55 protein-coding genes and 1 riboswitch (2 of these 56 cut by a window edge) are annotated in these 54805 nt (G+C 64.5%); of the genes, 26 read left to right on the plus strand and 29 right to left on the minus strand.

What is annotated here, in order from left to right; all coding sequences use genetic code 11:
* On the plus strand, nt 1-641 hold the end of the coding sequence (gene cobT, locus RFM98_RS22150) for a cobaltochelatase subunit CobT (protein WP_320310828.1). It extends 1258 nt beyond the left edge of the window; only the last 641 of its 1899 coding nucleotides appear in the window; its start codon lies beyond the left edge, outside the window; the stop codon is at nt 639-641.
* On the plus strand, nt 638-1654 hold the full coding sequence (locus tag RFM98_RS22155; protein WP_320310829.1) for an esterase-like activity of phytase family protein: 1017 nt from the start codon (nt 638-640) through the stop codon (nt 1652-1654). The genes cobT and RFM98_RS22155 overlap by 4 nt, the downstream gene beginning before the upstream one ends.
* A 117-nt stretch (nt 1655-1771) precedes the next feature.
* Here RFM98_RS22155 and RFM98_RS22160 read toward each other — a convergent pair whose 3' ends face one another.
* The 5 genes from RFM98_RS22160 to rpmB all read right to left on the minus strand — a co-directional run bounded on the left by RFM98_RS22160 (nt 1772) and on the right by rpmB (nt 6546).
* Entirely contained in the window at nt 1772-2581 is an 810-nt protein-coding gene (locus RFM98_RS22160) for a hypothetical protein (protein ID WP_320310830.1), read from the minus strand.
* A 219-nt stretch (nt 2582-2800) separates the two neighbouring features.
* Nucleotides 2801-4576: a GtrA family protein gene (locus RFM98_RS22165; protein ID WP_320310831.1), complete on the minus strand. Its 1776-nt coding sequence runs from the start codon at nt 4574-4576 to the stop codon at nt 2801-2803.
* Between the two features lie 154 nt (nt 4577-4730).
* Nucleotides 4731-5405 (minus strand): spermidine synthase family protein, encoded by a 675-nt coding sequence (locus RFM98_RS22170; RefSeq protein ID WP_320310832.1) that lies wholly within the window; start codon nt 5403-5405, stop codon nt 4731-4733.
* Nucleotides 5406-5457: 52 nt separating this feature from the next.
* Nucleotides 5458-6138: a queuosine precursor transporter gene (locus RFM98_RS22175; protein WP_320310833.1), complete on the minus strand. Its 681-nt coding sequence runs from the start codon at nt 6136-6138 to the stop codon at nt 5458-5460.
* A gap of 111 nt (nt 6139-6249) precedes the next feature.
* The gene (gene rpmB / locus RFM98_RS22180) at nt 6250-6546 is read right to left on the minus strand and encodes a 50S ribosomal protein L28 (protein ID WP_140784042.1); all 297 of its coding nucleotides are present in this window, start codon (nt 6544-6546) and stop codon (nt 6250-6252) included.
* 254 nt (nt 6547-6800) lie between these two features.
* On the opposite strand from rpmB, the gene RFM98_RS22185 reads away from it, so the two are divergent.
* From RFM98_RS22185 to RFM98_RS22195, 3 genes are all read left to right on the plus strand, one after another.
* Nucleotides 6801-7592: a DUF3108 domain-containing protein gene (locus RFM98_RS22185; protein WP_320310834.1), complete on the plus strand. Its 792-nt coding sequence runs from the start codon at nt 6801-6803 to the stop codon at nt 7590-7592.
* Nucleotides 7593-7704: 112 nt separating this feature from the next.
* Complete coding sequence (gene yddG, locus RFM98_RS22190; protein WP_320310835.1) at nt 7705-8592, plus strand: aromatic amino acid exporter YddG; 888 nt, start codon at nt 7705-7707, stop codon at nt 8590-8592.
* Complete coding sequence (locus RFM98_RS22195) at nt 8589-9260, plus strand: lysoplasmalogenase (protein WP_320310836.1); 672 nt, start codon at nt 8589-8591, stop codon at nt 9258-9260. The genes yddG and RFM98_RS22195 overlap by 4 nt, the downstream gene beginning before the upstream one ends.
* Nucleotides 9261-9335: 75 nt before the next feature.
* Here the strand turns inward: RFM98_RS22195 and RFM98_RS22200 are convergent, their stop codons facing one another.
* Nucleotides 9336-9767 carry a cupin domain-containing protein gene (locus tag RFM98_RS22200; RefSeq protein WP_320310837.1) on the minus strand — a complete coding sequence of 144 codons (432 nt, stop codon included), beginning with the start codon at nt 9765-9767 and terminating at the stop codon, nt 9336-9338.
* A 10-nt stretch (nt 9768-9777) separates the two neighbouring features.
* Nucleotides 9778-10545 carry a hydroxyacylglutathione hydrolase gene (gene gloB, locus RFM98_RS22205; protein WP_320310838.1) on the minus strand — a complete coding sequence of 256 codons (768 nt, stop codon included), beginning with the start codon at nt 10543-10545 and terminating at the stop codon, nt 9778-9780.
* A 117-nt stretch (nt 10546-10662) separates the two neighbouring features.
* Between gloB and RFM98_RS22210 the strand changes: the two genes are divergently transcribed.
* The 3 genes from RFM98_RS22210 to RFM98_RS22220 all read left to right on the plus strand — a co-directional run bounded on the left by RFM98_RS22210 (nt 10663) and on the right by RFM98_RS22220 (nt 14239).
* The gene (locus RFM98_RS22210) at nt 10663-11427 is read left to right on the plus strand and encodes a class I SAM-dependent methyltransferase (protein WP_320310899.1); all 765 of its coding nucleotides are present in this window, start codon (nt 10663-10665) and stop codon (nt 11425-11427) included.
* Between the two features lie 128 nt (nt 11428-11555).
* Nucleotides 11556-13385: an ABC transporter ATP-binding protein/permease gene (locus RFM98_RS22215; protein WP_320310839.1), complete on the plus strand. Its 1830-nt coding sequence runs from the start codon at nt 11556-11558 to the stop codon at nt 13383-13385.
* A 53-nt stretch (nt 13386-13438) separates the two neighbouring features.
* Nucleotides 13439-14239: a DUF1194 domain-containing protein gene (locus RFM98_RS22220; protein WP_320310840.1), complete on the plus strand. Its 801-nt coding sequence runs from the start codon at nt 13439-13441 to the stop codon at nt 14237-14239.
* 9 nt (nt 14240-14248) lie between these two features.
* On the opposite strand, the gene RFM98_RS22225 is transcribed toward RFM98_RS22220, so the two are convergent.
* The 3 genes from RFM98_RS22225 to metX form a co-directional block, all read right to left on the minus strand.
* A complete protein-coding gene (locus tag RFM98_RS22225) occupies nt 14249-15178 on the minus strand; it encodes a glycosyltransferase family 2 protein (protein WP_320310900.1) in 930 nt (309 codons plus the stop codon).
* 263 nt (nt 15179-15441) lie between these two features.
* Entirely contained in the window at nt 15442-16056 is a 615-nt protein-coding gene (gene metW, locus RFM98_RS22230; protein WP_320216586.1) for a methionine biosynthesis protein MetW, read from the minus strand.
* Nucleotides 16057-16147: 91 nt separating this feature from the next.
* A complete protein-coding gene (metX, locus tag RFM98_RS22235) occupies nt 16148-17317 on the minus strand; it encodes a homoserine O-acetyltransferase MetX (RefSeq protein WP_320310841.1) in 1170 nt (389 codons plus the stop codon).
* Nucleotides 17318-17414: 97 nt separating this feature from the next.
* Nucleotides 17415-17492, minus strand: a riboswitch (SAM riboswitch).
* Nucleotides 17493-17640: 148 nt separating this feature from the next.
* Between metX and hisC the strand changes: the two genes are divergently transcribed.
* Together hisC and RFM98_RS22245 are read left to right on the plus strand one after the other, a co-directional pair.
* Nucleotides 17641-18744, plus strand: coding sequence for a histidinol-phosphate transaminase (hisC, locus tag RFM98_RS22240; RefSeq protein WP_320310842.1), 1104 nt, complete (start codon nt 17641-17643; stop codon nt 18742-18744).
* Between the two features lie 6 nt (nt 18745-18750).
* Nucleotides 18751-19686, plus strand: a complete 936-nt coding sequence (locus RFM98_RS22245; protein WP_320310843.1) for a prephenate/arogenate dehydrogenase family protein — start codon at nt 18751-18753, stop codon at nt 19684-19686.
* 178 nt (nt 19687-19864) lie between these two features.
* Here the strand turns inward: RFM98_RS22245 and RFM98_RS22250 are convergent, their stop codons facing one another.
* Together RFM98_RS22250 and RFM98_RS22255 are read right to left on the minus strand one after the other, a co-directional pair.
* Entirely contained in the window at nt 19865-20803 is a 939-nt protein-coding gene (locus tag RFM98_RS22250; RefSeq protein WP_320310844.1) for a sugar kinase, read from the minus strand.
* A gap of 4 nt (nt 20804-20807) precedes the next feature.
* A complete protein-coding gene (locus RFM98_RS22255) occupies nt 20808-21806 on the minus strand; it encodes a DUF2125 domain-containing protein (protein WP_320310845.1) in 999 nt (332 codons plus the stop codon).
* Nucleotides 21807-21928: 122 nt separating this feature from the next.
* On the opposite strand from RFM98_RS22255, the gene RFM98_RS22260 reads away from it, so the two are divergent.
* The 3 genes from RFM98_RS22260 (at nt 21929) to RFM98_RS22270 (ending at nt 24339) form a co-directional block, all read left to right on the plus strand.
* Nucleotides 21929-22450, plus strand: coding sequence for a gamma-glutamylcyclotransferase (locus tag RFM98_RS22260; protein WP_320310846.1), 522 nt, complete (start codon nt 21929-21931; stop codon nt 22448-22450).
* A 237-nt stretch (nt 22451-22687) separates the two neighbouring features.
* On the plus strand, nt 22688-23635 hold the full coding sequence (locus RFM98_RS22265; protein ID WP_320310847.1) for an aldo/keto reductase: 948 nt from the start codon (nt 22688-22690) through the stop codon (nt 23633-23635).
* 83 nt (nt 23636-23718) lie between these two features.
* The gene (locus tag RFM98_RS22270; protein WP_320310848.1) at nt 23719-24339 is read left to right on the plus strand and encodes a LysE family translocator; all 621 of its coding nucleotides are present in this window, start codon (nt 23719-23721) and stop codon (nt 24337-24339) included.
* A gap of 4 nt (nt 24340-24343) precedes the next feature.
* Here the strand turns inward: RFM98_RS22270 and RFM98_RS22275 are convergent, their stop codons facing one another.
* On the minus strand, nt 24344-25138 hold the full coding sequence (locus RFM98_RS22275; RefSeq protein ID WP_320310849.1) for a lysophospholipid acyltransferase family protein: 795 nt from the start codon (nt 25136-25138) through the stop codon (nt 24344-24346).
* A gap of 170 nt (nt 25139-25308) precedes the next feature.
* Nucleotides 25309-26211, minus strand: a complete 903-nt coding sequence (locus RFM98_RS22280) for a LysR family transcriptional regulator (protein ID WP_320310850.1) — start codon at nt 26209-26211, stop codon at nt 25309-25311.
* A gap of 103 nt (nt 26212-26314) precedes the next feature.
* On the opposite strand from RFM98_RS22280, the gene RFM98_RS22285 reads away from it, so the two are divergent.
* The 3 genes from RFM98_RS22285 (at nt 26315) to RFM98_RS22295 (ending at nt 27915) form a co-directional block, all read left to right on the plus strand.
* Complete coding sequence (locus tag RFM98_RS22285) at nt 26315-26866, plus strand: carboxymuconolactone decarboxylase family protein (RefSeq protein WP_320310851.1); 552 nt, start codon at nt 26315-26317, stop codon at nt 26864-26866.
* Nucleotides 26867-26920: 54 nt separating this feature from the next.
* Nucleotides 26921-27541: a pyridoxamine 5'-phosphate oxidase family protein gene (locus tag RFM98_RS22290; protein WP_430682336.1), complete on the plus strand. Its 621-nt coding sequence runs from the start codon at nt 26921-26923 to the stop codon at nt 27539-27541.
* A 98-nt stretch (nt 27542-27639) separates the two neighbouring features.
* Nucleotides 27640-27915 carry a hypothetical protein gene (locus RFM98_RS22295; RefSeq protein ID WP_320310852.1) on the plus strand — a complete coding sequence of 92 codons (276 nt, stop codon included), beginning with the start codon at nt 27640-27642 and terminating at the stop codon, nt 27913-27915.
* A gap of 45 nt (nt 27916-27960) precedes the next feature.
* Here RFM98_RS22295 and RFM98_RS22300 read toward each other — a convergent pair whose 3' ends face one another.
* The 3 genes from RFM98_RS22300 to ftsE form a co-directional block, all read right to left on the minus strand.
* Nucleotides 27961-28650 carry a YdcF family protein gene (locus RFM98_RS22300; protein ID WP_320310853.1) on the minus strand — a complete coding sequence of 230 codons (690 nt, stop codon included), beginning with the start codon at nt 28648-28650 and terminating at the stop codon, nt 27961-27963.
* A 199-nt stretch (nt 28651-28849) separates the two neighbouring features.
* Nucleotides 28850-29833 carry a cell division protein FtsX gene (locus RFM98_RS22305; protein ID WP_320310854.1) on the minus strand — a complete coding sequence of 328 codons (984 nt, stop codon included), beginning with the start codon at nt 29831-29833 and terminating at the stop codon, nt 28850-28852.
* Entirely contained in the window at nt 29826-30485 is a 660-nt protein-coding gene (gene ftsE, locus RFM98_RS22310) for a cell division ATP-binding protein FtsE (protein ID WP_027167480.1), read from the minus strand. Before ftsE ends, RFM98_RS22305 begins: the two co-directional genes overlap by 8 nt.
* A 180-nt stretch (nt 30486-30665) precedes the next feature.
* On the opposite strand from ftsE, the gene RFM98_RS22315 reads away from it, so the two are divergent.
* The 3 genes from RFM98_RS22315 (at nt 30666) to RFM98_RS22325 (ending at nt 32513) form a co-directional block, all read left to right on the plus strand.
* Complete coding sequence (locus RFM98_RS22315; RefSeq protein WP_320310855.1) at nt 30666-31298, plus strand: hypothetical protein; 633 nt, start codon at nt 30666-30668, stop codon at nt 31296-31298.
* A 216-nt stretch (nt 31299-31514) separates the two neighbouring features.
* The gene (gene hpt, locus RFM98_RS22320; RefSeq protein ID WP_320310856.1) at nt 31515-32057 is read left to right on the plus strand and encodes a hypoxanthine phosphoribosyltransferase; all 543 of its coding nucleotides are present in this window, start codon (nt 31515-31517) and stop codon (nt 32055-32057) included.
* Nucleotides 32058-32141: 84 nt separating this feature from the next.
* Nucleotides 32142-32513, plus strand: coding sequence for a response regulator (locus RFM98_RS22325; protein ID WP_320310857.1), 372 nt, complete (start codon nt 32142-32144; stop codon nt 32511-32513).
* Here the strand turns inward: RFM98_RS22325 and RFM98_RS22330 are convergent.
* Nucleotides 32496-33461, minus strand: a complete 966-nt coding sequence (locus RFM98_RS22330; RefSeq protein ID WP_320310858.1) for a DMT family transporter — start codon at nt 33459-33461, stop codon at nt 32496-32498. The two genes, RFM98_RS22325 and RFM98_RS22330, sit on opposite strands and share 18 nt — an antisense overlap.
* 368 nt (nt 33462-33829) lie before the next feature.
* On the opposite strand from RFM98_RS22330, the gene RFM98_RS22335 reads away from it, so the two are divergent.
* Nucleotides 33830-34714, plus strand: a complete 885-nt coding sequence (locus tag RFM98_RS22335; protein ID WP_320310859.1) for a LysR family transcriptional regulator — start codon at nt 33830-33832, stop codon at nt 34712-34714.
* 44 nt (nt 34715-34758) lie between these two features.
* Here the strand turns inward: RFM98_RS22335 and RFM98_RS22340 are convergent, their stop codons facing one another.
* The 5 genes from RFM98_RS22340 to argH all read right to left on the minus strand — a co-directional run bounded on the left by RFM98_RS22340 (nt 34759) and on the right by argH (nt 41496).
* Nucleotides 34759-37353, minus strand: a complete 2595-nt coding sequence (locus tag RFM98_RS22340; RefSeq protein ID WP_320310860.1) for a TIGR02302 family protein — start codon at nt 37351-37353, stop codon at nt 34759-34761.
* Nucleotides 37354-37464: 111 nt separating this feature from the next.
* On the minus strand, nt 37465-38406 hold the full coding sequence (locus tag RFM98_RS22345; protein ID WP_320310861.1) for a threonine/serine dehydratase: 942 nt from the start codon (nt 38404-38406) through the stop codon (nt 37465-37467).
* A gap of 29 nt (nt 38407-38435) precedes the next feature.
* Nucleotides 38436-39704, minus strand: a complete 1269-nt coding sequence (gene lysA, locus RFM98_RS22350; protein ID WP_320310862.1) for a diaminopimelate decarboxylase — start codon at nt 39702-39704, stop codon at nt 38436-38438.
* Nucleotides 39705-39759: 55 nt separating this feature from the next.
* Nucleotides 39760-39966 carry a lipoprotein gene (locus RFM98_RS22355; protein ID WP_095767477.1) on the minus strand — a complete coding sequence of 69 codons (207 nt, stop codon included), beginning with the start codon at nt 39964-39966 and terminating at the stop codon, nt 39760-39762.
* Nucleotides 39967-40095: 129 nt separating this feature from the next.
* Nucleotides 40096-41496 carry an argininosuccinate lyase gene (gene argH, locus RFM98_RS22360; RefSeq protein WP_320310863.1) on the minus strand — a complete coding sequence of 467 codons (1401 nt, stop codon included), beginning with the start codon at nt 41494-41496 and terminating at the stop codon, nt 40096-40098.
* 32 nt (nt 41497-41528) lie between these two features.
* Here argH and tlpA point away from each other — a divergent pair, with 32 nt between their 5' ends.
* Nucleotides 41529-42212 (plus strand): thiol:disulfide interchange protein TlpA, encoded by a 684-nt coding sequence (gene tlpA / locus RFM98_RS22365; protein WP_320310864.1) that lies wholly within the window; start codon nt 41529-41531, stop codon nt 42210-42212.
* Nucleotides 42213-42217: 5 nt separating this feature from the next.
* Here tlpA and RFM98_RS22370 read toward each other — a convergent pair whose 3' ends face one another.
* Nucleotides 42218-44674: an EAL domain-containing protein gene (locus RFM98_RS22370; RefSeq protein WP_320310865.1), complete on the minus strand. Its 2457-nt coding sequence runs from the start codon at nt 44672-44674 to the stop codon at nt 42218-42220.
* A gap of 197 nt (nt 44675-44871) precedes the next feature.
* Complete coding sequence (locus RFM98_RS22375; protein ID WP_320310866.1) at nt 44872-45912, minus strand: endonuclease/exonuclease/phosphatase family protein; 1041 nt, start codon at nt 45910-45912, stop codon at nt 44872-44874.
* A gap of 362 nt (nt 45913-46274) precedes the next feature.
* Between RFM98_RS22375 and RFM98_RS22380 the strand changes: the two genes are divergently transcribed.
* The 5 genes from RFM98_RS22380 to RFM98_RS22400 all read left to right on the plus strand — a co-directional run bounded on the left by RFM98_RS22380 (nt 46275) and on the right by RFM98_RS22400 (nt 51496).
* On the plus strand, nt 46275-47627 hold the full coding sequence (locus RFM98_RS22380; RefSeq protein WP_320310867.1) for an extracellular solute-binding protein: 1353 nt from the start codon (nt 46275-46277) through the stop codon (nt 47625-47627).
* 104 nt (nt 47628-47731) lie between these two features.
* A complete protein-coding gene (locus RFM98_RS22385; protein WP_320310868.1) occupies nt 47732-48616 on the plus strand; it encodes a carbohydrate ABC transporter permease in 885 nt (294 codons plus the stop codon).
* A 4-nt stretch (nt 48617-48620) separates the two neighbouring features.
* A complete protein-coding gene (locus RFM98_RS22390; RefSeq protein ID WP_320216614.1) occupies nt 48621-49535 on the plus strand; it encodes an ABC transporter permease subunit in 915 nt (304 codons plus the stop codon).
* Between the two features lie 12 nt (nt 49536-49547).
* On the plus strand, nt 49548-50648 hold the full coding sequence (ugpC, locus tag RFM98_RS22395) for a sn-glycerol-3-phosphate ABC transporter ATP-binding protein UgpC (RefSeq protein WP_320310869.1): 1101 nt from the start codon (nt 49548-49550) through the stop codon (nt 50646-50648).
* A gap of 50 nt (nt 50649-50698) precedes the next feature.
* On the plus strand, nt 50699-51496 hold the full coding sequence (locus RFM98_RS22400) for a phosphodiesterase (protein WP_320310870.1): 798 nt from the start codon (nt 50699-50701) through the stop codon (nt 51494-51496).
* A gap of 1 nt (nt 51497) precedes the next feature.
* Here RFM98_RS22400 and RFM98_RS22405 read toward each other — a convergent pair whose 3' ends face one another.
* The 4 genes in view from RFM98_RS22405 to RFM98_RS22420 are tightly spaced (at most 59 nt apart) and all read right to left on the minus strand, a layout consistent with a single transcriptional unit that may run on beyond the window.
* Nucleotides 51498-51896 (minus strand): type II toxin-antitoxin system VapC family toxin, encoded by a 399-nt coding sequence (locus tag RFM98_RS22405; RefSeq protein ID WP_320310871.1) that lies wholly within the window; start codon nt 51894-51896, stop codon nt 51498-51500.
* Nucleotides 51893-52168, minus strand: a complete 276-nt coding sequence (locus RFM98_RS22410; protein WP_320216618.1) for an AbrB/MazE/SpoVT family DNA-binding domain-containing protein — start codon at nt 52166-52168, stop codon at nt 51893-51895. Before RFM98_RS22410 ends, RFM98_RS22405 begins: the two co-directional genes overlap by 4 nt.
* A 59-nt stretch (nt 52169-52227) precedes the next feature.
* Entirely contained in the window at nt 52228-53310 is a 1083-nt protein-coding gene (locus RFM98_RS22415) for an ABC transporter ATP-binding protein (RefSeq protein ID WP_320310872.1), read from the minus strand.
* Nucleotides 53307-54805: the 3' portion of an ABC transporter permease gene (locus RFM98_RS22420; protein ID WP_320310873.1), read on the minus strand. 28 nt of this gene lie beyond the right edge of the window; 1499 of the gene's 1527 nt are visible here — the last part of the coding sequence; its start codon lies off the right edge, out of view; its stop codon occupies nt 53307-53309. The genes RFM98_RS22415 and RFM98_RS22420 overlap by 4 nt, the downstream gene beginning before the upstream one ends.

Below are 54805 nucleotides of genomic sequence, written 5' to 3' on the forward strand. Positions count from 1 at the left end.
CGGGCTCGATGCGCGGCCGGCCGATCACGGTCGCCGCGACCTGCGCCGACATTCTGGCGCGCACGCTGGAGCGCTGCGGCGTTTCGGTGGAAATCCTCGGCTTCACCACCCGCGCCTGGAAAGGCGGGCAGGCGCGCGAGAAATGGCTGAAGGACGGCAAGCCGCCGAACCCCGGCCGGCTCAACGACCTGCGCCACATCATCTACAAATCCGCCGACCATCCGTGGCGGCGGGCGCGGCGCAATCTCGGGCTGATGATGCGCGAGGGCTTGCTCAAGGAAAACATCGACGGCGAGGCGCTGCTTTGGGCGCATAACCGGCTGATCGGCCGGCCCGAGCAGCGCAAGATCCTGATGATGATCTCGGACGGCGCGCCGGTCGATGATTCCACGCTCTCGGTCAATCCGGGCAACTATCTGGAGCGGCATTTGCGGGCGGTCATCGAGCTGATCGAGACGCGTTCGCCGGTCGAGCTCCTGGCGATCGGCATCGGCCACGACGTCACGCGCTATTATCGCCGCGCCGTCACCATCGTCGATGCCGAGGAACTGGCCGGCGCCATGACCGAGCAGCTCGCCTCGCTGTTCGGCGAGGAAAGCGCGCGCGACACGCGGCGCGGCGGATTGCGGCGCGCCGGATGATCTTTTCGGGGTGGCGCGCGCGGCGGACGCTTTTCGCCTGCGTGCTGGCCTGCGCCTCGCCGGCGATTGGGGCGCAGAGAGCTCCGGTCGAGACAGTCGAAATTTCGGCGCGGCCGATCAGCCAGTTCCATATCGGCCGCGACGAGACGCGGTTCGGGCCGCTTGAATTCGTCGGCGGACTGGAGATGACCTCGCCCTCGCGCGATTTCGGCGCGCTGTCGGCGCTTCGCTTCCTGAAACCAGGCAATGACTTCATCGGTGTCGCCGACACCGGCTTCTGGTTCTTCGGTACGATCACGCATGGTGCCGACAAGCGCCCGTCCGGCGTTTCGAACTTCCGCATGCAGCAGATGGTCGATGCTTCGGACCGGCCGATCGACCGGAAATGGGAGGTCGACGCCGAAGGGCTCGCGGTCAAGCACGGCATCGCCACCGTCGGCTTCGAACGCGACCAGCGTGTCGCCCAGTTCAAGATCAATCCCGACAACATGAAAGCGCCGGTCAGGCTGCTCGATTACCTGGTCCCCGCACAAGAGCTGCGCCAGAACCGCGGCTTCGAGACCGTCACCCACGCCAATCCTTACGGACAGCACGCTGGCAGCCTGGTCGTGGTCTCGGAGAGGAGCCTCGACAAAGCCGGCAACGTCTACGCCGCCGTTATCGAGGGGCCGCATAAGGGGGTCTTCACCGTCAAGCGCGACGGCGATTTCGACATAACCGACGGCGCCTTCCTGCCGGACGGCGATCTGCTGCTTCTGGAGCGCAGCTTCTCGATCGCGCGCGGGGTGAAGATGCGGCTGCGGCGCATCCATGGCGAAAGCGTCGAGAAGGGTGCTGTCGCCGACGGGCCCGTGCTGATGGAGGCCGACATGGGCTACCAGATCGACAATATGGAAGGCCTCGACGTCTGGACCCGCGACGACGGTGCGCTGATGGTGTCGCTGATCTCCGACGACAACCATTCGATCCTGCAGCGCAACCTCTACCTGGAATTCATCCTGCACCAGGACTGAGGACGGCTGGTCGGCATGGATTCAGCCGTGCCACGGCGGGCGCCGACGGCCGAGAGGCTCTATCTCTTTAACGCAACTCCGGACGGAAAACCGTGTCACACTTTTCCTGGAATTGCTCTAGCGGCCGACGTGGCGGACTTCGTTCATCACGAAATTGGCCGCGCGCTTGCTCCGGTTGCGGATCTTGAGCGTCGCGGTGTTGTCGACGAAATAGGTGTGGAGGATGCTGTCGCGGGTGCGGACCTCCGGCCCGACGGTATCGACCGCGTGCCAGGTGTCGGCGCCGACCGCAAAGGCATAGCCGGTGTTCGGGGAAAACGACATCCGGTGCGAATTCTCGAAACGCCCATCCGGCTTGCGCTCGGCGAAGCGGGTGCCGATATGGTTGATCGAGTCGTCTTCCGGCAGGTAGAACTGGACCGTGATGCCCTTCCATTTCGTGTCGGTGTGGAAACCGATCTTGTATCCCGCCACATCGCGCGTCAGCATCGGCACCGGATACATGCCGACCTTCATGAAGTCCGAGCCGAACCGGCGCTCCAAGCCCGGAGCAAGGCGACGCATGAAGGCGTCCTTCAGTTGCGGCGCATGCAACGCCTTTCCGACCAAGGCCCAGACGGCCCGTTTCTCATCCGGCAGGTGGCGGATATATTCGGGGTAGAGGTCGATCTTGATCCGCGTCGCGGTTCCGTCAGCCTTGATATTCACGTTGTTGCGGCCCTTGAGGGCGCGATATTCGCGCGCCTCGGGCATGGCGGCACGCATGCGCAGATAGAGGTCCGCCGGGAAAACATCGGTCATTTCCAGATGCCAGAAAGGCGTTTCCACAAACGTGGCGCGGTTCACAGCCTCGACCATGTGGGAGACGACATGCTGCAGTGTTTGTGTGGCTGATGCTGGCGCCACCGCGCCGTCTATGGCCGACATGGATATCCTTCCCCCAAGCTAACCCTCGAATCCTGATTTCCTGGATACATATATCGCTGCTCGGGCGAAATGCTAATCAAAGCACAGGCTGGATTGCAACGATCCACCGGACTGATTTCAATCGCGGTTTTCTACATCGCAAAGTGAAGATGTATCGGCGCCAAGCGAGTGTGTGAAAGGGGCGCTGTCGACGATGCTGATATGGCCCCAGCCCGATATTCAGCGAACCTTGTAGATCTCGATCGGCTTTCCAGCGGTAGACTGGTCCAGTTCGAGCCATTCCGGCGGGTTGCCCCGCAGCAACGCCGCGGCAAGGCCCTTAGGCGCGTCCAGAGCCAGCGATGTCTCTTCGGTGTTGCCGCGACAGATCGCGATCAGTCCCACATGCTCGCGCTCGATGACGGCACGGGCGGCGTCCGGCGTTCCCAAGAACGCGTCGAGCATGGCAAGGTTGCCGCCGATATTGCGGTGATAAGGGCCGGCCAGCGCCCGGTGGCCAGTGAACACCAATATTCCCGAACCGAGATTGGACGAGGCAAGCACCGTCGTCGCCGGCATGGCGGCAAGATCGCGGAAGTCGGCCGGCTTGCCACAGGTCACGGCATGGTCGGGATCGGAATTGATCCGCTGCGGCGCCTTCTGGACCACGGACTGTGCCGCCACCGCCACACCGGCCCAGGTCGCGTTGAGCGAGACCAGCCACGCCATGACGATGCCGGTGGAGATGCGCCATGAGGGCGTGGCGTCCGCCCGCAGGCGGATTTTCGCAATCCAGGCCGAGAGCGGCAGCACGGCGAAGGCGACGGAGAAGGTCGAGCCGCGCACCTGCCAGAGGCTGACGCCGAAGGCGACGACGAGCAGGATGGCGGCGAGCATCTCCTCGCGGCGCAGGCGACGGGTTCGGAGCTGAAAGCCGATCAGCAGGATCGCGATGAAGGGCGTCACATAGCGCGACGCCATCAGCTTCGGTTGGTGGATGGCGACGCTCCAGAAGGGCTGCGCTTCGACCACGTCGCCCAGCCAATAGGTGCGGATACGCTCGTCCATGCCCGCATAGGGCGGCGCCAGGCATTGCGGGAAAAGCACGATCACAACGGCCGCGACCACCACCGCCAGCCCCAGCATTGAAACGAGCCGCGTCCGGGCCGTCGATGCGGTCAACGTGCTGGCGATCGCCAGGCCGAAGCCGGAAAGTGCGGCAACCGCGAACTGGAAGGACGAGAAGGCGTCGCACTGGGCCACGCCCCAGTCGGCCGGCCGGACGGTCGCCACGAACACCAGGAAGGCGACGACGGCAAATCCGAGGCCGAAGCCGCGGGCCGTGACGCGCTCCTTGTCGTCGAGGATGAACAGAACCGCGGCACAGATGCCGAGCACCGCCACATAGGGAGCGGTCTCCATGCCGACGGCGAGCGTCAGGCCGGAGCAAATGCCCGACAGAAGGGCAGCAGGCCGCCAGGAGGGCGCCTCCATCAGAAGCCAGAGGCTCGTCGCCGTCAGCAGCAGCTGGAAATTGTGGTGATCGATCACGCCCGGGCTGTAGATCACCAGGAAGAAAAGCGCCGCCGTCGACAGGATGACTGCCGGCATCGCCACATTCGTGCCGGCGAAGCGCCGCGAGGCGCGCATGAGCACGAATATGGTCAGCCCGTAGAGCAAGGTCGGCCAGATGATCTGGGCGGCGCGTTCGGCGATGGCGGGGCTGGCGCCCAGCGCATCGAAGGCCATGATGATCAGCGCGAGCGGCGTGTCCACCAGCCGCGACCAGTGCATGAGGAAGCCGCCGGAGGTGCCCATCCTGTATTGATGGAGATCGAACCAGCCCTGACCGCCGAGCAGGTCGCGGACCTCGACCAGCCGCAACATGCTGTCGTTGTCCGCGCCATAGTCGGCAAGCGTCGGAAAACAGGAAACGGCGTTGATCGTCAGCACCACCAGGGTGGCGCATAACGCAAGCAGGAGTTCATTTTTCCAACCGGTGCCTTGCACGGTCATGTTGGTAGCAATGCCCTGGGGGAACTTTCGCGATCCTCCACCATCAGCCGTAACAAAGCGTAAAGCCGCCGCGGAATCCTGGGGCCGAAAGCGTCAGGCCGCGGCCAATTGGCTGCAGTGGAACACGAGCAGCGTCCGTTGGCTGCGATCCGGATCACAACGTCTTGGCCGCGATCCATATCACGTGGCGGGCGCCGCGCTTGCCGTGAGCCCGCGTGTTGATCTCCTCGACCGCGAAGCCGGCCTGCTTCAGCCGCCGGGTAAAGCGGCTGTCCGGCCCCTGCGACCAGACCGCCAGAACGCCGCCGGGCTTCAATGTGGCACGAGCGGCCGCCAGGCCGGCCGCGTCATAGAGAGAATCATTGCCTTTGTAGACGATGCCTTCGGGACCATTGTCGACGTCGAGCAATACGGCGTCCCAGGCGGCTTTCTCCGTCCTTATCAGCTGACCGACATCAGCCTCGCGAATGGTGACGCGGGGATCGTCGAGGCAGCCGTCGAAGATCCTGGACATCGGGCCGCGCGCCCAGTCGACGACCGCGGGGACCAATTCGGCAACGGTGACGGCAGCGCCGCCATCGAGCGCGGCGAGGGCGGCGCGCAAGGTGAAGCCCATGCCGAGCCCGCCGATGAGGATCCTTGGCCGCTCGCGGCCGGCGATCCGCTCGCAGGAAAGCCTGGCGAGAGCCTCTTCGGAGCCGCTGAGGCGGCTGTTCATCAGCTCATTGGTGCCCAGCATGATCGAGAATTCGGTGCCGCGCTGCTTCAGGCGAAGTTCCTGGCCGCCATCAGGCGTGCGGGCCGAACCAAGCTGAACCCAGGGGATCAAGGGCGAGCTCTTCGCCTTACCATGATCCGCGCTCCACTTTGCAGGATCATGGTTAAACCGCGACGGCCGGCTGGCTCCAGCGCGTGGCGAGCAGCCGGTAGGGGATCAGCGCCACGACGGCGATGATCAGCTTTACCGAAAGATCGCCAAGCGCCCAGGAGACCCAGCGCATCGTCTCGACCGGGAGCATGCCCATCAGCGGCGCGGTCTCCAGCGCGAAACTGTCATTGGGGCCGGCAAAGGCGAAGGCGGCGGAGAAGGCGATGCCGAAGAAAACGACGGTGTCGAACACCGAGCCGACCAGCGTGCCGACGATCGGCGCGCGCCACCAGCTCTGCCGGCGCAGCCGGTTGAAGACGGTGACGTCGAGCAACTGCGCGGTCAGGAAGGCCGCGCCGGAAGCCGCGGCGATACGCACCAGCCGATCGGCGGCGGTCTCGAACTCGATCAGTCCGTGGCGGAACAGGAAGGGCGGGATCAGGATCGAGCAGGTCACCGCCACCATGAAGCCGACGAACACCACCTTGCGCGCCACAGCCGGGCCGTAGCGGCGGTTGGCAAGGTCGGTGACCAGGAAGGAGAATGGATAGGTGAAGGCGCCCCAGGTGAGCAGGTCCGCCAGCGACAGCCCGCCGACCTGGCCCTGAATCGGGAACTGCACGAGGATGTTCGACGCCACGACGACAAGCGCCATGGCGGCCACGAAGGGCAGGTATCGCGTAAGGAAGTTCATTTTTTTATCCTGGGTAATGGAACCAGCGGAGCGTCATGTCGACGCTCGCTCTTATTTCGAGCCCCGGTTTGAGCCGGTGCTCGAGGCGGTCGTCCCCCGCCTGAAAGCTGGTTAAGCGGCCGGCTGCTCGGCAAGCTTCTTGGCGATCTGCTTCTTGAGCAGACGAGCGCGCTGCGACAATTCCTTCGCGTCGGCCTTGGCCAGGAAGGCGTCGAGGCCGCCGCGGTGCTCGACCGAACGCAGCGCGTTGGCCGAAATGCGCAGGCGAACATTCTGGTTCAGCGCTTCGGAAATCAGCGTCACATTGACCAGGTTCGGCAGGAAGCGACGCTTGGTCTTGTTGTTGGCGTGGCTCACATTGTTGCCGGTCTGGACTGCCTTGGCAGTGAGTTCGCAGGTGCGGGACATCTTGTCTACCTTCAGTTTCTAAACTGCCAAACCATTCTGCCCGCGCCGGGCGGCGCGCGGTCTCGGTCAGGCGGCCTTTGGAAAAGTTGGCGTTCCATAGTGGCATTTCACCACTGCGTCAAGCTCCGGCACGTGGCCAGCTCAGGCACGCTCCATATAAAGGCCGGATTTCACATTATAAGCCCATCGCGAAGGGATATGCCAGGCTGGAGCCTCCGCGTTCCGGCCGAACCGCAAGGGATTCGCCAGCCGCCATGCTCCGTCCATCTCATGCATTTGCCGCCCTGCTGGCCCTCGCCGCGCCGGCAACAAGCTTCGCCGCCGCGGCGCCACAGTCCTTCAAGGGCGAATATACGGTCTCGTATCTCGGCCTTTCGATCGCCAGAGCGACTTTTTCCAGCCGCTACGAAGGCGACAGCTATGCCATCAACGGCACCGTCTCGGCCGCCGGCCTAGGCCGGCTGTTCGACGACACGAAAGGCACGATTTCGTCGAAAGGCACCATTTCCGGCAAGCGGATGACGCCCCAGGCATTCCGCGCCGACTATACGTCCGGCAAGAAGGCCTCGATGGTCGACATCCGCTTCAGCAACGGCGCGGTCACCTCCACGCAAGTCGTTCCGGCGCCAAAGAAGCGCGATCCGACGAGCTGGGTGCCGCTCGGCGGCTCAGACCTGAAATCGGTGCTCGATCCGATGGCGGCGACCGTCATCCATGCCGACAGCCTGGACAAGGTCTGCGGGCGCACGGTCAAGTTCTATGACGGCGAAATGCGCGCCGACCTGACCCTGACCTATGCCTCCAAGGGTTCGATCTCCGTGCCGGGCTACAAGGGCGACACGGTGACTTGCAAGATGGGCTTCGAGCCGGTGGCAGGCTATCGCAAGGGCCGCAAGGCGCTGAACTTCCTCAAGAACAAGAGCCGAATGCTGGTGACGTTTGCACCGGTCGGCCAATCCGGCGTATATGCGCCGATCCGCGCCACGGTCGGGACCCAGATCGGTCCGCTGACCATCAGCGCCGGACGGTTCGAAGCGGTAAATTAGTTGTTTTTTGTGCAATTCCGGACGGAAGGCTACGGCGAAGCCGCCGAGCCCAACCGCCAGGCACTTTTCCTGGAATTGCTCGAGGCGCCACCGTGCGCCGCCGGGGGGATGGATGGGGCGCGCAACACTGATCGGGTTCTCGGCGGTCGCCATGTGGGCGCTGCTGGCGCTGCTCACCGACGCCTCGGGCCAAGTGCCGCCGTTCCTGCTGTCGGCCATCACGTTTGCGATCGGCACCTGTGTCGGCCTGGCGGCGCGGCTGGTGATGCCGGCCGCCGACAAGAGTGAGAAGATCCCTCGCCAAGTCTGGGTGATCGGCATAGCCGGGCTGTTCGGCTATCATTTCTTCTACTTCACGGCGCTGCGCAACGCGCCGGCGGTCGAGGCGAGCCTGATCGCCTATCTGTGGCCGCTGCTGATCGTGCTCGGCTCGGCGCTGATGCCGGGCGAGCGGCTTGCCTGGAACCACGTCGTCGGCGCGCTGCTCGGCCTCGCCGGCACCTTCCTGATCGTCACCAAGGGTGGCGGACTGGCCTTCGATGCGCGTTATGCTTTCGGTTATGCGATGGCGGCCGTCTGCGCGCTTTTGTGGTCGTCCTATTCGCTGCTGTCACGGCGTTTCCCCTCGGTGCCGACCTCGATCGTCACCTGGTTCTGCGCGGCGACGTCGGCGCTTTCGCTGGCCTGCCATCTGCTGCTTGAGAAGACGGTGCTGCCGGATGGTCCTGGCCAGTGGCTGGCCGTCATCGGGCTCGGCCTGATGCCGGTGGGCGCGGCCTTCTATGCCTGGGACATCGGCGTCAAGCGCGGCAACATCCAGGTGCTGGGTGCCGCGAGCTATGCCGCGCCGCTTTTGTCGACGCTGGTGCTGATCGCCGCCGGCGTCGCCGAGCCGTCGCTGCGCATTCTCGCCGCCTGCGTGCTCATCACCGGCGGCGCGGCGCTGGCTGCGAAGTCGCTGCTGATGCGCAAGCCGGCGGCCAAAGAGGTGAACGCATGATGCCGTTTCCAGGCGGCATCGAGGCCAACGCCAACGCCACGCTTTTGTTTTCGTTTGTCGCGGCCGTGATCTACGCCTTTGCGCTCGACATGCCGCCGAAATGGACGCGCACGGCGGCAAAAACGCTTGCCGTCGCTTTCCTGGCCGTGCTTGCCGCCACGCAGGGCGGTCCGCTGCTGCTTGTCGCGGCGCTGGGCTTGAGCGCCGTCGGCGACGCCTTCCTGTCGCGTGACGGCGAAAAGGCCTTTCTCGGCGGGCTGGCGAGCTTCCTCGCCGCCCACTTCGTCTATGTCGCGCTGTTTGTGCGGGTAGGCGGCGGGCTAGACCTGTTGATCGCCGAATCCTGGCGGGGCGCGATCGCCCTGGCCATGGCCGCATTCGGCATCCTCATGCTTGCCGCGCTCTGGCGCCGCGTCGGCCCGCAGTTGCGCGTCCCGATCGCCGTCTATGTCGCGGCGATCCTTGCCATGGGCATTTCGGCGCTCACCACCGGCAACGCCTGGGTGATCGCCGGCGCGGTGCTGTTCATCGCGTCGGATGGGCTGCTGGCGGCCGAGCGCTTCCTGCTCGCGGCGATCTCGCCGCATCGCGTGTGGATGCGCTACGCGGTCTGGGTGCTCTACTATGCCGCCCAGCTGGCGATCACGCTGGGAATTTTGCTGGCTTAGGTCTTTTCGGATTGCGCATGATCTTTCCCAAAAACCGGTAACCACTTTTTGCTTTCGCTGACCTTCGGTTCGGGATCATGCTTTCGGTCGCCAATCAGGCTCGGCCAGCTCGAAGGCGGCGAAGTCGAAGCCCGGCGCCACGGTGCAGCCGACCAACGTCCATTCGCCAAGGCTGCGCGCCGACTGCCACCAGCCGGCCGGCACGACGATCTGCGGCCGCTCACCCGTGGCAAGGGCTGTGCCCAGCACCTGCTCGATGACGCTGCCTGAACCTTCCTCATGCATCGACAGCGCCAGCGGCGCGCCGGCATAAAAGTGCCAGACCTCGGCCGCGTCCTTCACCCGATGCCAGGCCGAAAGCTGGCCCTGCTCGAGCAGGAAGTAGATCGCGGTCGAATGACCGCGCGGGCCGCCCGCGGCGTCGCGAAACGTCTCGGCGTACCAGCCGCCCTCGGGATGCGGCTGAAGGCCTAGCGTTGCGATGATCTCGGCGGCGCTGGTGGTCATTCGAGCAGGCTCAAAAAATGTCCTTGCGCTTGCGGATCTCGGCAAACACCTCGGCGTCCGAGGCTTTCTCCATGCCGAGATGCTTGCGGATCGCAGGGTCGTGCCAGCGCAGGAACGGATTGGTCGACAATTCCTCGCCGAGGGTCGTCGGCAGCGTCGGCTTGTTGGCGGCGCGCAACGCTTCGATCCTTGCCGCGCGCTGCTTCAGCGCCGGGTTGCTCGGGTCGACCGTCACCGCGAAGCGGGCATTGGCCAAAGTGTATTCGTGGCCGCAATAGATGGCGGTTTCCGCCGGCAGCGCGGCCAGCTTCTTCAGCGATTCATACATCACCGGCGGCTTGCATTCGAACAGGCGGCCGCAACCCAGCGCAAACAGCGTGTCGGCGGTGAAGGCCACCTTCGAGGCCGGCAGATGGTAGGAGACGTGGCCGGCGGTATGACCGGGCGTCTCGATGACCTCGATCCTTTCCTCGCCGAGGCGCACGACCGAGCCTTCGCTGACCGTCTCGTCGATGCCGGGGATTTTTGCCCTCTCGGCTTCCGGGCCGACGATGCGCAGCTTGAAGCGTTCCTTCAGCGCCAGATTGGCTTCGACATGATCGGTATGATGGTGCGTGGTAAGGATCAGTGTCGGCGTCCAGCCGGTGCGCTTGATCGCCGCCAGGATCGGCGCCTCTTCCGGCGCGTCGATGATCGCAGTCTGCCCGCTTTTTGGATCGTGAACCAGCACGCCGAAATTGTCGGTGCGGCACATGAACTGCTCGATCTTGACGGCCATCGCATCGTTCTCCGTTATCGGCGCAGACATAGGGCCGCAGGCCGCCGATGTCATCCGCGTTTGTTGAACTTGGCGCCTTTGTTGAACTTGGCACGCTTCGCGGCTACCGTCGCGCGCATGCATTCGGATATCGTCGATCTGCGCTCCTTCTACTCGACCACGCTCGGGCGCCTGGCCGAGCATTCGATCACCATGGCGCTGTCGTCCATATGGGCAACCGTTCCCAACGAGCGGCTGGTCGGCCTAGGCTATACGCTGCCCTGGCTGGAGCGCTTCGGCACCGATGCCGAGCGCGTCTTCGCCTTCATGCCGGCGACGCAGGGCGCCGTGGTGTGGCCGGCGTCGGGGCCGACGGCGACGGCGCTGGTGTTCGACGAGGAACTGCCGCTGGTCGATTCCTGCATCGACCGCGTGCTCCTGGTGCATTCGCTCGAACATGCCGAAAACCCACGCGAGACGCTGAACGAGATCTGGCGCGTGCTGTCGCCGGCGGGCCGTGTCGTCATCGTCGTGCCCAACCGGCGCGGCGTCTGGGCGCGGTTCGAGCACACGCCGTTCGGCAACGGCCGGCCGTTCTCGCGCGGCCAGCTTACCGAGTTGCTGCGCGAGGCGAATTTCACCCCGGCGACATGGAGCGATGCGTTGTTCTTCCCGCCTTCGCCGCGGCGTTTCATGATGCGGTTCCACAATGTGCTGGAGCGGGCCGGCCGTCGGTTCTGGCCGATCTTTTCCGGCGTCATCGTCGTCGAGGCGCAGAAGCGCCTCTACCAGGGCGTGCCGGTCGCGCAGCGCGCCTCACGCCGCGTCTTCGTGCCGGTCTTCTCGCCGCAGGGCGCGACACGGCTCGGCCGGCAGGCGGCCGATGCCTTGGCTGGCCAGTGACGCGTTCGTGATCGCGACCGCGCCTTGCATCGCGCGGCGATCGTCACCCTATCTGAGGAAAGCTCGATCTGAGAAATGCTCGCCAGGCGCGGTATTGGTGACCGCTGCGGAAATCAGGAAATTCCCCCATGGAAGACCAGACCGATAAAAAGCCGGGCCCGCAAAATGCCGCTGTCTCGGTCGAGGCGAGCAGCCTCGCCGACCAAGTGGCGACGATCAAGCGGGGGCTGAAGTCCTCGCCGGTGCGCAGGCAACTTGCCTGGGTCTCGATCGGTATTGTCGCGGTCATCGTCGCAACCTCGATCGGACAGGTTCTGCTCAACCGCTGGAACCAGCCTTTCTACGATGCGCTGGCCCGGCGCGACATGGCGGACTTCCTGCACCAGCTTCTGGTCTTTGCGGCCATTGCCGGCGGACTTCTGGTGCTCAATATCGGCCAGACCTGGCTTAACCAGATGATCCGTTTGAGGCTGCGCGAGGCGCTGACGCTGGACCTGATCGATCAATGGATGCTTCCGGCGCGGGCCTTCCGGCTGGCCAATGCCGGCGCCATCGGCGTCAATCCCGACCAGCGCATGCAGCAGGATGCGGCGCATTTGTCGGACCTTTCGACGGATCTCGGCGTCGGCCTGCTGCAGTCATTCATCCTCCTCGTCTCCTTTATCGGCGTGCTGTGGGAGCTGTCTTCCGGCTTTGTGTTCCGCGTCGGCGGCTGGTCGTTGGCGATACCGGGCTACATGGTCTGGGCCGCCTTCCTCTATGCCGGCACCGCGTCCTGGCTGAGCTGGCTGGTTGGACGCCCGCTCATCAGCCTCAACAGCGAGCGCTATACCCGCGAAGCGGAGTTGCGCTCCTCCATGGTGCGGGTCAACGAGAACGTCGATGCCATAGCGCTCTACCATGGCGAGCCCGATGCCAGGCGCCGGCTCGAACTTGACCTCGGCACGGTGCTGGGCGCCATGCGGCGCATCTATACCGCGCAGATCAACCTGTCCTGGGTGACCGATACTTATGGCTGGATAACGGTGGTGGCGCCCATCCTGGTGGCTTCGCCGGTCTATTTCTCGGGCAACATCAGCTTCGGCGGGTTGATGATGGCGGTCGGCGCCTTCAACCAGGTTCATTCGTCCCTGCGCTGGTTCATCAACAACATCGGCAGCATCGCCGATTGGCGCGCAACGCTGATGCGCGTCGCCGATTTTCGCATCGCGCTGGAAGAAACCGATGTGCTGCACGACACCGAAAAGCGCATCGAGTTCGGGGAAAACGCCAATGGCAGCCTGACGTTCGAAAAACTCCAAGTGGCCTCGCCGGAGGGCTGTGCCAAGCTGGCGGACCCGCATGTCGAAATCCATGCCGGCGAGCGCGTCATGATCACTGGCGAACCGGGCGCCGGCAAGACATTGTTCTTCCGCGCCATTGCCGGCCTTTGGCCGTGGGGGAGGGGACTGATCGGCCTGCCAGCGGGAGAAACCCCGATCTTCGTGCCTCGCGTTCCGTATTTCCCGGCCGGCACGCTGCGCGAGGTCCTCGACCATCCGAACGGGTCTGCGCCAGTGAGCGATGCCGAAATTTCGGCGGTGCTTGCCGAGGTTGGCCTCGAACGGCTGTCATCTTCGCTCGACCGCAGCGGGCGCTGGGAGCGCGAGCTGGGCGACGATGAGCAACGCGCGCTCGCTTTCGCCCGGATCGCCGTGCGGAAACCAAAATGGGTGATCATCGACGAAGCCCTGGACGCGTTCGACGGCCCGTCACTGCGGCGGGTGCTGGCGATGCTGCAGACGCGGCTGCCCGACGCCGCCATCCTCAACATCGGCCGCGGCCTGCACAACACTCAGTTCTTCCCGCGCTCGCTGAACATCGTGAAGGATACCGGCGCACCGGCGTTGAAGCCGGCACGTGTCCGCGCCGGCGCGATCGAGCCGCCACCCACCACTGCTCGCGCCAAGAAGAAATAGCTTTATTTTCGCCGCGATCGCCGGGAAGAGTCACCGGGTCGTTCGAGGCTGCCATGCTTGCGATGTTCGGTCTGCTTGCCTGCCTTGCCTGCGCCGAGGCGGCGCCGCCGCCCGCACCGGGCGACGGCGCGCCGGTGGATGTGGAACTCGTGCTTGCCGTCGACATCTCGCAGTCGATGGATGAGCAGGAGTTCGCCCTGCAGCGCGCCGGCTATGTCGAAGCGCTGCGCCACCCCGACTTCATCAACGCCGTGCGCTCGGGTTCAAATGGCCGCATCGCGCTCGCCTATTTCGAATGGGCGGGTGTCGTGCGCGACGACGGGGTCATTGCCTGGCAGATCGTCGATGGCGAGGACAGCGCCAACGCTTTTGCCGACAAGATCGCCGCGCGGCCGTTCCGCAGCTTCCGCGGCACCTCGATTTCAGGCGCCCTCGGCTTCGGCGCCGGCTTGCTGGAGAGAACCGGCCTTTCGGCGCCGCGCCGCGTTATCGACATATCGGGCGACGGGCCCAACAATACAGGGCCGCCGGTCGCTGCAATGCGCGATGCCGCCGTCGCCAAGGGTGTCGTCATCAACGGCCTGCCTATTCTCATCAGCCCGTCGCCGAGCGTCAGCCGTCTCGACCGCTACTACGCCGACTGCGTGACCGGAGGAGCCGGTTCCTTCGTGCTGCCGATCTACGCTGCATCCGAATTCTCGACCGCCATCCGCCGCAAACTGATCCAGGAGGTGAGCGGCCTCACCGACGCCAGATCCGTGCGCGTCGAGGATGCGGCGCCCGTCGATTGTCTGCTGGGCGAGCGCCTTCGGCAGCGGTTTTCCGATCCATATTTTCCGGAGCTCGACAGATAGCGGTCTATCTCAGACCGCGCGGGCGCCGTACTTGGCACGGAACTCGTCATAGCAGTCGCGGCGCCAGCGCCGGCCAACGACATAACCGCGCAGCAATTGCGGCAGTGAATAGCCGAGCGCCTTGGACGACCGGTTGGCGAGATAGCCGGAAAAGGCCTGCTGCAGCCGGCCCTTAAGGGTGTCGGCGACGATCTGGCGAGCGATCATAAAAGGCGGAACGTCGGGATAACGGTCGGCAATATAAGGATGCTTGTCGATCAGATTGGCATAGGCCTCGACATAACCATCGCGGCGGCCCGAGATCGAGTTCTCCGAATTGTACTTCTTCCAGTCGATGTCCGCCGACAGCATGGCGCCGCTGCGGCGGGCAAAGCGCAGCAACAATTCGCGGTCCTGCATGCGCGTGATGTCGCTGTCATAGCCGCCGATCGCGAGCAGCGACTCGTGCCTTGCGGTGATCGCCGAGCCGGCAATGAAGATGGTCTCCGAGACCAGGGCGCGCTGCAGCGTGCTCTTGTCAAGAAGGGCGTTGCGATTGATGCATTTGGTGCTGCGGCTGCCCTTCACCGACAGGAAGGAGCTGATCAGCACCTCAAGCGAAGGGTTCTCTTCGAAGCGCGCCAGCGTCCGCTCCAGCCGGTCCGGCAGATAGACGTCGTCCGAATCGAGGAAAGTCACCACGGGCGCCCGCGCGCGCTCTATGCCCGCATTGCGCGCGGCATTGGCGCCGCGCCATTTGGCGCCGACATAGATCAGCCTTGGGTCGCGGATTTCGGCAATCGCGGCGGCCGTCCCGTCCGTCGAACCGTCGTCGACGACAATGTGCTCGAAGCGGGTGAATGTCTGCGCCAGCACGCTTTCCACCGCGCGCGCGACCTGGCTGCGCCGGTTGTGCGTCGGCGTGATCACTGTAATCAGCGGAACGTCTTCGCTCGACATCGGGCCGCCGGTATCGGTCGGTTCTGGTGTTTGTCGGATGGGTCTGATGCCCATCTTCGTTTCCCCACCTCCGATTTGCGGCCGACGCTACAAAAAAGCCACCCTTGTGTCACGCCGCGCCCGCCAAGAAATGCCGGAACTGGAGGCTTTTCCGCAGTGTTGCGGTTTGATGGCAACACAATCGGCTTTCCGGTTTGGTGGGGCAAGTCCGCTGGCAAGAGCCAGCGGCGAGAACCATGGGCGCGTGGAGCCGCTCCGCGGCGTCAGCGTTTCAACAAAAACACCGCCTGCTGGCCGAAGAAATTCCAGAACCACCAGGGCATCGACAGACCGATCTTCTGGCCGTTGGCGTCGAGCGCGGTCGCCTTCTCGACGGTCGCGCCGAGCTCCTCGCACAGATTGACGAAGTCGCGGATGGTGCAGAAGTGGATGTTGGGCGTGTCGTACCAGGAGTAGGGCAGGTCCTTGGTGACCGGCATCCTGCCCTTGACCAGCAGCGAAAAGCGCACGCGCCAGTGGCCGAAATTGGGGAAGGATACGATGGCGCGGTTGCCAATCCTGAGCAGCTGGTCGAGGACCACCTTCGGGTTACGCGTCGCCTGCAGCGTCTGCGACAGGACGACGAAGTCGAAACCCTTGTCGGCGTAGAATGCAAGATCGGTGTCGGCGTCACCCTGGATGACCGAGAGGCCGCGCGCCACGCATTCATTCACGCCGCGCTGCGACAGTTCCAGGCCGCGGCCGTCGACCTGCTTGGTCTCCTGCAAAAGCTCCAAAAGCACGCCGTCGCCCGAGCCGACATCGAGCACGCGCGAGTTCGATGGAATGAGGTCGGTGACGACGTCGAGGTCGACGCGCTGGGCGCGGTTGACGCTCATGGGGACACCTCCGGCTTTTGTTTTGATGCATGTCGTTGTCCCCGAACCGCCGCGCGCTCTTGGGCGACATGCATTGGCGACCGCGAGCCGCTCATGCGCCGAGCCCTCTGGCGCGGGCGGCGGAGGCGATGAAGCCGTTGATGGCCGCAAACAGCTCCGGCTCGTCGAGCAGGAAGGCGTCATGGCCGCGATCCGTCTCGATCTCGACGAAGGAGACGGAAGCGCCCGCCGCGTTCAAGGCATGCACGATCGAGCGGCTCTCCTCGGTCGGGAACAGCCAGTCGCTGGTGAAGGAGACGAGGCAGAAGCGCGTCTTGGTGCCGGCGAAAGCGTCGGCGAGGCGCCCGCCGTGATCGGCGGCAAGATCGAAATAGTCCATCGCGCGGGTCAGATAGAGGTAGGAATTGGCGTCGAAGCGGTCGACGAAGGTCATGCCCTGATGGCGCAGATAGCTTTCGATCTGGAAATCGGCGTCGAAGCCGAAGGTCAGCGCCTCGCGGTCCTGCAGGTTGCGGCCGAACTTGCGGTGAAGCGCGGCTTCCGAAAGATAGGTGATGTGGGCGGCCATGCGCGCGACGGCGAGCCCTTTTTCCGGGCGCTTGCCGAAATCGAGATATTTGCCGCCGTGCCAGTCCGGGTCGGCCATGACGGCCTGCCTGCCGACCTCGTGGAAGGCGATGTTCTGCGAGGAATGACGCGCGCCGGTGGCGATCGGCAGGGCGCAGAACACGCGCTCCGAATGACTGGCCGCCCATTCCAGCACCTGCATGCCGCCCATCGAGCCGCCAAGCACGCAAAACAGTTTTTCGATGCCGAAATGATCGACCAGCATCGCCTGCGCGCGCACCATGTCGCGGATGGTGATGATCGGCAGGTCGAGGCCGTACGGCTTGCCGGTCGCCGGATTGGTCGAGGCCGGGCCGGTCGAGCCGAGGCAGCCGCCGACGACGTTGGAGCAGATGACGAAGAAACGGCTGGTGTCGATGATCTTGCCGGGGCCGATCAGCACCTCCCACCAGCCCGGCTTGCCGGTCACCGGATTGGTGTTGGCGACGTGCTGGTCGCCGGTCAGCGCGTGGCAGACGAGGATGGCATTGGAGCGGGCGTCGTTGAGCGTGCCGTAGGTCTGGTAGGCGATCTGGAAAGGCGAAAGCAAGGTGCCGGCGTCGAGCTTCAGCGGCTTTTCGGGGCCGAACTGCAGCACCGGGCTCGACGGATGGTCGGCCTCGTCCTTGGTCCTTGCAGCGCGCTGAGCGGCCATGTCCGTCCTCATCCTGTCCCGCATCGGTCTCGTCCCGATGCGGTGTCCGGCCGGCAGCGGACAACAAAAAACCGGCATTGCCGTCGCAAAGCCGGTTACAGGGTTGCAAACGGCCCTTTAGCGAGTTGTTTAACGTGGCTGCAAGCCGACCGGCCAAATCACCACGGAAGTCTGGCAGACCTTCTAGGACCAGCGCCGCGCTTCGTCAACGGGTAGCCTTCTCGCGGGCGGGCGCGGGTGCTGAGCGCCGGCCCTCGACATTCCAGCCTGTGGCCTGTATTTCCGCTGCGGCCTTGAAGAGGCCTTCTCGACGGATTTGTGACATGAAGCAGGATCAGCCCCGTCCGACGCCCCGCGCGGGCATCATGGACATCGAGGCCTATGTGCCGGGAAAAAGCACCGCGCCGGCCGGCGTGACGAAAGTCTACAAACTGTCGTCGAACGAAAATCCGCTCGGCCCTTCGCCGAAGGCGATCGAGGCCGCGCGCGAAGTGGCGGCGAAGCTGGATGTTTATCCGGATGGCTCCGCCCGTCGGCTGCGCGAGGCGATCGCCGAGGTACATGGGCTGAACCCGGCAAACATCATCTGCTCCAACGGCTCCGACGAGATACTGGGGCTGTTGGCGCAGACCTATCTGGCGCCGGGCGACGAGGCCGTGTTCACCGAGCACGCCTTCATGGTCTACAAGATCTATATCCAGGCCGCCGGCGCCAAGCCTGTCGCGGTCAAGGAGACCGACGAGCGCGCCGACATCGACGCGATCCTTGCCGCTGTGACGCCGGCGACGCGGATCGTGTTCCTCGCCAATCCCAACAATCCGACCGGCACCTATGTGCCGTTCCAGGAAGTACGCCGGCTGCACGCTGCCCTGCCGAAGGACGTGCTTCTGGTGCTCGATGCGGCCTATGCCGAATATGTGCGGCGCAATGACTATGAGGCCGGCATCGAGCTCGCCGGCAGTTCCGAAAACGTGGTGATGACCCGCACCTTCTCCAAGCTCGGCCTTGGCGGTGCGCGCATCGGCTGGATGTATGGGCCGGCGCATATCGTCGATGCGATCAACCGCGTGCGCGGCCCCTTCAACGTCAATGCGACCGCGATCGAGGCCGGCATCGCCGCGATCCGCGACCGCGCCCATATCGAGCGCAGCGTGACGCATAACGAGAAGTGGCTGGCCTGGCTCAGCGCGGAGCTGACCGGGCTCGGCCTGCGCGTCACGCCCAGCGTCGGCAATTTCGTGCTGATCCACTTTCCCGATGGCAGGAAGCATTCGGCGGCGGCAGCGGACGAATATCTCAGTGCGCGCGGTTACATCCTGCGCCGCGTGACCGGCTACGGTTTCCCCAATGCGCTGCGCATGAGCATCGGCACCGAAGAGGCCAATCGCGGCGTCATCGACGCGCTCAAGACCTTCCTGAAAAGCTAGAACACCATGGCATCACCGATGTTCGAGAAAATAGCGCTGGTCGGCATCGGCCTGATCGGCTCGTCGCTTGCCCGCATCATCCGCCGCGAGGGCCTGGCGCGCCATATCGCGATTGCGACGCGCAGCGCATCGACGCTGAAGCGCGCCGAGGAGCTAGGCCTTGGCGACTCCTACAGTACCGACGCCAGCGAAGCCGTGCGCGGCGCGGACCTCGTCATCGTCTCGGTGCCGGTCGGCTCGTCCGGCGAGGTCGCGGCCGAGATCGCGCCGGCGCTGAAGAATGGCGCCATCCTCACCGATGTCGGCTCGACCAAGGCCTCGGTGATCGCGCAAATGCAGCCGCATGTGCCGGAAGGCGTGCACTTCATTCCCGGACATCCGCTGGCGGGCACGGAGAAGTCCGGACCCGATGCCGGCTTCGCCGATCTCTTCGAGAACCGCTGGTGCATCTTCACGCCGCTGCCCGGCACCGATCCCGCGGCGCTTGAGAAGCTTTCGGAATTCTGGCGGCGCTGCGGTTCCAACATCGATACGATGGATCCGCAGCATCACGACATGACCTTGGCGATCGTTTCGCATCTGCCGCATATCATCGCCTACAACATCGTCGGCACGGCGGACGATCTGGAAGCGGTGACCAAGAGCGAAGTCATCAAATACTCCGCCTCCGGCTTCCGTGACTTCACTCGCCTTGCCGCCTCCGATCCGACCATGTGGCGCGACGTGTGCCTGCACAACAAGGACGCGATCCTGGAGATGCTGGCGCGTTTTTCGGAGGATCTGGCCTCGCTGCAGCGGGCGATCCGCTGGGGCGACGGCGAGAAGCTGTTCGACCTCTTCACCCGTACCCGCGCCATCCGCCGCTCGATCATCGAGGCTGGCCAGGACATCGATGTGCCGGACTTTGGTCGCCAGGCGGTCGAACACCCGAAAGGGAGCTGATATTCAGGTGAGGCCGGCCTGCAAATGGCGGCTTCCTGCGCTTCCGGCCTTCGCCGGCCGAAGCACATATGAGTGGCGGGGCAGCAAAATTAAGGCTATGGCCGGTGCTCACGTACTTTAGGTACGCTCCGCTCCGGTTCTCGGAAGCCGCCATTTTCGGCTCGGCCTGACCTGAATCTCAGCTCCCTTTGCCTTCCTGGGACGGCGGCCAATACGTCGCCATCATCGCCAGCGTCTCGGCCCTGTCCGGCGCGCCGAGGCGGCCGCCGAATCGCAGGCATTTGAGCGCGGCGGCGGCGCTGGCAAAGCGCAGGGCCTCTTCCATGGGCATCGCCTCGGCGAGGCCGACGGCGAAGGCGCCATGGAAGACGTCACCGGCTGCAAGCGTGTCGACAGCCTTGACCTTCGGCGCCTCGACATGGCGCACGCGCCCAGTCGCCCGATCATGCCACCACGTCCCGGCCGCGCCGCCGGTTACCGCGACGAAGGCATCGGTGCGCGAGGCAAGGTCGGCGCAGGCGCTTTCAGGGTCGAGCGCGTGGCCGCAGACGATGCGCGCCGCCGGTTCGGAAGCGACGATGTGCGAGGCCAAGGGCAGCAGACGCTCCAGCACCTCGACGGGTGCTGTATCGGCATCCAGGATCGCCGGGCGGCCGATCGATCTGGCCGCGCTCAGAGCGAGCGCCGCGGCACCCGGCCAGCGGACATCCACCAGCACGGCGTCGAAAGCGGAAAGGTCGGCGAGCGGCAGAGCCTCGGGATCGGCTTGCGCCTTTTTGTCATAGAAGGGGACGATGACGCGCTCGCCATACGCATCCACCAGGATCGCGGCCAGCGCCGATCGTGCGCCGGCGACGCGGCGGATGAGACCACAGTCGATACCTTCGGCCTGAATGTCGGCGATCAGCTGGTCGCCGACCGGATCGTCGCCGGCGCTTGCCCATAGCGAGACCTGGGCGCCGAGGCGATGCGCGGCGCAGGCGGCACTCGTGGCCATGCCGGAGGCGATCTGGACGCCGTCGCTGGCGATGAACTTGCCTTGATGCGCGGGAAGCGTCTCGACGCGAAGGATGGTGTCGAGGGTGAAGGCGCCGACGCTGAGCAGCCTGATTGGCATCGCGCTAGTCGACCGGCTTGATCTTGCCGAGCGGGATGAAGCCGAGCGAGGCCTTGCCCTTGACGATCCTGAGCGGCAGGGACGGCTCCTTGCCGAGCATGGCAATGCCGGCAAATCCCTGCTCGATCTCGCTCTTGTGCTCCGGGATGGCGCCGCCAAGGATGGCTGCCACTGCCTTGGGGTCCTCGAGCTTGATCGTCAGACTTGCGTCGATCAGGCCTTCCGCGTCGACAGAGAGGGGGCCGGACACGGTGATGCGCGCCGTCCCGGACGACAGGTCAAGCTTGGCGATGTCGATCGACTGGCCGCGCAGGCCCTTCGGCGGTGCCGCGATCAATGCCACACCGTTCTTCAGCGTCACCTCGCCGCTGCCGTCCAATGCCGGTAAAACGCGCCCGCCAATGGCATCCGCATTGATCTCCAGATCGCCGAAGCTGCCGACATAGTTGATATCCTGGCCGATCGGCTGCAATTGGCCGGTCGCCTTGCCGGCGCTGAACAATTGCATGGGATCGGTGTCGTCCTGCGGGTCGGTCTGGCCGGAGAGCCCTTCGGCCCGCAGCGAAACACTCCTTGGCAGCGGCCATGACACTTTGACCTTCGCCTGCAGCTGGTCCCAGTCGATCCAGAGCGGCGGCATGCCGGGTGCCATCGTCCTCAGTGGCCCGCGCAAGTCGGCGACCGGTGACAAAGGTCCGGTGATGTCGGCGACGGCGTTGAAGTTTCCGGTGGAGGCCGCGACTTTCCGGGCGTCGTCCTCATAGGCGATGTTGTCGCAGGAGACCGTGAAGCTCATCGGATAACCGCTGACGGCGAGGTTGGCGCAGCCGGCTGCGATACCCTTGCTGCCCAGTCTGGCCACCGCCTGGTCGGTTTCGGTCTTGAGCCTGCCGGCGAGATAGAACCAGCCGCCGCTGTAGATGGCGAACAGCACGACAAGGAATGCGGCAAGCCAGAACAGCCGGCGGCGAAGTTTGGGCGGTCGCTCGTCACTTGACGTCATGCTGCTGCTCTCGTTAACCCCTCACACGGCGAGCGGGCACTCACTCCCACGCAAACAAGCGGGGGACAGAAGCGCCTCAAAAGCGCGGTGTCGTTCACTCGAATGCGATCAGGCTTGGCGATATGGGCGATTTTTGGGTTTTTGGCTATGGGTCGCTGATCTGGCGGCCCGGATTTGCCCATGTCGAGACACGCCGCGCCCGGCTTTACGGCTACCGCCGCTCGCTTTGCGTCTATTCCTTCGTGCATCGCGGCACGCGCGGGCGGCCGGGCCTGGTGCTCGGCCTCGATCGGGGCGGCTCCTGCGTCGGCCTCGCTTACCGTGTTCCCGGCAATTTGCGCGACGAGGTGCTTTCCTATCTGCGCGAACGCGAGCTGGTGACCAGCGTCTATCTCGAACGCATGCTGGATGTCCGGCTGGACAGCGGCGTTTCCGTCGAGGCGGTCGCCTACATCGTCGACCGGCAGCATGAGCAATATGCAGGTGCGCTCGACGCCAGTCATGCGGCGAAGGTCGTTCGCGGCGCCGTCGGTCAATCCGGCCGGAACGAGGACTATGTGCTCAGCACGCTCGATCACCTCGAGGCGCTCGGCATCCGCGATCACTGGCTGGAGGAGGTGGGCCGTCGGGTCGCGCCTTCGTGAAGCGCATTTCCGGCGAAAATGATTTCGCCTCCAATGCTCTATCTCTTTGTTTTTACGCAATTCCGGACGCAAGGCTACGGCGACACCGCCGAGCCCTAACCGCTGCGCACTTTTGCTGGAATTGCTCTGGTCCGATCAAAAAGCAAAACCATGCCTTTGACCTCGGCCGGGCACGACCTAGCTTGACGGCAACCCATCCTTGGGCATCAAGCCCGTTCAGCATCACGGAGATCAGTCTTGCAGAAACGCCGTCTCGGTCGCACCGACCTTTCCATCGCGCCTCTGGTCCTGGGCGGCAACGTCTTCGGCTGGACCGCCGACGAGAAGGCCTCCTTCGATCTGCTCGACCGGTTCGTCGGGGCGGGCTTGAACGCCATCGATACGGCCGATTCCTATTCGCGCTGGGTTCCCGGCAACAAGGGCGGCGAATCGGAAACCATCATCGGCAAATGGATGAAGAGCCGCGGCAACCGCGACAAGGTTGTGATCATCACCAAGGTCGGTTCGGACATGGGCCAGGGCAAGCGCGACCTCTCCGCCGGCTATATCGAAAAGGCGGTCGACGCATCGCTCAAACGGCTGCAGGTCGATGTCATCGACCTCTACCTGTCGCACTGGCCGGATCCTGCCACGCCTTACGAGGAAACGCTCGGCGCCTATCAGCGCCTGCTCGAAAAGGGCAAGATTCGCTATCCCGGCTGCTCCAATCTCGATGCCGGCCAGTTGCGCGCCGCGCTCGACGTCGCCAGCCTGCGCAGCCTGCCGCGTTACGAGGTTCTGCAGCCTGAATACAATTTGTACGATCGTTCCTCGCTCGACGGGCCGCTGCTCGACCTCTGCAAGGCAGAGGATATCGGCGTCATCACCTATTCCAGCCTGGCCAAGGGATTCCTGAGCGGCAAATACCGCAGCAAGGCCGATCTCGGGCAAAGCGCGCGCGGCGAGGGCGTGGCGGGCTATCTCAACGAGCGCGGCATGCGCATTCTTTCCGCGCTCGATGCCGTGGCAGAGCGCCATTCGGCCAAGCAGGCGGAAGTGGCGCTGGCCTGGATCATCGCGCGTCCAGGCGTCACCGCGCCGATCGCCAGCGCCACGACGCCGGCCCAGATGGACAGTCTGATCCGCGCCACGTCGCTCAAGCTATCGGCGGACGATATCGGAGCGTTGGATCGGGCCAGCGCCTGACACCGGTGCCGCACGATCATCCAAGACGGTCATGACAAAATCCTCGTAAGTCCTGTCGCATCGCGGCAGAAGGAGGGTTCGGCATGGCTGGTGGCGTTCCGGGCGAAGCGCAGCCCTGGCAGCAATTGCTGGCGCTGATCCTGGCGGCGACTGTCGTCATGGGCAGCCCGGGACCGGCGACCATCAGCGTGACCGCGGTCGCCGCGGCTTTCGGCCTGCGGCCTTCGCTGGGCTATGCTTCGGGTGTGGTGCTCGGCACGATCGCCGTGCTTCTGGTGGTGGCGGCCGGTATTTTCGGCATGCTCGCCTCGGTGCCGGGACTGGCGCCGTTGCTTGCGATCGCCTCGGCGGCCTACATCCTTTATCTCGCTTTCAAGATCGCGACCGCGCCGCCATTGGCCGAATTCGGGAGCACGGCGACGAAGCCCGTTTTTCTCGGCGGCTTCATGCTCGCCGTCGCCAACCCGAAAGCCTATGTGGCGATCACCGCCGTTTTCGCCGGCGCCGCGTCGCAGGCCGATACATTGGGCGTTTCCATCAGGCTGCTGGTGCTTGCCACGATGATCGTCGCCATCCACGTGGTGTGGCTGCTCGCCGGAACGGCTTTCGCGCGTTTCCTGCGCCATCCTCTGGCCTCGCGGATCATCAACCTGGCCTTCGCCGCAACGCTGGTGCTGACCACCGTGCTGGCGGCGTCGCGATAGCCGATCAGGTCTTTGCGGTCACGCCGAGCTCCGCCAACCGTTTCACCGCCGTCGGCGGCATGGGTGGCGGGTTCGGCGCCTGCGCTGCCTCGACGAGCATCTGGTCGCAGGCGGCTTCGGTGTCGCCGATCAGCCGCTGCATGAATTCCTCCCTGCCGAGGCCCGGCGGGATAGCGGGCAGGAAGCGGGCCTTGACGGTGCCCGGATAGCGCAGGAACTTGCGGCGCGGCCAGTAGAGGCCGGCGACATGGGCGACCGGCACGACCGGAACGCCGAGCTGCGTATAGAGCTCGACAATGCCGTATTTGTAGGATGGCTCGGCGCCCGGCGGGCGGCGCGTGCCTTCGGGATAGATGATGAGCTGGCGCGGGTTGCGATCCATCTCCTGCCTGGTCGCGGTGACGACCGCCTTGAGTGCTTTCGAGCGGCTGCCGCGGTCGACCGGGATCATGCGCATCTTCAAGATGTACCAGCCGAAGAAGGGGATCCAGGTCAGCTCGCGCTTCAGGATGTAGAGCGCGTCGTCGAGATAGGGGAAGAAAGCGATCGCGTCCCAAAAGGACTGGTGCTTCGGCGCCAGGATGAAGGACCCTTCCGGAAGGTTCTCGACACCTGTGATTTCGCTCTTCGTGGCGGCGATCTTGTCATAGAGCCACATCGAGGTGCGCGACCAGAATTTCGGCACGAACCAGGCGCGGTGGCGCGGCGACAGGAAATAAAAGGGCGTCCAGAAAATCATCTGGACGATCAGGCTGAGATAGAAGACGAAGTTGAACGCCAGCGAGCGGATGATGAGCATGCAAGGGGCCCGGTGAGGAAGTGTGCGTTGGTTACACCAAGCGGCGGCAAAAAGGAAACGGCGCCGTGGTCGAATGCCGCCGCTCTCTCTCTTGTCTTGGCGCAATTCCGGACGGAGGTTACGGCGCAGTCGCCGACCCTAACCGTGTCACACTTTTCCTGGAAATGCTTTTAAAGCGACCGCGCCAGCCGTTCCTTCAGGCGCGGCGCGGCGAAATCGAGGAAGGCGCGCAGCTTCACCGGCAACCGGCCCTGGCCGGCATGAACGAGGCTGACCGGCCAGGGCGGTGGTTCGAATGGTTCCAGCACCACCCGCAGCGCGCCGGCGCGCACCGCGGCATCGGCCTGGTAAGAGAGCACTTTCGTCAGGCCGAGCCCGGCAATCGCGGCATCGATCGCCGCCTCGGCGGTGTTGACCTGAAGGCGCGAGCGGACCGGGACCGTGGCCTCGCCCTTGCCGGTGACGAAACTCCATGCCGCGGGAGCGGCAAGCCCTTCGAAGGTGATGCAGTTGTGGCCGGCGAGGCCCCGCGGTTCGGTCGGCGTGCCATGCCCGGCGAGATAGTCAGGACTGGCACAGACGATGCGTCGGATCGAGCCGACGCGGATCGCGACCATGGCCGAATCCGGCAGCTCGCCGATGCGCACGGCCAGATCGATATGCTCCTCGATCAGTTGGGTGATCCGGTCCGACAAGCTCAGGCGGATATCCACCTGCGGATAGACGGCGAGAAAGTCGGTGATCACGGGCAGCACATGCAGGCGGCCGAAGACAACCGGCGCTGTGATGACCAGTTCGCCGGTCGGGCTCGAATATTCGCCGGCCGCGATGCGCTCGGCTTCGCTCACCTCGTCGAGGATACGGCGGCAGGCGTCCAGATAGGACTGGCCGGCATCGGTCAGCGTCAGGCGCCGCGTCGAGCGGTTGAGCAGGCGCGTCTTCAAATGCTTCTCCAGTTCGGAGAGCTTGCGGCTGACGGTCGCCAGCGGCACGCCTGCGCGCCGCGCGGCAGCGGAAAGGCTGCCGGCCTCCACGGTGGCGACCAAGAGCGACATGGCGTCGAGGCGGTCCATCGATCTTTCCATAAATTGGAAGGATAAATTGCAAATATGCCATCTACTGTTTCAATTTGGAATGATCCATTTTCCTGTCGTCATCGACCCAACAGGAGCTCACATGCCTCGTATCCCCACGCCCGAGACCATCTCTGCCGCACCCGGCCCCTCGCAGCCGATGCTCAGGGCTGTCGAGAAACAACTCGGCGTCGCGCCAAATCTCTTCAGGTTGATCTCCAACAGCCCGGCGGCGTTGGAGGGTTATCTTGGAATGTCGGCCGCACTATCCAAAGGCCGGCTGCCGGCGCCGACCCGAGAGCGCATCGCGCTGGCTGTCGCGGAAATCAATGAGTGCACCTATTGTCTTTCCGCCCACACCTATCTGGGCAAGAATCTAGCCGGCCTCGACGATGCGGAGATGGCTGCCAACCGGGAAGGTCGTTCCAACGATAGCATGGCCGCGGCGGCCGTCCATTTCGCTGCCAAGGTCGCGCGCGAGCGTGGCCATGTCGGCGAGGCCGACCTCGAGGCGGTGAGGCGCGCCGGCTACGACGACGCGCAGATCATCGAGATCGTGCAGCATGTCGCTCTCAACGTCTGGACAAACTACATCAACAAGGTTGCGGATACGGAGGTCGACTTCCCGGTCGTACCAGCCCGTCAGGCCGCCTGATTCGACCTGGCCTGACGCCGTTGCTTTCAGGCCTCGGCCCTGGAGGACATTGATATGGATGCCTTCACCAGCGATGTCGCCTTCACCCCCTCGGTCAAGGCGATCCAGTCCCGCAAGGGGTCGCGCGACTCCTATGCGCGCGTCGAGCAGCGCGGCGGCTGGCGGGCGACGATCACGCCGGACCTCGCCGCCTTCGTCGAAGCACAGACCAGCGTGTTCCTGGCGACGGCCAATGCCGAAGGCCAGCCTTACATCCAGCATCGCGGCGGGCCCGTCGGCTTCCTCAAGGTGTTGGACGAGCACACGATCGGCTTTGCCGATTTTTCCGGGAACAGGCAGTTCATCACCCAAGGCAACCTGCAGGACAACGACCGGGCCTTCCTGTTCCTGATCGATTACATGCTGCGGCAGCGCATCAAGATCTGGGGCAGGGCGCGCGTCGTCGAAAATGACCCGGATTTGACGGCAAGGCTGATGCCGCCGGGCTACAAGGCGCGGCCGGAGCAGACGATTCTGTTCACGGTCTCCGCCTGGGATGCCAACTGCCCGCAGCATATTCCGCAGCGCTTCGAGGCGGCGGATGTCGCCGCCGCCCTCGCCGAACGCGACCGGCGCATCGCCGGCCTGGAGCAGGAGATCGCGCGCCTGCGCAACAGCGCGCCGAGCGAAACTTAAAGCGCGTCGCGCTGAACCGGATTCCACAGTACACGACGCAAGGGTGAGGACGGCTTGAAGTGATTGAATAGGGGATTCTTCGCCAAAAGGATCCTCCCATGCCAAGCACGGTTCACGCCGCCCTCATCGAGACCCTAAAACGTCATTTCGCGCTGCGCAATTCGCGGCTGGAAACGCTGGCGGTTCTGATCGTGGCGCTGGTTCAAGGCCGCACGGTCAATCTGAGCCATGTTGCGAGCCATTTCCCGGGAGTGGCGCAGCACGGGTCGAACTATCGCCGCCTGCAGCGTTTTTTCCAGTCGATCCGGCTGGATCAGGCGGTTGTCGCGCAGCTTGACCGGATTCAGGCGACGCGCTTTAAGTCTTTGTTTTGATGCATGTCGTTGTCCCAGAACCGGCACACTTCTGGGCGACATGCATTAGTTTTTAGACACCGCCGAGGCTTCGGCGAGCGTCATGCCTTCGGGCGCCGTGCGAAGCGGCAGGAAGCCGCGCGCCAGCGACAGCACATATTTGCTGTATTCGGTAAGCAGCACGCGCAGCGCCTCCGGCTTGGTCAGCCAGCCGCCATTGCCGAGATTGGTGTTGACCACGGGATAGGGCTCGAGCCGCGCGCCATGCAGCAGGCGACCCATTTCGAGCAGGCTGCGCGGCATGTGGTAATTGTTGGTGACGATGATGATGCTGCCATAGGCGTGGTTCTCCACCCATTTGGCGCTTTCCTCGGCATTGCCGATGGTGTCGAGCGCGGCATGATCGATATCGACGCAGCAGGAGAAGAGCTGCTTGTCGCCTCCCATTGCCGCCTGCAGCTGGCGCTTGGTAGCCGACGGATGGACGCCGCTGATCAGCAACCGTTCGCCTTTGCCGGACACCAAAAGGTCCATCGCCGCGTCGAGGCGCGACTGGCCGCCAGTGAGCACGATGATGGCGTCGGCCCTGGTCGGATTGAGCGGGGTCGTCATATGGCTGACCTTGTCGGCAAACCAGCCGAAACCGCCGGCAAAAAGCACCAGGATGGCGAGAACGACGAATCCGCAGACGCGCAGGGTGAACCTCACGCGGCCGGGCTTGGCGGAAACGGCGGCACGCGCATGCACCGTCGGCATCCGTCCAGCTGTCCCGATCGAGTCCCGCGCGTCCATCATCCCCAGGTTAATCCTGAAAACATCCCATGGTTAATCCTGAAATGCGGCCTTTGATAGGTAAGACGGCCGCACTTTGCGTTACGGCAGGTGCCCAATGTGTGATCGTTGTGGTGTTTGTATACATAACGCCTTGCGCTGACTTTCGGTTGGAACCCATGGGTCAGCCCTCCGGCTGGCGAACGTCGATGTCGCTGAGATAGGCGACGACGGTCGCGTGCGAGGTTGCCGCGGTCAGCACGCCGATCACCAGCACCATCAGGCCGACGCCGAAATAGCCTGCGGAGCCGATGGCGAAGTTGCCGAACAGCGCGGTCGCCTGGTCGGCCTGCGGTGTCGCCATGTTGCGCGACGACCACCAGGAAAAGACGATGAAGACGACGATCGCCAAAGCGCCGCCGGCGGCCGCGCCCTTCATGCCGGTGACCAGGAAATGCCAGCGGAATTCGCGCGCGATGAAGCGCGCCTCGGCGCCGACGAAATGCAGCACCTCGATGATATGGCCGTTGCCGGCCATGGCGCCGCGCGTAGCGAACACCACTGTCAGCACGGTTGCCGACAGCATCAGCACCAGAACGGCGATGCCGATCGTCACCGTCGTGTGCGCCATGGCGACCAGCCGGTCGACCCAGGTGCGGTGATCGTCGAGCGCCGCGGTTGGGATCTTGGGCGTGATCGCGGCGCGCATGGCGGCAAAGTCCGGTGGGCTGGCCTCGTCGATGGTGACGATGATGAGGCGCGGCACCGGCAGCTCGTCGATGTTGAGGCCGCTGCCCAGCCACGGCTCCAGAAGGCGCGCCGTCGCATCGCGGTCGATGATCTTGGTGCCCTTGACGCCGGGAAATTCGCTGGCGATCTGCGAGGCCTGGGCGAGCGCCGCCTCCATGTCGAGGCCGTCGGCCGGCTTGATCTGGATCGTCGCCTCGCGCGAGATCTGGTTTTCCCAGACGGATGCCGTGTCGCGCACCAGCGTCACCGCGCCGAAGGTGAGGCAGGACAGGAAGGTCATGATGGCGATGACAAGCACCAGCGCCCGTCCGGCGATGTTCTGCGCCGGCACGATCGGCGCCGTCTTGCGCTGGACACGCCGGACCGTCGTCGTCTCGGCGGTTTCGTCCTGAAGGTGATCGGCCGGAAAGTCAGTCATAGACGTCCAACCTTCCGCCGGCCAGAATCATGCGGCGCGCATCGACCTGCTCCATCAGGCCAAGGTCGTGGGTGGCGATCACGACAGCGGTGCCCAGCCGGTTGAGCTCGATAAAGAGCCTGAGCAGCCGGCGCGCCAGCGGCGGGTCGACATTGCCGGTCGGCTCGTCGGCGAGCAGGATCTCCGGCTGTTCGATCAAGGCACGGGCGATAGCGGCGCGCTGTTTCTCGCCACCCGACAGCACCGGTGGCAGCACATGCATGCGGTCGCCGAGGCCGACCCATTTCAAAAGCTCGGTGACGTCGGTGCGGTAGCTCGCTTCCTCGCGCCCGCGCACGCGCAAGGGCAGCGCGACATTCTCGTAGGTCGTCATGTGGTCGAGCAGGCGGAAATCCTGGAACACCACGCCGATGCGGCGGCGCAGCAGCGGCAGTTCGCCGCGCGAAATGCGCGAGCGGTCCTTGCCGAAGATGGTGATGAGGCCGCGCGTCGGTTTCAGCGACATGAACAACAGGCGCAGCAAGGTCGTCTTGCCTGCGCCCGAGGGGCCGCTCAGGAACTGAAAGGAGCGCTCCGGAATGTGCAGGGAAATATCGCGGAGGATCTCCGGACCCATGCCATAGCGGAGGCCGACATTTTCGAAGCGGATCACGTTCGGCGACCTGGAACTTTCGGCGGCGACGCGCCACAATCTACTCTAACAGACCATCGGCCGGCATGGTTAACCGGCGGTTAATTTTGCAAAGTTCAGCGTGCATCAAAGCCATTCCGGTGGGGAAGCGTTAACCAATTCCGTTTACGCAAAAGAAACGAAGACTGCACTGGTGCCGCAATGGCTGACGAGAGAACCGCGCGCCCTGTTTCCGGCGAAATCATGACCGGCACGGCAACACATGCCGCGCCGGAGCGCGTCATGTTCGATGCGGCCGACATCATCGATGCCGACTATGTGGTGCTGCCGCGTTTTGCCGCTCACCCGGAACCGGCGGCGGCGGCGCCGCCGATCCCCTCGACGCCATCGATCGAAGGCATGGGCATGCTGCGCAAACCGGAGGCCGCGCCGTCGCGGCCCTCGCGTGGCGGGCCGATGTTCTGGACCGCCGGCATCGGCATAGCGCTGGTCTCGTTCTGGGTCTCGGGCGGTCACGCGCTGGTCAGGCCGGGTCCGTTCCGGGTGAACGCGGAGCCGAGCGCGCTCACCATTTCCGGGGTGACATCGCGCATCGATGCGTCGGGCCTGAAGCCGGTGCTGTTCGTCGACGGCGAGGCAGCCAATGACGGGGTGAGGCCGGAGGCGTTGCCGCCGCTCGAGATCCGCGTCACCGACAATAACAGCAATATCATCCGCTACAGGCTGGGGACATCCAACCGCTCGCTGGCGCCCGGCGAAAGATTCGGCTTTTCCAGCCGCCTCGATGTGCCTAGAAACGGCGTCAGAACAGTCTCCGTAATCTTCGCCGGCTAGGTGCGTCGATATTCAGGTGATGCCGGCCTGCAAATAGCGGTTTCCTCCGCTTCCGGCCTTCGCCGGCCGAAGCGCTTAGGGGTGGCGTGGCAGTTAAATTAAGGCTACGGCCGGCGTAGGCCGGTGCTCGCAACCCACTATTTTCGGCTCGGCCTGACCTGAATCTCGATACACCTAGACCTTCCGGCTTTGAAGCGACTCTTGAAGGAAGAACATATGCCAGTTGTACGCGGCAAGGACATCGAAGTCCTTTTTTCGGCGTCGGCGATCGCGCGCCGCAATCTCGAACTGGCCAAGGAGATCGCCGGGCGGGACTACCACGACCTCCTGGTGATCTCCATCCTCAAGGGCTCGTTCGTCTTCGCCGCCGATCTCATCCGCGCCATGCATGATGTCGGCCTGTCGCCGGAAGTCGAGTTCATCTTCATCTCGAGCTACGGCGCCGGCACCACGAGCGGCGAGGTCAGGGTGCTGCGCGACATCGACAATGAGGTCGCCGGCCGCGACGTGCTTTTGATCGACGACATACTGGAATCCGGCAAGACGCTTTCCTACACCCGCGACCTGATGCTTTCGCGCGGCGCCAGGAGCTGCGCCATCGCGGTGCTGCTCGACAAGCGGATGCGCCGCCAGACCGCGCTCAACGCCGACTATGTCGGCTTCGATTGCCCGGACTATTTCGTCGTCGGCTATGGCATGGACGTCGCCCATGCGTTCCGCGAATTGCCGTTTGTCGGGGTGGTGAAGGGCGACGGCTGAAGAGGCGTCGGAGTCATTTCCGAAAAATTGCCGATCGTTAGAATTTTCAGAAAACATCAAGGTTTCGGCGGCATTTATTTCGGCATGGCAAAGCTTCTGATCGTCGAGGACGATGAGTCCGTCCGCACCCTCGCTGCCCGAGCGCTCGAGCGCGACGGCCATAGCGTCACCATCGCCACTGACGGCGCGCATGGGCTGGACCTGATCCGGCAAGCCCTTGGCAGTTTCGATCTGGTGGTGTCCGACATCCGAATGCCGGAAATGGACGGCATCGAGATGGCGACAGCGGCGGCGAGAGAGTTCCCGACGATGAAGATCATGCTGATGACCGGCTACGCCGACCAGCGCGAACGCGCCGAGGAACTCAACGGCATCATCCTCGATGTCGTGCAGAAGCCGTTCACGCTCGCCGAGATCCGCGCCCGCGTCGGCCGGGCGTTAAGCTGTTTCGCCTGAGACTGCACCGGGTGCAACCACGGCTGCGGGCGTTGCACTTCGCCGGCGTTCGCCGTTGAGCGCAAGGAGGCCTGCACCGATGATCAGCGCCGCGCCCAGCACCGTCGTTTCACGCGGCACCTCGGCGAAGAACAGGAAGCCCCAAAGCGGCGACCACAGGATGCCGGTATATTCGAAAGTGGCGACGCGGTTGGCCGGCGCCATGCGGTAGGCCTGCGACAACAGGATCATGCCGGCGGAAGCGACGAAGCCACAGGCGGCCATTTTCAGGAAATCCGGCATCGTCGGCCACACCCATGGCCTTACCAGGAATTCAACGCTCGGATGCACCGCATGGGTGATGCCGGCGAGGTGAAAGACGGTTGCAACGGCAATGGCGCCGCTGAGATAGGCACCGTTCTGGTAGAAGGCCATCACCGTCGATGATTCGGTGTCGCCGATCCGGCGCGCCATCAACTGCGAAAAGCCGTAGAGGAAGGCCGAGCCCAGCGACAGGAGTGCTGCCCAGTCGAACACGCCGGCGCCTGGACGCACCATCACGAGCACGCCGACCAGGCCGATCAGCACTGTCGCCAGCGTTTTCCACGAGACGCGCTCGCCGAGATAGGGGCCGGCCATCGCCATGATGAACAGCGGCGCCATGAAATAGAGCGCCACCGCGTCGGCCAGCGGCAAGGCGGCGATCGCCAGATAGTAGACCGTGTAGGACGAGAACTGGATGAAGGCGCGCAGCGTCAGCATGCCGAAGCGCTTCGACAGCACGGCCTTCAGGCCGACATCGGCCTGGACGATGACGATCAGGATCGGTAGCGCGACGATGGCGCGGATCGCCATCACCTCGGTCACCGGATAGCCGCCGGACACCGCCTTGACCAGCGGATCCTGCAGCGAAAAGACCAGCACGCCGAGGCAGAGGCTCAGAATGCCTAGCACCATCCGGTTCTGCATCAGTTTCGGCCCCCCCGCGAGCCGTCGGCTTATTCATTTCACGCAATTCCGGACGGAAAACCGCCAAACAGTTTTCCTGGAATTGCTCCCAGATCAAGATGACGTTTCGTTAAACCGTCATCCCGATCCAACCCTTTGTCGCAGCATGATCTTTTCCGAAAACCGGTTCCCACTTTTCGGGATCATGCTCCTAAAAAGAACCCGCTACCATTTTCAGGCAGCGGGTACGAGTGAGGACTCTTCGATTGGTCCGCGGCCGATTTCGCAACCGCATATCCAATGGGTGTCGCGACTATCGTGCGGCGTTTGACATGTTGCAAACGAATTGGAATGATGCCAGCAATCAAATTTTCTTATGGCGAAAATCGATGAAGCCCGTGCTCGACAGCGACCTCCTACGCACCTTCGTGGCGGTGGCCGAAACCGGTAATTTCACACGCGCGGCGGAGAAGGCCGGGCGCACGCAATCGGCCGTGTCCATGCAGATGAAGAAGCTGGAGGACATGGTCGGCGACAATCTGTTCGAGCGCGGCTCGCGTGGCGTGGCGTTGACCCGCCGCGGCAGCGAATTGATCTCGAACGCGCGCCGAATCGTCTCGCTGCTCGACGAGACGGCGGCCTCGCTGGTGGCGCCGCCGCTCGGTGGGCTGGTGCGCATCGGCATCCCGGCCGAATATGGCCGTTCGATCCTGTCACGGGCGCTGGGCGAATTCGCCAAGCGCCATCCGCGCGTCGAGGTCACGGTGCGCTACGCGCATTCGGATTCGCAGGTGAGGGCGCTTGCGGCCAGCGAACTCGATCTCGCCGTGGTGTTCGAATGGGAAGGTTCTTCCGGCGGCGAGGTGCTGATGCACGACCCGACGGTCTGGGTAACGTCGACGCTGCACCACATGCACGAGGAACGGCCGGTGCCGATCGCGCTTTACAGTCGCAACGGCTGGTGCCGCGACTTCGCCATCAAGTCGCTGCAACAGCGCGGCCTCGGCTACCGCGTCGCCTACACCAGCGACACCAATGGCGGCCTGACGCTCGCCGTCACTTCCGGTTTGGCGATCGCGCCGATCTCGCGCAGCAACATACCGCCCGATTGTCGCGAACTGACGGTTGCCGACGGTTTCGGCGACATCGATTCCTCAAATGTCGTGCTGCATCGTAACCCGCTGGCGACCGGCGAAGCGATCGACGGCATGGAGAACGCTATCCGCGAAGCTTTCATGTTGACCAGGCAGGCGGGCGCGACGGTCGGTGTTTGAACGCCCATCTCGCGATGGCGGACTCCGAAAACGGCTCCGCAAGACTATTTCAGCTCCAGCAGCCGTTCGAGATAGCTGCGCTCGATGTCGGGGCTCAGCGCGTTGCCGAGCCGCTTGCGGATGGCGTCGAGGATCTGGCGGGCGCGCTGCACGTCGATCTCGTCGGGAACCTTGACCGAGGTGCCGTCATCGGGACCGTTGGTGGCGCGCGGCCGGCCGAGTGGATCACGGTCGGCGTCCTGCTGGCGCCCGCCCTGCTCGCTGCCGCCCTGGTCGCCCTGCATGGCCTGCATCTGCTTCATCATGTCCTTGGCGCCGCGGCGCAGCGCCTCCAGCGCGCGGCCCTGATGGCCGACAGCCTGGTCGCCGTCGCCTTGGCCAAGCGATTGTTCGGCATCGCCCATCGATTTGCCGGCCTCGCCGAAGCCCTCATTGGGCTCCATGCCCATGCCTTCGAGGCCTTTCTTCAACTGATCGAGCTCGCTCTGCAACTGGCCCTGGCCTTCCTGCAGCTGCTTCAGCGCGTCGGCGAGGTCCTTCGGCGACATTTTCGGTCGTCCCAGCGGATCGCGGTCCTGGCCGGGGCCGGGCCGCTGCGGGTCGTCGGACTGGCCCTGTTCGCCATCCTCGCCAAGCTGCTGCTGCTCGCCGCCCTCGCCACGCTGCCCGCGCTGCATCTGGTCCAGGCGGAAGGTGTCGTTCATCATCTCCTGCTGGCGGCGCATGATATCGCCGAGCTTGTCCATCTGCTGGCGCATCTCGCTGTCCTGCTCGCCGCCTTGCTGCTGTCGGCCGGCCTGCAGGTTGTTCATCATGTCCTGCAGTTCGGAAAGGAGCTGCTGGGCCTTGTCGCGATCACCCGATTTGGCCAGATTCTCGATCTGGTCCATCATGCGGTCGATATCGCTCTGGCGCAGCTCGCGGCCGTTCTGCTGCATCTGCGGCGCGTTCGGGTTCTGCTTTGCGCGCTGGGCGAATTCCTGCAGGAACTGGTTCATCGCCTCGCGCAGTTCCTTCATCGCCTTTTCGATCTCCTGATCGCTGGCGCCGTTCTTGATGGCATCCTGCAGCGCCTGCTGCGCCTGGCGCAGCCGCCGCTCGGCGGCCGAGAGATTGCCTTCCTCGATGCCGAGCGCGATTTCCCAGAGATAGGACACCACGTTGCGCAGTTGGTCGTCGCTCTCGGAAAGCTTCAGCCGGCTCCTGGCGCTCATGATGGCGAGGTAGTTCGACATATTGTCGAACGTGTCCGCGGGACGGAGCGTGATTGCGTCGACCAGGTCGAGAACGCGCGGCTTGGCATTGGTGTCGAGCGCCAGCAGCCGGCGCTGTTCGATCACCGCGCGGGCCAGCGGGTTGGCGAAGGGCCGCTCCGGCATCACAAGCGTCCTGGTGTCGCTGGTCGCGGTGTGGCCGGCATCGTCGGTAACGCTCAGCGTCAGCTTGATGTTGCTGCCGGCCCAGACCTGCTCGGTCAGGTCTTTGGTCGTCTTGGCCGCGTTCGTCTTGCCGCCGCGGCGCGGCAGGGTCAACGGCATGTCAGGTGGGCCGTAGAGCGGATGCGCTTTGGCCGCCGGCGGATCCGACAGCTCAAAAACGGCCTTGGCGGCGGCGGCGCCGTAGTCGTCGTCGATCTCGTAGTTGAGCTCGATGGCGCCGTTGACGGCGCGCTTCGGCTCGCCGACGAAGCGGATCGTCGGCGCCTTGTCGGGAATGACGGCAAAGGCCCAGTGGCCGAGATCGCTTTCAGCGGATTTCAGCGTCAGCGTGCCGTTGGTGGTCAGCTTGCCGGAGAACTGGCGTACCTTGGGCGCCGCCGTCTGGCTGGCGGCGGGCGCGGCCGTCTTGGGCGCCGCTGGCTCGATGGCACGGGCATTGCCGCCGGCATCGGCATAGCTTAGCGTTTCCTCGCCGGAACCGCCGGTGACACGCAGCGAAACGTCGCTGCCTTGCGGAACAGAGAAGGTCTGGACCGCCTGGTTGGCATCGGCGGTCAAAAACAGCGGCGCCTTGCCGGTATAGGCGGGCGGCGTCACCCAGGCGTCGATGCGCGGCGGCAGGATATCGCGCGCGGCGCGGGCGACGAAACCGTCGCCGACCCTGCCGCCGAAGGGGCCGAAGGAGAAGGCAAGAGCGGTGACGAACAGCAGCCCGGCGACGGCGCGCAGGCCCCAGCGATCGTAATCCGGCACGCTGCTGCGCGGCCGGTCGGCGCCGAGGCTCGAAAGCCGCTCGGCCATGCGCTTCTGGTGCTCGCGCCACAGCGCCTGCGAGAAGATGCTCTCGGCGCCGCTCGGCCGGTCGGTCTGCACCTGCACCGGGCTGTGCGCCAATTCGTTCGCCGTCTCGATGCGCCTGTCGACCTCGGCGGCCGAAGGCACGCGGAAGAAGCGAAGCGGATAGAGCGCCGCGATTGCCGCCAGCGCGAACAGGACCAGGAGGCCGATGCGCGCCGCGTCCGGCAGGCGCGGGAACAGGCCGAACCACGAAAAGCTGAGGAACAGGCTGACCACGACCAGCAGCGGCAGCACGAGCGGCCAGCCGCGCTCGAAAATCATCGAGGCCCGCGTCGCCAACCGGCTCAGCGCCAGGCGCCAGGCCAGGCCGCGTTCGCCGATGGAAATGGGTCGTTGCGTCATCGGCCCTTCCTGCCCGGGCACAACCCGGACGTCATCACCAGAAGGATACCAGCAAACACGGCAAAGGCGAGGCGGGTTCCAAAAACGTGAAGCCGTTTGGCCGGGTTATGATCAGAAATCGGCGGGATTCGTGTTGGAACCGCAGACCAGGACCGCCACGCGCTCGCCGTCCGCGGGCACATAGCGCCCGGAAAGCATGGCGGCGAAGGCAGCGGCGCCGCCCGGCTCGGCGATGATTCGCACGCGGTCCCACAGCGCCTTCTGCGCCGTGACGATGTCGTCGTCGCTGACCAGGATCGAGCGCTCGACGAAGGCTTCGGCGATCGGGAACATCATTTCGCCGACGCGCTTCGGCGCCAGCGAATCGGCGGCAATTCCTTCGGCGGGCGCATCGACCGGCTGGCCGGCCTCCAGGGCGCGGTAAAGCGTCGGCGCACCCTCCGGCTCGATGGCGACGATGCGGATGCGCCCCGAGAACCAGGCGGCGATGCCGCCGATCAGGCCGCCGCCGCCGACCGCGACCAGAAGCGTGTCGATTTCGGGCAAGTCCGCCTCGATCTCCAGGCCCAGCGTGCCCTGGCCGAGCAGCGTTTCTTCCTGGTTGAAGGCATGGATCTGCAGGGCGCCGGTGCTGGCAGCGAAATCCTCGCTGGCGGCCAGCGCTTCGGCATAGCGCGCGCCGCCGACCACCAGCTCCGCGCCATAGCCGCGAATGCGCGCGAGCTTCGCCGGCGGGCTGACCTCGGGCACGAAGATGGTGGCCTTGTGCCCGAGCTTCATGGCGGCGTAAGCGACGGCGGCACCGTGATTGCCGCCGGACGCGGCGACCACGCCGGCCTCGGGCACCTGGCGCTCGAGCAGGTTGGTGAAGGCGCCGCGCGCCTTGAAGGAGCCGGAATGCTGCAGGCATTCGAGCTTGAGATCGACCGGGAAGGCGGGACGGCCGAAGTCCGCCATGTCGACGCGCATGACCGGCGTGTGGCGCACATATTGGCGGATGCGCGGTTCGACAGCGGCGATGCGTTCGCGCGTGATCGTCTTTTTTTCCAGCATGGCTTGCTCCTTAAGGCGTCGCCGCTCTGCTACTTCAGCCAGTCGGGGATCGAATCGAGCCCGATCAGGTCCTCATAGGTTTGGCGCGGCCGCACGACATGGAAGCGGTCGCCGTCGACCAGCACCTCCGGCACCAGAAGCCTGGTGTTGTAGGTACCGGCCTGCACCGCGCCATAGGCGCCGGCGGTGGAAACGGCGATCAGGTCGCCCGCCTTCAGCTTCGGCAGGTCGCGGTCGAGACCGATGAAGTCACCGGTCTCGCAGACCGGGCCGACGACATCCACCTTCATGCGCGGCGTGGACGAGGGCTGCTGCACCACCGGCCTGATGTCGTGGAAGGCGTCATAGAGCGTCGGCCGGATCAGGTCGTTCATGGCGGCGTCGACGACGAGGAAGTTCTTCGCGTCGCCTTCCTTCACATAGATGACCTGCGACACCAGGATGCCGGCATTGCCGACGATCAGGCGGCCAGGCTCGAACATCACCTTGAGACCGAGCTTGGTGACGTGCTTCCTGACGATCTCGGCATAGGCGTCGGGCAAAGGCGGCGGGTTGTTGTCGACGCGGTAAGGAATGCCGAGGCCACCGCCGAGATCGACATGCTCGATCGAATGCCCGTCGGCGCGCAGCGCCCCGACCAGTTCGACCAGCAGCGCGAAGGCGTCGTCGAAGGGCTGCAGCTCGGTGATCTGGCTGCCGATATGGGTGTCGATGCCGGTCACCTTGATCCCAGGCAATTCAGCCGCGCGGGCATAGACCTGCCGTGCCCGCTGCCATGGAATGCCGAACTTGTTCTCGGCCTTGCCGGTCGAGATCTTCTTATGCGTCCTGGCGTCGACATCCGGATTGATGCGCAGCGAGATGGGTGCCACCTTGCCGAGCGCCACGGCACGCGCCGACAAAAGCTCGAGTTCAGGCTCGGATTCGACGTTGAAGCAGAGAATGCCGGCGGCAAGCGCGAAATCCATCTCGCGCGCGGTCTTGCCGACGCCGGAAAACAGGATCTTGCCGGCCGGGATGCCGGCGGCCAGGGCGCGGCGCAGTTCGCCTTCCGAGACCACGTCGGCGCCTGCGCCTTGCCTGGCCAGCGTCCTCAGCACGGCCTGGTTGGAGTTCGCCTTCATGGCGTAGCAGACCAGCGCGTCGAGGCCGGAGAAAGCTTGCTTGAAGACACGAAAATGCCGGGTCAGCGTCGCCGTCGAATAGCAATAGAAGGGCGTGCCGACCTCGGCTGCGATATCGGGGATCGCGACATCCTCGGCATGGAGCACGCCGTCGCGGTAATCGAAATGGTTCACGAGGATTGGTTCCGGAAAGTTGGAGCACGATGAGATCGGGGCGATCTCATCGGCTCTAGAGCAGAGGATCGAGGATGAACTTCCTGTCCTTGACCGGTTTCTCCGGCTCGGGCGGCACCGGCTGCTTGGCGCGTTCGGCATCCTTGCGCGCCTGCTCCGCCGCCTCGTATGGCGTGTCGAGCCCGGTCTTCCTGCCGCAGGCCGTGACGGTGACAACCGCCGCCAGCAGCGCGAGCGTCACCAAAATCCTGCTACGGGTCATCGATCCATCCGTTCGAAACTGTTTCTTGTGCCGCCGCTTTTAACCGAGTTTTCGGCGCATTGCATCCCGGCAGTTGTCTTGATGCATGTCGTTGTCCCAGAACCGCTGCACACTTCTGGGCGACATGCATTAAGCCTTGGCGAGCCGCTTCTTCCAGTAGCGGACTTGCTTTCGCACTTCCGACGGCGCGGTGCCGCCGAAGCTTGTGCGGCTCTTCACCGAATTCTGCACGGCAAGCACCGAGAAGATATCGTCGGTGATGCCGGGATGGATCGAATGCAGATCCTCCAGCGAGAGCTTCTCCAGTCCGATCTTCTTCTCCTCGGCGAGCGCCACGGCGCGGCCAGTGACATGATGGGCTTCACGGAACGGCAGGCCGAGATTGCGCACCAGCCAGTCGGCAAGGTCGGTCGCCGTGGCGTGACCGGCGCCGGCGGCCTTCTTCATGGCGGCGGCGTTGACGGTCATGTCGCGCACCATGCCAGTCGTCGCCGCCAGCATCAGGTCAAGCGTCTCGGCGGCGTCGAAGACCGCTTCCTTGTCTTCCTGCATGTCCTTGCCATAGGTCAGCGGCATGCCCTTCATCACCGTCAACAGGCCGACGAGATGGCCGTTGACGCGGCCGGTCTTGCCACGCACCAGCTCGGCGGCGTCCGGGTTCTTCTTCTGCGGCATGATCGAGGAGCCGGTGGAGAACGAGTCCGACAGGCGGATGAAGCCGAATTGCGGCGTCGACCAGATGATGATCTCCTCGGCGAGCCGGGACAGGTGCGTCGCGCAGATCGCGGCAAGGCTCAGGAATTCGAGCGCGAAGTCGCGGTCCGAAACGCTGTCCAGCGAATTGCGCGTCGGCTCGCGGAAACCGAGCGCCTTCGCCGTCATATGGCGGTCGATGCCGAAGCTGGTGCCGGCAAGGGCGGCCGCGCCCAGCGGGTTTTCATCCATGCGCTCGATGGCGTCGTGGACGCGCGACAGGTCGCGGCCGAACATCTCGACATAGGCCATGCAATGGTGGCCGAAGGTCACCGGCTGCGCTGCCTGCATATGGGTGAAGCCGGGCATGACGGTCGCGGCATGCTCCTCGGCGCGTTCGAGGAACGCGGCGATCAGGTCCTTCAACGCCCGGGCGACGCGCTGGCTTTCTTGCTTGACCCAGAGCCTGAGATCGACTGCCACCTGGTCGTTGCGCGAGCGGGCGGTGTGCAGGCGTCCCGCCGCCGGGCCGATCAGGTCGGCAAGCCGCGCCTCGACATTCATGTGGATGTCTTCCAGCTTGGTTGAGAATTCGAACGTGCCGGCCTCGATCTCTTTCAGAATCGTGTTCAGCCCGTGAGCGATTTTTTCTTGATCGGCTGCCGAAATAATGCCCGTTTCAGCCAACATCTCGCTATGGGCGATCGATCCGCCTATGTCCTGTGCATAGAGTTTGCGGTCGAAGCCGATCGAGGCGTTGATCGCTTCCATGATCGCGGCCGGACCCGAGGCAAAACGTCCGCCCCACATCTGGTTGCTGGCCTTCTTGTCGCTCATCGCTATAACCCGTGCTCCGGAGCAGTATTGAAATGGCAGACGGCAATAGGTTCTTTTTTCCGGCTACGCGCCTCATCCTCGCCGCCCTGGTGGCGGGCGTGCTGGCCGGCGCGGTCGCGGTATATGTCAGCGAGAGCGGTTCTGGCAACAATGCTGCGGGGAAGGTCGCCGCGGCCGCCGGCAAGGACGATGCCGCCTGCACGGCCAAGGCTGGACGCGCCAAGCAGGTCGCCGCGAAAGCCGTCGGCCAGGTCGCGGCGCTGCAGCCGGCCGATCCGCCGCAATCGCTGAAAAGCCTGGCCTTCAACGGCCCCGACGGCAAGCCGATGACGATTGCCGACCACGCCGGCAAGACGGTGCTGCTCAATTTGTGGGCGACATGGTGCGCGCCGTGCCGCGCCGAGATGCCGGCGCTCGATGCGCTGCAGAAGGAAAAGGGCAGCAATGCCTTCGAGGTCATTGCGGTCAATGTCGACACCGGCGACGATACGAAGCCGAAGAAATTCCTCAAGGACATCGGCGTCAAGACGCTCACCTATTACCGGGATCCGACGATTGCCCTGTTCAACGAGGCCAAGACGCGCGGGCTGGCGCTCGGACTTCCCGTGACCATGCTGATCGACGCGGAAGGCTGCCTGATCGCGCATATGAACGGCCCGGCCGAATGGTCGAGCCCTGACGCCAAGCGGCTGGTGGAAGCGGCACTCGAACCCTAACTGCGTCAGATTGAACGCGCGGCCGCGGCAGGCTCGAGCATCAGAATGCTGCCGCCGCTCGTGACGCTGCCAGCCGGGACGCCGTCATCGGCCGCCGGAATGCCGGTCAGCTCACCGAATGCCTCTATCGGGCCAGGCCTGCCGAGATAATATCCCTGGCCGATGTCGCAATCCTCGGCATCGAGAAAGCGCAGCTCGTCCAGCGTCTCGACGCCTTCGGCCAGAACCGGCAGGCCGAGGCCGCGTCCCAGACCAAGCACGGCGCGCACGATGGTCGCAACCTGGCCGTTGCGGTCGACCGATTTGATGAAGGACCCGTCGATCTTGATCTTGTCGAACGGGAAGGCACGCAGGTTGGACAGCGACGAATAGCCGGTGCCGAAATCATCCATCGCCACGCGCACGCCGAGCGCCTTGATCTGGCGCAAGGTGGCCAATGCCCGCGGCATGTCCTTCACCAGCGCCGTTTCGGTGATCTCGAGCTCGAGCCTGCCGGCCGCCAGTCCAGAGCGCAGCAGCACCTCATGCACCTTGCGGCTGAAATCGGGATTGTGGAGCTGCACCGCCGAGACGTTGACGGCGACCGTCAGCGGGTTCTTCCAGCTCGCCGCCTCCCTGCAGGCCGTCGTCAGCACCCACTCGCCGATCTGGGCGATCGAACCGCTGTCCTCGGCAACCGGGATGAACACCGAGGGCGGAACGTCGCCACGTTCGGGATGCTGCCAGCGGAGCAAAGCCTCGAAACCGACCATCCTGCCGCTGCTGATCTCCTTCTGCGGCTGATAGACGAGCCGGAACTCGTCGCGCGCCACGGCCTGGCGCAGGTCCTGCTCCATGATGCGCCGGTCGCGCGCCTCGGCGCCCATCGAGGCCTCGAAATAGCGGAAAGTATCCTTGCCTTCGGCCTTGGCGCGATAGAGCGCGGTGTCGGCATGGCTGACCAGCGCTGCCTGTTCGTCGGCATCGAGCGGGTAGAGCGCGATACCGATACTGGCCGACACCATGCCGCCGGGCGACAGCCGGTTTTCCTCACGCAGGGCGGAAAGCACGGCTTCGGCGATGCGGCCGGCCGCCTGCGGATCGGGAAGGTTGGGAGCGATGATGGCAAATTCGTCGCCGCCGAGCCGGGCCAGCATCTGGCCGTGGCGCAGCACGCTGGAGGCGCAATGGGCCACCTTTTGCAACACGGCATCGCCGGCGGCGTGGCCGAAGAAATCGTTCACTTCCTTGAACCGGTCGAGATCGAGAAGCATGAGCGCCAGCTGGCCGCCCTTGCCGGCATCGTTGCCGCCTGGGGCCGACGCGGCGATCTCGGCTTCCAGCCGGCCGGTGAAGCTGCGGCGGTTGGCAAGCCCGGTGAGCGGGTCGTAATGCGCGAGTTGCATGATCTCCTGCTCGGCCTTCCTGCGCTCGCGTATGTCACGGACAGCAACGACCAGATGTGGCCTGCCGCAATAGTCGATGCTTCTGGCGATCAGCTCCACCGGAATAGGGCTGTCGCCCTGGCCGCGGAGGTCGGCTTCCTGCGCCTGTCCGTTGCCGGCGGCGAGGGCAGAGGCAATCCGCTCGCCGAACAGGTCGCCGAGCGTCATCTTGTTCAGTTCGGGGGCAGCGATGCCGCTCAGCGCCGCGATGCTGTCATTGGCGCTGACGATGCGGTTGCCGTCGCAGACGATGAGGCCTTCGACGGCGGCATTGGCGAGGCCGTGCATGCGCTCCGCCTCGATCCTGTGACGGCGGAAGCGCAGGTCGATCCACAGCGCCGTGGCCGACAGCACCAGGATGACCAGGCTTGCCGCCGCGGCGGCGAAGGCCTGCGACATCGGCGCGATCGTGAATTTCGAGATCTCGATCGAGGAATCCGGATAGATCGAGACGGCGGCCATGGCGATGAAGTGCAGCGTGCAGATCGCCAGCGTCAGCAGGACTGCGCCGACGACCGTCGCCAGGGTCGACGGCCGGCGAAGCACGACAAGCAACGAGAGCGCGGCAAGCGTTGTGCCCGAGACCAGCGAGGCGGCGACCAGCAATTGGTTCCAGACGATCCGGCCTTCGACTTCGAAAGCCGCCATGCCAGTATAATGCATCGCCGCAATGCCGATGCCGAGCACTGTGCCGCCGACGAGATAGTGGTCGATGCCGCCGCGCATCGTCGCGATCCACATGCCGGCCGCGGTCAGAATCACGGACATTGCCAGCGAAGCCACCGAAAGCTCGGCGTTGTAGGCGTTGGGTATTCCCGGAGTGAAGGCGATCATGGCGATGAAATGCGTCGCCCAGATGCCAAATCCGGTCGACGCGGCAGCAATCAGCAACCAGGCATGCCGTTTTCGACTAGTCGATTGCACGACATGGCGAAGCAGATTGACGGCCGAAAAACAGGAGATTCCGCAAATGAGCGCGGCCAGTGCGACCAGTCTCAGATCGTGCTGGTTCACGATACAATTATAGACGGTCAGCATCTTGCTTCACCTGATCTACCCGCATTCAATCAAGGCAACGTTGATTGATTAGGGCCGGATGGCTAAAGAATCGATTATGCCGCCCGCAACCACCGCGTGCGTTCCAGGTTGCATTTCCTGAGGGGGTTATGCGCCGGAACGGATTTCCGGATCGATTTGGCCGTATTCAATTGGGATTGTGTCGATCCGGACGGCCGTCACTTCACCCGCACCGTTACCACCAGCGCCTCGTGGTCGGCGCTCGGGCCGCCGTCCGGCAACACCGCCGGCAGCGTCGCCGGCGCGCTTGCCGCAAGGCCCCGGGTGAAGAACCAGTCGATATGGCCGGCGGGCGTGGCGTCGCCGGCCGCGCGCCGCTGCGTCGGCTTGTCAAACGCGTTGGCGTCGCGCCAGTCGTAGCCTCGCCCGGCCATGATCGCGAAGAGCGGCTCGTGGCGGTCGGGGCACATCAGCCGGTCCGGTTCGGCGGCAATGCGCTTTAGCCACGCCGCAGGATCGTCATTGCGTTCCGGATAAGTGGCGGTCAGCGTGTTGAAGTCGCCACCGATCAGGACCGGCGCTTGCGCGTCATATCTGTCGATGGCGTCGAGCAGGTGGCGTGTCTGGTCGGCACGGCCGGCCGGATCTGTGCGGTTTTCGAGATGCACCGAAACCACGGTGACCCGGCGATTGCCGACCATCACTTGGCCGCCGAGCGCCATGCGGCCGCCGATACGCGGCTGGCCGTGCTCAGGCAGGAACCAGGCGCCGGCGGCGTCCAGACGAATGAGAAAAGGCCGCAGCAGCGGAACGGCGCCGGTTATAGCATTGCCATGGAAGCCCTCGGTGTTCTCGGCGCCGCCATTGGCCGCCTGCTCCGTCTCGTTGCCAGTGCCGAGTTCGAGGAACTCGACGCCATAGGCGAAGGAGTGGCCTAGACGATCGGCAAGCCGGCTCAACAGATGGCCGTTGCCGGAGCGCGCCATGCCCTTGTCGACCTCGGACAAAAGCACGACGTCCGGCGCCTGGCCGGCGATCGTTTCGACGATGGCGTCGACATGACGGAGCCGCTCGACGTTCCAGGCCATGACGGTCAAGCTCTCGCCGGCGCCCTCACGCGAGGCCTTACCGCCGATCTCGATCTCGCCGAGGGCGGGAATGGCGGCCGCGTGGCGCAGATGGGTGGCGCTGTCGCGCGGCCCGTCCCGCATCGCGTTGCGTTCGCTGATGGGCACGTGTGTGAGCTGCTGGACCAGCATGCGTCTTCTCATTCAGTTAGCCGGTTAATCACGGAAGGTCTTTTCGATGCTTCGAGGCGCGCTAGCTTCTTAGAGCCGGATGATTTCAGGTCGAATCGGCCTGAAATCTGAATCCGTCTCTAAAAAGAGATAGAGCATGATGTCGCCCGAAAACCGCTTCACACTTTTCGGCATCATGCTCTAGAGCGCCGATGTGACGTTTTCATGCCGGCGCGACCGCTTCAGGGGAGGAGAGACTGGCTGTCCACAGGGGCTTCTTACCGTCCAGGGGCAACAACAGAACTGTCACATACCTTCTCTATGAGAGCGGGCAAGGACTTGCGCAAAACCCTTGTCACACTGTCACTCAAGAGGGAACAACCATGACGATCATCAAGCGGGGCTTCGCTGCCCTTGCCGCCGGCGCGCTCAGCACCGCGCTTGCGGTTCCTGCTTTTGCAGAGCCGGTTAAATTCGATTTCTGGTTCGGTCTGTCGGGCGATCTCGCCCGCGTCGTCGATACGCTGTGCAAGAACTTCAACGATTCCCAGAAGGACTACGAAGTCGTCTGCACCAGCCAGGGCAATTACGACGCCACGCTGCAGAACACGATCGCCGCCTTCCGCGCCGGCAAGCAGCCCACCGTCGTCCAGGTCTATGACGTCGGCACCGCCACCATGATGCTGTCGGGCGCCTATAAGCCCGCCGACAAGCTGATGGAGGAGAACGGCTACAAGATCGACTACAGCGACTATTTCCCAGGCATCGCGCGCTATTACGCGACGTCGAAGGGCGAGATGCTGTCCTTCCCGTTCAATTCCTCGACGGCGCTGATGTACTGGAACAAGGACGCCTTCGCCAAGATCGGCAAGACCGAGGCGCCGAAGACCTGGGAAGATGTCGGCGCCGACCTCAAGGCGCTCAAGGACGCCGGCTATGATTGCCCGATGGCGATCAACATCTCGGCCAACGAGAGCTGGCAGATCATGGAGCAGTTCTCGGCCATTCACGGCCAGCCGATCGCCACCAAGAACAATGGTTATGACGGTCTCGACGCCCGTCTGGAAATGAACAAGACCAAGTTCGTCCAGTACGTCACCGACTTGAAGACGTGGTATGACGCCGGCCTGATCAAGATCAAGTCGAAGGACCTCGGCCAGGATATGGTGCAGGCCTTTGCCACCGGCACCTGCCAAGTCATCATGACCTCGGTCGGCGACCACGGCACGGTCGGCAAGACGCAGAAGGAAGGCATGAACTGGGATGTCGCCGAGCTGCCGGTCTATGCCGGCACCGAGCGCAAGAACTCGCTGGTCGGCGGCGCTTCGCTGTGGGTGCTGTCCGGCAAGTCGGACGCCGAATACAAGGGCGCGGCCGCTTTCCTCAACTTCATCCATGACCCCAAGACCGCTTTGTTCTGGTCGACCAACACCGGTTACATTCCGGTGACGAAGTCCGGCTTCGAATACATGAAGGCAAACGGCTTCTACGACAAGGCGCCTTACAAGGGACGCGAGGTGGCGATCGCCAGCCTGACCGCTTCGGAACCGACCGAGATCACCCGCGGCATCCGCCTCGGCAATTTCACCCAGATCCGCGCCGAGTTCGGCACGCAGATGCAGGCGATCTTCGCCAACAAGGTCAGCGTACAGGAAGGCATCGACGCGCTGGTCAAGAACGGCGACGCCATCCTCGACCGCTTCCAGCAGACCTATCCGAACAAGACGCTGCCCTGATCCCGGATACTGGAACGGCCGCCCGCCGAGAATCGACGGGCGGCCATTTCACATCTAGGGTTATCGAGAAAGCGGGCTGACGGTTCAACGGCATCGGCGGATCGATGGAAAAACGCGTCACTTTCGGCAAATGGACGATCGGCATCCTGTTCGCGGTGCCTCAGCTCCTTCTGATCTTCACCTTCTTCTACTGGCCCGCCGGACAGGCGGTGTACTGGTCGCTGACGCTGCAGCAGCCATGGGGCGGCGGCAACATCTGGGTCGGGCTCGACAATTTCCGCTCGATACTGTCCAACGCCGACTATTGGAATTCGATCACCGCCAGCCTGATCTTTGCCGGAATCAGCACCGGCCTTGCGATGTTCATCGCGCTTGTGCTCGCCGTCCTGACCGACCGCCAGCTCGCCGGCTCGTGGCTGTATCGCGTGGTGCTGATCTGGCCTTACGGCATCGCCGCACCCGCGCTGGCGATGGCCTTCCGTTTCATCCTGGCGCCCGAAGCCGGCTTCATGGCCTTCGTCAACCAGTTCTGGCCGGGCTTCTGGGACCCCGGCCTCGACGGCACCGATGCCATGGCTTCGATCATCCTCGCCTTCTCCTGGAAATATGTCGGCTATAATTTCATCTTCTTCCTCGCCGCCTTCCAGGCCATCCCACGCTCGCTGATCGAGGCAGCGGCCATGGACGGCTCTGGTGTTATCCGGCGTTTCTGGGACATTCAATTCCCGCTGATCACGCCGACCATCTTCTTCCTCCTGGTCATCAACATCACCGAGAGCTTCCAGGATTCCTTCGGCATCGTCGACATCATGACCGCCGGCGGGCCGGCCAACGCCACCAATCTGATGGTCTACAAGATCTATTCCGACGGCTTCAAAGGTTTGGATTACTCCGGCGCCGCCGCGCAGAGCATCATCCTGATGCTGCTCATCGTCCTGCTTACCATCTTCCAGTTCCGCTTCATCGAGCGGCGCGTGCATTACAGGTGAGGCCATGGTCGAGCGCACCCCGATCCTCAACTTCCTCACGCATCTGATCCTGTTCGTCGGCTTTGTATTTTGCGTGGCGCCGTTCGCTATCGTGGCGATCGCGGCCTCGCACAATCTGAAGGACGTCAACGACGTGCCGATGTCGCTGCTGCCGGGCAGCGACTTCTGGGTCAACATCAAGACGGCGTGGACGACCGCCAATCTCGGACCGAAGCTGCTCAACAGCTTCATCATGGCGGCCGGCGTCGCCGCCGGCAAAGTCATCATCTCGGCGCTGACCGCCTTCTCGATCGTCTATTTCCGCTATCCCGGCCGCACTTTGATCTTCTGGCTGATCTTCATCACGCTGATGCTGCCGCTCGAAGTGCGCATCGTGCCGACCTATGCGGTCGTTGCCAACGTGCTGTCGCCCTATCAGGCTATCCTCGACGTGACGGGCATCAGCTGGCTGATCGAGAAGATATCGGGCGTACAGGTCCAGCTCAGCCTTGGGCTGCTCAATTCCTATACCGGCCTGATCATGCCGCTGATCGCCACCGCCACCGGCACCTTCCTCTACCGGCAGTTCTTCCTGACTGTGCCGGATGAGCTGACCGAAGCCGCCCGCATGGACGGCGCCGGCTCGCTGCGCTTCTTCATCGATATCCTGTTGCCGCTGTCGCGCAACAACATGGCGGCGCTCGGCACCATCATGTTCCTGTGGGCCTGGAACCAGTATCTTTGGCCGCTGTTGATCACCACGGACGCCAGCCACGCCACGGCGGTGACCGAGCTTAAGCAGCTCATCCCCAATGTCGGCGGAGCGCCGGAATGGCATATCGCCATGGCCGGAACGCTGATCGTCATGCTGCCGCCGCTGATCGTCGTGGTGCTGATGCAGCGCTGGTTCGTGCGCGGCCTGATCGCCACCGAGAAATAAGGAGACAAAGAAATGGCCTCCATCACCATTCGCGGCGTCAAGAAGAACTACGCCAAGACGCAGGTCGTGCATGGCGTCGACCTCGACTTCGCCTCGGGCGAGTTCGTCGTCATCCTCGGGCCGTCCGGTTGCGGCAAGTCCACGCTGCTGAGGATGATCGCGGGGCTGGAAGAGATTTCAGACGGCACGATCGCGATCGACAACACCGTGGTCAACAAGCTCGAGCCGCGCGAACGCGGCTGCGCCATGGTGTTCCAGAACTACGCGCTCTACCCGCATATGAGCGTTTCGCAGAATATCGGCTATTCGTTGAAGGTGGCGGGCGTTTCCTCGGCCGAGCGCACCCGGCGCATCCAGGCGGTGGCGCGCGTCCTGGAGTTGGAACACCTGCTCGACCGCAAGCCGATGGCGCTGTCCGGCGGCCAGCGCCAGCGCGTCGCGATGGGCCGCGCCATGATCCGCGAGCCGAAGGTGTTCCTCTTCGACGAGCCGCTCTCCAATCTCGACGCCAAGCTACGCGTCCAGATGCGCTCCGAGATCCGCAAGCTGCACCGGCGTCTCAGCGCCACCTCGGTCTTCGTCACGCATGATCAGGTCGAGGCGATGACGCTGGCCGACCGGCTGGTGGTGATGAATGGCGGCCGCGTCGAGCAGGTCGGCACGCCGGCGGAAGTCTACAGCCGGCCGGCAAGCCGCTTCGTGGCGACCTTCGTCGGCGCGCCGGCCATGAACATGCTCGAAGGCACCGTTACGCTCGACGGGCTGTCATTGCTCGGCGACAGCCGCAAGCTCAACGTGTCGCGCACGGGCCTTGCCGTGGGTTCGAAAGTGGCGGTCGGCATTCGGCCGGAGGCGGTGCGCATGGTGGCGCCGGGCACGTCGGGAGCGCTCGCGGCGACTGTCGACCTCATCGAGGAGTTGGGCGCCGGCCGCGTCATCTACGTCGATCTCGACGGCGCGCCGTTCTCCATCGTGACGTCGGAAAACGTCCACCCCGAACCGGGGAGCACGGTCGGCCTGCAGTTCGCCGAGGCGGACCTGCACTTCTTCTCCTCGGAGACAGGCGCCAGGCTCGACGTGTTCAAGGCTTCGGTGCCGGAGCCGGCGCTGTAAGGCGATCCTTGCACGGCTGACTTTACAAAATTCGACTGAGGGTTCGTGAGATGAAGATCATCCAGGTTACCGACGTCCATCTCGATCGTCGGCGCCAGATGCGTTATGGCGCGAACCTGAATGAGCGGCTCGATCGCTGCATAGACCATATCAATGCGCGGCACGGGGATGCAACGCTTTGCATCTTCACCGGCGACCTCGCAGATGACGGCGAAGCCGAGAGTTACGCCGATTTGAGATCGGCGCTCAACCGGCTCACCGTGCCTTACCGGCTGCTGCCTGGAAACCACGACCGGCGCGCCAATCTGATTGCCGCCTTCCCGGAAAACGGCACCGACGGCAACGGCTTCGTGCAGTCGGTTTTCGATACGCCGGAAGGGCGTCTGGTTTTCCTCGACAGCCTGGCGGAAGGCCGGGTCACCGGCGAGTTATGCGACAACCGGCTCGGCTGGCTCGATGCCAGGCTCGCCGAGGCGGCAGGCAAGGCGGCCTTTATCTTTCTGCACCATCCGCCGGTCGAGCTCGGGCTCACCCTGCTCGATCCGCTCGGCCTCGAACAGCCGCAGCGGCTCATCGATGTGCTGACCCGCCACGGCAACGTCCGCTACATCTTCTTCGGCCATGTCCACCGCGACATCGCCGGCACCGTCGCCGGCATTCCGTTCTCGGTGCAGCGCGGGCTTCATGCCCGCTTCATGCTCGACCTGGTCGGCGACGAGGTTGTCGAGCAGGCGCCGCCCGCCTATTCGATCATCCTGATCGATGGGCAGCGTGTCGTCATCCACAGCCACGATTTCCTGGAGCAATGGCCGTTGTGGTCGCCGGCGACGGGGCAGCGCGTGCGGTAGATCACTCGAGCAACAGTGTAGGCGTCCCCCGCCCTTCGACCAGCTTTACCGCTTTCCTATCGAAGGACACGAAGGTTTCGCCACCCAGCCACTGACCGTCGAACGCGATCACGCCATCGGCGAAATCTCCGCCGGCGTCGAGCACAGCCAGGCCCGCTTCGACCGTTGGGCGGTTGGCTACGACGTTGCGCATGTCGAGGATGCGGCGGATCGAGGCGGATATGTCGGGCCGCGCGACCCGGTAACTCCTATCCAGCACCCAAACAAACTCGCAGAGCGCCTGAACGCTGATCGCGACCAACTCGGCCCCTTCCAGGGTCTCGGCTGCTGTCCGTTGCTGCGTTGGGTCATCCCCGACGATAAGGCGCAACAGCACGTTCGTGTCGAGGCTGACCTTCACTTGCGCTCGATTCCGCGCATCCCGCCCGAAGCGCCGGCGTCGGCGATCGCATCGTTGATCTCCTCGATCGAAAGCCGTGCGCCGTTCGTCTTACCCTTGAGCATCCCGCTCAGCTCTTGCCAGGAACCCTTGCCCTGGTCGGCTTTCAGCTCCGCCCGCCCATTGGGCAGAAGATCAAGCCTGATCTTGTCACCGGGCTGGATGCCGAGGTGCTTGAGCACATCCTTCCGGAACGTGACCTGGCCCCGTGCTGTAACCGTCAATGTCGTCATGATGTGTGGCCTCCGAGCGCTAAAAATAATGCAGAACTACATTATTCTCAAGACGGAGATCAAGCAAAGACATGCGCCTTGCCGGTGACCGTGAGGCGCACGATCTCGCCGATCGCCGGCGCGTCCATGCCTGTCCTGCGCAGGATGAGCGGCGTGTTGCCGATCGCCGCCGCATCGGGCGGATCAGGGCTGTTGAGGAGCCGCACCGCGACGGTGCAGACCGAGCCTGCGAATTCGCAGTCCGTCACCTCGCCGAACAGCATGTCCGGCGTGCCCGACATGCCTTCGCGCGAGGTCCGCTTGAGCAGGACCTGCTCGGGCCGCAGCATGATGCGCGCGACATCGCGCCGTTCCTTTGTGTCGACGGCGACGCGGCCGAGCCGCGATTCGGCAAAGCCGTCCGCGATCCTGGCCGGCACGATGATGGCGTCGCCGAGGAACTCGGCGACCATCCTGTCCCTGGGTTGGAAATAGAGCTCGCGCGGCGTGCCGACCTGCGAGAACAGGCCGTCGCGCATCACCGCCACCTGGCTGGCGAAGGACAGCGCCTCGGCCTGGTCGTGCGTGACCAGGATGGTGGTGATGCCCGCCTCTTCCAGAAGCTCGGCAACGGCCTTGCGCATCGACGCGCGAAGGCCGGTGTCGAGGGCCGAGAAGGGCTCGTCGAGCAGCATCAGCCTGGGCTTCATCGCCATGGCGCGGGCAAGCGCGACGCGCTGCTGCTGGCCGCCGGAAAGCTCGTGCGGCCGGCGTTTCAGAACCGCCTTGTCCAACCCGACGATATAAGCGAGTTCGACGATATTCTCGGCTCGTCTGTCGGCATTCCGCGCGATGCCGAAACCAATATTGTCGGCGATGCTGAGATGCGGGAACAGGGCGCCGTCCTGGGCCACCACGCCGATGCCGCGGCGGTATGCCGGCACTGCGGCTCCGCCATTGGCGAGCACCTTGCCGTCGAGCGCGATGCGGCCGCGGTCCGGCGCCTCGAAGCCGGCGATCAGCCTGAGCAAGGTGGTCTTGCCGCAGCCGGAAGGGCCGACGATCGCGGTGCGGCTGCCGCTTTCGACCTCAAGGTCGACGCCGGCCAGCGCCGCCACCGGGCCGTAGTTTTTCGTGACGCCGCTGAGTTCGAGAAAGCTCATCGCCCGGCCATCCGCTTCGACTGGACGTAGAGCCACCAGGTCATCGGCAACGACATCGCCACCATGATCAGCGCATAAGGGGCGGCGGAGGCGTAGTCGATCTCGCCGCTATAGGACCAGAAGGCCATCGCCAGCGTGCGGGTGCCGTTGGGCGCCAGCATCTGGGTGGCGGTGAGCTCGTTGGTGATGCCGAGCGCCACCATCGCCATGCCGGCAGCGGCACCGGGCGCCGACAGGCGGATGGTCGTCGACCACAGCGCCTTGACCGGCGGCCGGCCGAGGCTGGAAGCGGCGCGTTCCAGCTCCACCGGCGCCTGCGCGATCGAGGCGCGCAGGCTTATGAGCGCGCGCGGCAGGAACATCAGCGCGTAACCGAACAGGATGGTGAACAGCGTCTGGTAGAGCGGCAGCGCGACGCGCACGGTGATGGTCACCAGCGCCAGCGCGATGACCACGCCCGGCAACGCGCCGACGATGTAATTGCAGCTCTCGAGCACGCGCTGCAGCCGTCCAGGCGCGCGGATCGAGATCCAGGCCATCGGCATGGCGGCAATTGTTGCAAGCACCGCGCCGGCGATAGCAAGGAACAGCGTCTGGCCGAGCGCCAAGCCGATCTCGTCCCAACGCCAGACATCGGTCCCGCCGGCGAGCAGCCAGCGGCCTACGGTGACGAATGGCACACCGAGCGACAGCAGCGCGACGCCCGCCGGCAAAAGCAGGCAGGGCAGCGCAGCGCGGCCAAGCCGGGTGCGCTGCTGCTTGCGCGCGGCGCCGGAACCGACGCGGGCATAGCGCTCCTCGCCGCGTATCGTCACCTCCAGAGCGAGCAGGAAAAGGCAGCAGACCACCAGCACTGCGCCCAGCATGTTGGCCGCCGGGCCGTTGAAGGTCGACTGGAATTGATCGACGATCGCCGTGGTGAAAGTGTCGAAGCGGATGAAGACATAGAGGCCGTATTCGGCCAGCAGATGCAGGCCGACCAGCAGCGAGCCGCCGCAGATGGCGAGCCTGAGCTGCGGCAGCACGACGCGCGCGAAAACCCGCCACGGGCCAAGACCGAGTGCCGCCGCGGCATCCTCCAGTGCGGGGTCGAGGCGGCGCAACGCGGCGGCGATCGGCAGATAGAGGAACGGGAAATAGGCGACGACGGAGACAAGCACGCCGGCCCAGAGCCCGTGCAGGCCTGGGACAAAGCTGATCCAGGCATAGCTGTGCACGAAAGCGGGGATGGCGAGCGGCGCGACCGACAGCCAAGACCACAGCCGATTGCCCGGCAGGTCGCTGCGCTCGGTCAACCAGGCCAGCGCCACCGATAGCGCGATGGCGATCGGCACGGTGACGATGACGAGGAGTCCGGTGTTGACCAGCAGTTCGCCGACGCGCGGTCGGATGATCAGCGCCACCACAGTATCCCAGCCGGTCTGGATCGCGATCCAGACGATGAAGGCGAGCGGCAGCAGCGAGATCAGGGAGATCAGAGCCGCGGCGAGCGTGA

The organism is Mesorhizobium australafricanum (genome assembly GCF_033977265.1).
GTDB lineage: Bacteria > Pseudomonadota > Alphaproteobacteria > Rhizobiales > Rhizobiaceae > Mesorhizobium > Mesorhizobium australafricanum.

What these genes read in the sequence shown, in the direction of transcription:
- RFM98_RS22155 (WP_320310829.1), top strand. Translation starts at nt 638, where the DNA reads ATGATCTTTTCGGGGTGGCGCGCGCGGCGGACGCTTTTCGCCTGCGTG.
- RFM98_RS22160 (WP_320310830.1), bottom strand. Translation starts at nt 2,581, where the DNA reads ATGTCGGCCATAGACGGCGCGGTGGCGCCAGCATCAGCCACACAAACA.
- RFM98_RS22165 (WP_320310831.1), bottom strand. Translation starts at nt 4,576, where the DNA reads ATGACCGTGCAAGGCACCGGTTGGAAAAATGAACTCCTGCTTGCGTTA.
- RFM98_RS22175 (WP_320310833.1), bottom strand. Translation starts at nt 6,138, where the DNA reads ATGAACTTCCTTACGCGATACCTGCCCTTCGTGGCCGCCATGGCGCTT.
- rpmB (WP_140784042.1), bottom strand. Translation starts at nt 6,546, where the DNA reads ATGTCCCGCACCTGCGAACTCACTGCCAAGGCAGTCCAGACCGGCAAC.
- RFM98_RS22185 (WP_320310834.1), top strand. Translation starts at nt 6,801, where the DNA reads ATGCTCCGTCCATCTCATGCATTTGCCGCCCTGCTGGCCCTCGCCGCG.
- yddG (WP_320310835.1), top strand. Translation starts at nt 7,705, where the DNA reads ATGGGGCGCGCAACACTGATCGGGTTCTCGGCGGTCGCCATGTGGGCG.
- RFM98_RS22195 (WP_320310836.1), top strand. Translation starts at nt 8,589, where the DNA reads ATGATGCCGTTTCCAGGCGGCATCGAGGCCAACGCCAACGCCACGCTT.
- RFM98_RS22200 (WP_320310837.1), bottom strand. Translation starts at nt 9,767, where the DNA reads ATGACCACCAGCGCCGCCGAGATCATCGCAACGCTAGGCCTTCAGCCG.
- gloB (WP_320310838.1), bottom strand. Translation starts at nt 10,545, where the DNA reads ATGGCCGTCAAGATCGAGCAGTTCATGTGCCGCACCGACAATTTCGGC.
- RFM98_RS22210 (WP_320310899.1), top strand. Translation starts at nt 10,663, where the DNA reads ATGCATTCGGATATCGTCGATCTGCGCTCCTTCTACTCGACCACGCTC.
- RFM98_RS22215 (WP_320310839.1), top strand. Translation starts at nt 11,556, where the DNA reads ATGGAAGACCAGACCGATAAAAAGCCGGGCCCGCAAAATGCCGCTGTC.
- RFM98_RS22220 (WP_320310840.1), top strand. Translation starts at nt 13,439, where the DNA reads ATGCTTGCGATGTTCGGTCTGCTTGCCTGCCTTGCCTGCGCCGAGGCG.
- RFM98_RS22225 (WP_320310900.1), bottom strand. Translation starts at nt 15,178, where the DNA reads ATGTCGAGCGAAGACGTTCCGCTGATTACAGTGATCACGCCGACGCAC.
- metW (WP_320216586.1), bottom strand. Translation starts at nt 16,056, where the DNA reads ATGAGCGTCAACCGCGCCCAGCGCGTCGACCTCGACGTCGTCACCGAC.
- metX (WP_320310841.1), bottom strand. Translation starts at nt 17,317, where the DNA reads ATGGCCGCTCAGCGCGCTGCAAGGACCAAGGACGAGGCCGACCATCCG.
- hisC (WP_320310842.1), top strand. Translation starts at nt 17,641, where the DNA reads ATGAAGCAGGATCAGCCCCGTCCGACGCCCCGCGCGGGCATCATGGAC.
- RFM98_RS22245 (WP_320310843.1), top strand. Translation starts at nt 18,751, where the DNA reads ATGGCATCACCGATGTTCGAGAAAATAGCGCTGGTCGGCATCGGCCTG.
- RFM98_RS22250 (WP_320310844.1), bottom strand. Translation starts at nt 20,803, where the DNA reads ATGCCAATCAGGCTGCTCAGCGTCGGCGCCTTCACCCTCGACACCATC.
- RFM98_RS22255 (WP_320310845.1), bottom strand. Translation starts at nt 21,806, where the DNA reads ATGACGTCAAGTGACGAGCGACCGCCCAAACTTCGCCGCCGGCTGTTC.
- RFM98_RS22260 (WP_320310846.1), top strand. Translation starts at nt 21,929, where the DNA reads ATGGGCGATTTTTGGGTTTTTGGCTATGGGTCGCTGATCTGGCGGCCC.
- RFM98_RS22270 (WP_320310848.1), top strand. Translation starts at nt 23,719, where the DNA reads ATGGCTGGTGGCGTTCCGGGCGAAGCGCAGCCCTGGCAGCAATTGCTG.
- RFM98_RS22275 (WP_320310849.1), bottom strand. Translation starts at nt 25,138, where the DNA reads ATGCTCATCATCCGCTCGCTGGCGTTCAACTTCGTCTTCTATCTCAGC.
- RFM98_RS22280 (WP_320310850.1), bottom strand. Translation starts at nt 26,211, where the DNA reads ATGGACCGCCTCGACGCCATGTCGCTCTTGGTCGCCACCGTGGAGGCC.
- RFM98_RS22285 (WP_320310851.1), top strand. Translation starts at nt 26,315, where the DNA reads ATGCCTCGTATCCCCACGCCCGAGACCATCTCTGCCGCACCCGGCCCC.
- RFM98_RS22290 (WP_430682336.1), top strand. Translation starts at nt 26,921, where the DNA reads ATGGATGCCTTCACCAGCGATGTCGCCTTCACCCCCTCGGTCAAGGCG.
- RFM98_RS22295 (WP_320310852.1), top strand. Translation starts at nt 27,640, where the DNA reads ATGCCAAGCACGGTTCACGCCGCCCTCATCGAGACCCTAAAACGTCAT.
- RFM98_RS22300 (WP_320310853.1), bottom strand. Translation starts at nt 28,650, where the DNA reads ATGCCGACGGTGCATGCGCGTGCCGCCGTTTCCGCCAAGCCCGGCCGC.
- RFM98_RS22305 (WP_320310854.1), bottom strand. Translation starts at nt 29,833, where the DNA reads ATGACTGACTTTCCGGCCGATCACCTTCAGGACGAAACCGCCGAGACG.
- RFM98_RS22315 (WP_320310855.1), top strand. Translation starts at nt 30,666, where the DNA reads ATGGCTGACGAGAGAACCGCGCGCCCTGTTTCCGGCGAAATCATGACC.
- hpt (WP_320310856.1), top strand. Translation starts at nt 31,515, where the DNA reads ATGCCAGTTGTACGCGGCAAGGACATCGAAGTCCTTTTTTCGGCGTCG.
- RFM98_RS22325 (WP_320310857.1), top strand. Translation starts at nt 32,142, where the DNA reads ATGGCAAAGCTTCTGATCGTCGAGGACGATGAGTCCGTCCGCACCCTC.
- RFM98_RS22330 (WP_320310858.1), bottom strand. Translation starts at nt 33,461, where the DNA reads ATGCAGAACCGGATGGTGCTAGGCATTCTGAGCCTCTGCCTCGGCGTG.
- RFM98_RS22335 (WP_320310859.1), top strand. Translation starts at nt 33,830, where the DNA reads ATGAAGCCCGTGCTCGACAGCGACCTCCTACGCACCTTCGTGGCGGTG.
- RFM98_RS22340 (WP_320310860.1), bottom strand. Translation starts at nt 37,353, where the DNA reads ATGACGCAACGACCCATTTCCATCGGCGAACGCGGCCTGGCCTGGCGC.
- RFM98_RS22345 (WP_320310861.1), bottom strand. Translation starts at nt 38,406, where the DNA reads ATGCTGGAAAAAAAGACGATCACGCGCGAACGCATCGCCGCTGTCGAA.
- RFM98_RS22355 (WP_095767477.1), bottom strand. Translation starts at nt 39,966, where the DNA reads ATGACCCGTAGCAGGATTTTGGTGACGCTCGCGCTGCTGGCGGCGGTT.
- argH (WP_320310863.1), bottom strand. Translation starts at nt 41,496, where the DNA reads ATGAGCGACAAGAAGGCCAGCAACCAGATGTGGGGCGGACGTTTTGCC.
- tlpA (WP_320310864.1), top strand. Translation starts at nt 41,529, where the DNA reads ATGGCAGACGGCAATAGGTTCTTTTTTCCGGCTACGCGCCTCATCCTC.
- RFM98_RS22370 (WP_320310865.1), bottom strand. Translation starts at nt 44,674, where the DNA reads ATGCTGACCGTCTATAATTGTATCGTGAACCAGCACGATCTGAGACTG.
- RFM98_RS22375 (WP_320310866.1), bottom strand. Translation starts at nt 45,912, where the DNA reads ATGCTGGTCCAGCAGCTCACACACGTGCCCATCAGCGAACGCAACGCG.
- RFM98_RS22380 (WP_320310867.1), top strand. Translation starts at nt 46,275, where the DNA reads ATGACGATCATCAAGCGGGGCTTCGCTGCCCTTGCCGCCGGCGCGCTC.
- RFM98_RS22385 (WP_320310868.1), top strand. Translation starts at nt 47,732, where the DNA reads ATGGAAAAACGCGTCACTTTCGGCAAATGGACGATCGGCATCCTGTTC.
- RFM98_RS22390 (WP_320216614.1), top strand. Translation starts at nt 48,621, where the DNA reads ATGGTCGAGCGCACCCCGATCCTCAACTTCCTCACGCATCTGATCCTG.
- ugpC (WP_320310869.1), top strand. Translation starts at nt 49,548, where the DNA reads ATGGCCTCCATCACCATTCGCGGCGTCAAGAAGAACTACGCCAAGACG.
- RFM98_RS22400 (WP_320310870.1), top strand. Translation starts at nt 50,699, where the DNA reads ATGAAGATCATCCAGGTTACCGACGTCCATCTCGATCGTCGGCGCCAG.
- RFM98_RS22410 (WP_320216618.1), bottom strand. Translation starts at nt 52,168, where the DNA reads ATGACGACATTGACGGTTACAGCACGGGGCCAGGTCACGTTCCGGAAG.
- RFM98_RS22415 (WP_320310872.1), bottom strand. Translation starts at nt 53,310, where the DNA reads ATGAGCTTTCTCGAACTCAGCGGCGTCACGAAAAACTACGGCCCGGTG.